We start from the raw sequence: 57,671 nt of genomic DNA, 5'->3' as shown, positions 1-57,671 counted from the left end.
CCCCACGCGCACCGAGGGCCCCTCCCCGGACGACTCCGCGCACGCGGCCCCGAGCAGGAGCACCAGGGCCAGCGCGAGCCTCCCTCCCGCGCGCGTCATCCGGACCTCCCCATGGGCAGCGGGCGCTGGGCCTGGATGAACCGCGTGACGAAGGGGTCCATGGGCCGCGCCTCCAGGTCGTCCAGCGTGCCTTGCTGCACCACCTGCCCCTCGCGCATCAGGACGATGACGTTGCCCAGGAAGGCGGCCTCCGCCAGGTCGTGGGTGACGAGCACCACCGTCTTGCCCAGCCGCTCGAAGATGCCGCGCAGGTCCGCCTGGAGGTCGTGGCGCACCAGCGGATCCAACGCGCCCAGCGGTTCATCCAGCAGCAGCACGTCCGGGTCCAGCATCAACGCGCGCATCAGCGCCACCCGCTGCCGCTGGCCTCCGGAGAGCTGGCCGGGGAAGCGCTCCAGCGCCTCCTCGGGGAAGCGCGTCAGCTCCATCAACAGCCCCTGCCGCTCCCGGATGCGCGCCTGGGGCCAGCGCAGGTGCCGCGCCATCAGCGTGACGTTCTGCGCGCCGGTGAGGTGCGGGAACAGCCCTCCGCCCTGGAGCGCGTAGCCCACGCGGCGGCGTACGGCGAGCAGCGCGCCCTCCTCCTCCGGCAGGGGCTGCCCGTCGAAGAGGACGCGGCCTGTGTCCGGCCGCAAGAGGCCGTTGAGCAGCCGCAGCAGCGTGGACTTCCCGCAGCCGCTGGGGCCGATGAGCACGGAGGTGGCGCCCTTCGGCAGACTCAGGTCCAGCGGTCGCAAGGCCTGCGAACCACCGAAGCGCTTGGACACGCCTTCCAGGATGAACACGGGCGCCACGTCCCTTCAGCGCGGAGCGAACGCGCCGTTGCAGGAGGCTGGAAAGGGGAAGGATGCACTCGCGGGGAGGATGCACGCCTCGAACAGGCCCCGGCCCTGCCAGTCCAGCCCCCCGGCCCACACCTGGAGGTCGCCGCCCCCCTCCAGCGAGGGCGCGGTGAAGCGCAGACAGCGCGTGGCCACGCCCTCCAGGTAGCAGTCGCGCGGCTCCACCGGGCTGGCGCCGGGGAGCGCGTCGCGCAGCTCCTCCACGCTGGAGTCGCGCCAGAGCTCCACCTGGGACGTGCCCTGCTCCACCGGCTGGAAGACGCTCCAGGAGAAGGTGGACGCCGGGCAGCGGATCCGCCCCGCGCGCGACGTCGAGTCCGCGAGCTGACAGCCCTCCGGCACCTCCAGCACCCGCCACGGCAGCCGGGGCGGCGTGATGAGCGACGCCAGGTCCAGCACGTCCCCTTCGGGGTTGCCCCGCGTGGCCAGGTACGCGAACAACTCCAGACACCGGCCCAGCTCCGGCCGGGCGTTGCCGCGCGCCAGGCAGCCCAGCAGCCGCACGCGGCCCGCGAAGGGCGTCACCGCCGTGAGGTAGCCACCCGCGGCGCAGGGCCCCTCACCGCTCGCGCCAGCACACTTCGCGAAGCGCAGGGACGGGTGCGGCTGGCCCGCGAGCGGCAGCTCCCCCGCGGACTCCGTGAGCACCGGGCCCAGGCGCGCGTGCACACGGGAGAGTCCCACCGCCACGGCCTGTGCTTCGGTCTGGCCTGTCCGCTCATCCAACCAGACGGAGAGCGCGCCGCACCGGTACGTGCGCGACGTGATGCTGTCGGGGAGCGAGACGCACCCGTCGAAGAGAGCGCGCGCGTCCGCGACGAAGGGGCCCGCGGGCGTCGCGCCCACGAGCGGCACCGCGGGGGACACCGGCACGGACGCCTGACACGCGCCCAGCAGCGCCAGGAGCCCCACCCCCACCGCCTCCAGTGCCTTGCGCATCCGCGAGGGGATAGGCGCCGGACCCGGCCGAGTCAACCGGCACGTCGGCCCGGCGCCCACCGCACTACACACGCAGGACTACTTCTTCACCTGCTTCTCGAGCTCCTTCGCCTTCGTCTCGTTGCTGCTCACCATGCCCTCGGTGTCGCTCAGCAGCGCCAGGAAGGTCGCGTCGTTCTTGTAGTCCTTGCGACCCTCCTCGAGCAGGCTCTTGCCCTTCTTCTGGTCATCCGCGATGCGCGACAGGAAGGCCTTGTCGAACTCGGGGCCATGCATCGAGCGCAGCTTGTTGACCTCCGCCCGCGTCTCGTCGGAGTGCCGGCCCACCTTCTCACCGGCGTTCTCCATGTTCTCGTTGAAGCCCTGCTGCATGCCGGAGCCGCCCATGCCCTGGCCGGCGGAGGTGTTCTCGCTCAGCGCGCTGACCTCCATCTGCTTGCTCTTGGCCCAGGAGCGCAGCGACTCCTGGCTCTTCTCGTGGTCCTCGCGCAGCTGCGTGGCGAACTGCTTCACGCGCGGATCCGACGCCTGCTCCTCCGCGACGCGGGCCAGTTCAATCTGCCGGTTGTTGAAGAGGGCCACCTTGCCCACGTACTTCGTCCGCTTGGCGGCCGCCTCGCCCACCGCCTTGCCCTGCTTCATCTGCGCCTTGTCCTGCGCGGACATGGTGTCCTGAGCATGGGCGGAGAAGCCCATCAGCCCGGTCATGACCACCGCCGTCACCGCACGCGCCTTCCAACTCTTCTTGCCCATGGTCCCAGCCTCCCCCGCCTCCGCGGATGAAAGTTTGACGAGTGCAAGGTGGTGACGCGGAAGCCCATTGCCAGTGCCGTCTGGCTGAGCGCCCCCCCCTCGGGCGCGAGTCCCCCGGGGATGACTTCGCGTCACTCCATGGACAGCAGGCCGCGCACCCCCGCGCCACGCCCCGGCGCCGTGGCCAGGGCCCAGCCGCGCAGGAGCGCCAGCGCCGCCGTGGAGAACGCCGGCGTGTCCAGCAGCGTGACGGTGGTGGCCGTGCCGCCCGTCTGCGCCTGCTCGAAGCGCGCCGTCAACCAGCAGGCCCCGGCCGCGCCCCCCTCCGGCACCGTGCGCGACACCTCCAGTTCCAGCAGCGCGGAGGGCGCGAGCCACGCCTCGGCCCAGCGCAGCCTCCGCTCCAGGACCGCGCCCAGCGATTCGTGCGCGACCGCCCCTTGCGCCCCCACGTCCAGGGGCCCGGCGTCCTCGCGGGGCAGGTACACCTCGCGGAGGAAGGGCGGCTCGCGCGTCAGCGCATGCGCCGTCGCGCGCAGCCACAGGCGGCAGTCGTGCAGCACCTCCGCCGTGGACACCTCGAAGACCGGCAGCGGGTGGCGCGTCGCGGGACGCCGGCCTCCCTTGCGGTCCGCCTCCACCTCCACGAAGGGCGCCACCCGCGCGCGGCCCTCCACGACGCCCTCCACCTCCAGCCCCAGCCGCTCCAGCCGCGCGCCCCGGCCCAGGCCCCGCCACAGGTCGATGAAGGCCGCGGCCAGGGGCGCCGCGTTGGCGACCGAGTACGGCCGCCACTCCACCCGCTGACACACCACGCGCGCAGAAGGCACCCTCGCGCCGGGCGGTCCCAGCCCCAGCGTCAGGTCGCCCCCGCCCACCGCCACGCGCGCCGCCAGCACGTGGCGCACCGGGCCCTCCAGCAGGGACACCCGCAGCGCGCCGCGCGGCACCGCGCCCTCCACGTAGCGCGCGCCCAGCAGCAGCAGCTCCCCCTGGATGAGCACGTCCTCGCCCCGGGGCGCGTGCAGGTTCGGCTTCGAGTCCTGGCAGCCCAGCACCCAGGCGCCGCGGCCTTCCTGGACCCAGCGCACCCGCAGGCCTTCGGGCAACGCGTCCAAAGCGCGCCGCGTGGCCTCCGCCTCGCTCACTCCCTCCGCCATTGGGGCCCCTCGAACCAAACAGCGTTACGGTATTCTTCCGTAATAACTGTGTTTCACGGCCCGTGTCAGTAGGTTTTTCGTGGTTTCCCGGATGGGTAGGAGAGAACCCGGTGCGTCCGGGTAGGCAGCGGCGCCGGGTGGACTCAGGGGGTGGGGGTGCGCGCTCCGTAGGCGCGCTCCAGGAGGGCGTCGCTGGAGAGGTGGGGGGCGGCCTTGGCGGCTTCGACGTCCAGGCCCTCACCGTGGCCCCGGCCCTGGCCCTCGAAGAGGACCTGGGGCCCGTCGAAGGAGGCGCGCTGGGGACAGGCGGGCAATTGGAGACCCGCACGCAGCGTGTCACATGGCAGGGAGCGCGCGTCCTCGTAGGGGGCGCCGGGGGTGCCTTCGGTGCGCAGGTAGCGCACGCGGCCGGACTCGAAGCGCAGGGACACGAGGTTCGCGCCCAGCAGCGCCTCCACCTGGGCGCGGGGGCGTGGCTCGCGCCAGGGCGTGTCGCCGCCCTGCGAGAAGGTCAGCCAGGTGTCCCACTTCAGCGGCGGGAGGCTGAGCGCGCGCGACTCCTCGGGGCGGACGCGGACGGTGCCCCGGAAGGCCTGGCAGTGGGTGGTGTCGCAGAGGGCCCGGCCGGGGTGGCGGGCGTCGCCGTGGCGCTCGTTGTGGGCGGCCACGCGGGCCAGCGCGACGCGGGGCTCGCCTCGCAGGGTGACGTCCTCGGCGGCGACGACGCCGGCGGTGTACTGGAGGCGGGTGGTGCGGAAGACGAAGTCCGAGCCGCGCCGGGCCTTGAGCGCGCTGGGCGTGGTGGGCACCCCCGGTGGAGGGCGGTACGGCGGGGGCGGAGAGGCGGTGAAGACGCCCGCGTAGTCCCGTCCGCCGTCGGGCCCGTCCGGGAAGCGCACGCGCCAGGGACTGCCCAGACACACCGCTGGCCCCCTCGCGGTGAGCGCATCCAGGCGGGAGAAGTCCGGGGGCGCGGCGCGGGGCGTCCCGTCCTCCAGCGCGAAGCCCGCGCCCGCGCAGCGGGCCTCCACGGACGTGGACGGCAACAGGCCGAGCACCTGCACGCGCGCGGCCTCCAGCCCCGCCGTCCGCTTCCGCGCCCGAGCGAGCAGCGCGGCGACTTCATCCGCGAAGTGCCGGGGCATCTTGCCGGGCCGCACGGCCACCAGGACGAGGTCCGCGTCCACGGCGGCGATCCACCCCAGCTGGGGCCGGCTCGCGGCGTCGCGCACCGTGCCCGTCTTCGTGGCCACGCCCCGCAGCGCCTTCGACGTGGACAGGCCGCTGAGCGTGCCCTCCTCCACGTTGCCGGTGAGGAGCGCGAGCACGTCCGGCCGCGCCTCCGCGAGCAGCCGGTACGCCTGCGCCATGCCCCACGGCGACAGGCCGTGCGCGGAGCGAAGCCCGATGGCCTCCGTCATGTCCTCGGGGAGGCCGGTGAGCCCCACCGCGGAGAGCACGGCGCCCCAATCACCGAACGCCTTCGGCGCGAGCCCCGTGGCCTCCCAGTCCAGGAACCAGCCATTGCACGAGCGCAGGAGCGCGAGCCGCGCGTCCACCTTCGGTGGCAGCCCCGCGCCGCACGCCCACTCCTGCACGTCCTGGCGCGGCGCGAGCCCCGGCGGTGCCGCGGCGCCAGGGCCCGTCCCCGCCGCGTAGAGGAAGGGCTTGAGCGCGGAGCCGTACGGCACCGCCCGGCGCACGTCCCCTTCCGACAGCAGCACCTCCCCCGAGTGACGGCTCACCACCACCGTGGCCGCCTCGGGCGCGAGCACCGCCACGTCCGCCAGCTCCTCCAACGACAGGGGCGCGGCCCACCGCGTCCCGTCATGGCACTGCCGCAACCTGCGCGTGAGCGCGGCGGGGAACCCGGGGTGTTCGCCCAGGATGCGCGCCAGCCCCCTGCGTGCCCGCGCGGTGTCCACCGCCGGCGCGCTGGCCACCTCCTTCGCCGCGCGCGACAGGGACAGGTAGGGCCCGTCGCGCCACGCGGGCAGCTCGCCGCTCACCGTCAGCGCGAAGGCCTCATGGAAGAGCCGGTCCTCGCTGGACGCGGGACACGCCCACCACAGGAGCTGGTGCGCCAGTTCGTGCCGCAGCGCCATGCGCAGCCGTGCGTCCAGCACGCCGGCCGCGTTCTGCCGCAGCTCCACCACGCCGGGCCGCCCCTGCGCGTTGCGCTCGGGGGGCAGCGCCGCGCCCTTCTGGAGCGCGAGGGTGGCGGGGGCCCGTTGGGGGAGGCCGCCCGCCCGCGCCGTGTACTCGGCCTCCAGTGACGTCCAGGCGGCCTGGGCCTCGCGGCGCAGGTCCGCCTCGGGCGTCACGTCCCCTCGGGTGACGAAGGTGGGCGCGGCCGACAGCAGCACGGCGACGGCGACGGCCCACCCCATGGGCTACAGGTCGCTCACGGACGTCTTCGAGGGCACCACCTTCAGCAGGTCCGGCGCCGTGCGGCCCCGGATGCGCGCCGAGTACATGTCCTCGATGGTGGCGGGCGGCGCGGCGAACGTGCCCGCGAACTGCGCGCGCAGCACGTAGCCCACCGTGCGCGGGCTGTCGCTCCACCACGACGGCTCCTCGAAGAAGAACGTGGCGTGGGAGGGGTCCAACTGCCGGCGCTTGAGCGCCTCCGGGGCCAGCGGCAGCGAGTGCGGCGGGCCGCGGAAGACCTTGTCCTCCTGGAGCGGGACGAAGCCCGCCGGCACCGCGTCCTCCACCACGTAGTACGCCGAGCGCGCCCGGTTCTCGCCGCGCGCGTCCAGCTTCAGCTCCACGTAGACCTCCTCGCCCTGCGTCACCGTGGCGCCCGCCTCCAGCTTCACCTTCCCGCCCTCGCGCAGCACGTAGTACGCGCGCTCCACGGACATCCCGTTCACGCGCGGCTGCACGTCCTTGAGCGGCGTCGTCGCGGCGGCGCGCAGCGTGGCCACGCCGTCGAAGCCGCCCACGTCCACCGTGCGCGTCCCCGCGGGCAGCGCGGCGACCAGGCCCATGCCGCGCGGCGCGAACTTCACCGGCGACGCGGCGCCCTTCACCTCCGGCGGCGCCATGCCCTTGAAGGCCTTCGCGTCACGCTCCACCAGCCACAGCGAGTGCAGCAGGGCGGTGCTCCGGTCGAAGGTGGACAGGCCCGGCTCGCTCAGCATCTCCAGGATGCGCTTGCGCGCGCGCGTGACGTCCAGCGTCCCGAACGACGCCGCGTGCGCGGTGATGGCCGTGAGGCCCACCCGGCGGAGCGGGAAGCGGTAGAACGCCTCGGACGTCTCCGCCTCGCCCTTGAGGCCCGCGAGCTTCGCGAAGCCCTCGCCGCTCTGCTTCACCAGCTCCTGGACGCGGCCCTGGAGCGCGGGCTCCTTCATCACGCCCGCCTTCTCCGCGGCCAGCACCGCCAGCGCCAGCGGATACAGGTCCCCGACCTTCGCGCCCTCCACCAGCGCGCGCACCCGCGCCGCCTGACGCGGGCCCTGCAGCCGGGCCAGCACGTACGCACGGGTGGCGTCGTACTCCGGCGACAGGCCCTCCTGCGCCTCCAGCCACTTCGCGCTCTCCGCGATGCGCGCGTCGTCGCGGTCCACCAGCCCCGCCTCGGACGCGTACGCCAGACCGTCCAGCGCGATGAGCGTGAGCGGCAGGCTGGGCTCGCTGTAGCCGCCGAACCAGGTGAAGCCGCCGCCCTTCACCGCGAGGCCCAGGATGCGGGCCGTGCCCTGCACGGAGCGGCTGCGCGCCTCCGCCAGCAGCGCCTGCGACTCCGGGTCCAGCTTGTCCAGCGCGCCCGCCTTCTGGAGCACCTGGTACACCGCCACGTTGGGCACCGTCGTGGAGACCAGCTGCTCCAGGCACCCGTACGGGTACGTGAGCAGCTCGCGCACGTTGGAGAGCGCCGCGTCCACCGTGGACGGCTGGAGCACCAGCTCCACGCGCGTCAGCGCGGACGTGTCCGGCGCCTCCAGGGCCAGCGCCCCACCGCCCCACGCGCTCACCTGCACCGCGTCCTCCACCGCGGCCGGCGCCACGTCGAAGCGCTTCAGGTCGCGCAGCGGATCCCTGCCGCCCGTCACGTCCACCGCCAGCTGCGCGGGGCCCGTCTTCGCCGCGCGCAGCGTCACCGGCACCACCTGCTCGCCGCCCTGGCCCAGCTCCACCTTGCGCTGGAGCACCTCCGCCTGGAGCGAGCCGCCCGGCTGCAGGCGCACGTCCAGCACCTGGCTGCCCTTGGACTTCTCACCGGCGGCCAGCCGCACGGACGCCAGCGCCTCGTCGCCCTCGCGCAGGAACTGCGGCAGCGCCGCGTAGAGGTTGAGCCCGCCGCGCGTGGCGAACTCCGCCGTGCCTTCACCGAAGCGGCCGGACGTGTCCGCCGCCACCGCCGTCACCACCCACAGCGTCTGGTTGGAGGGCAGCGTGAAGCGCACCGTCGCGCGGCCGTCGCGGTCCGTGACCACCGCCGGGTCCCAGTGCGCGGTGTCCTTCTCCAGGTCCTTCGCCTGACGGCTGGGCGGCTTGATGGACGCGAACGCGTGGTCCGGCAGCCCCGCCAGCTTGCGCGCCAGCTGCTCGCCGTAGCCGTAGCCCTGGAACTCCGCCGAATAGAAGTTCGTCACGTTGTCGCGCGCCGGCGGATAGAAGAAGTCCAGCACGCCCGGGCGGAACTCGCCCTGGATGGCGTAGACGGCCTTGTCCACCACGCCCACGGACAGCTGCGCGGAGACGCCGTTGCCGTCGCTGTCGGTGACGCGCACGTCCACGGCCTGCTCGGTGAGCGGCAGGGCCTCCGCGCGGCGCGGCTGCAACGACACGGTGAGCGTGCGCTCCTTGGGCACCACGCGGAAGGCCACCGTCCGCTCCTCCCAGCGGCCCGTCGCCGTGGGGTAGGCCACGGACGCGTACACCGCGCTGCCGAAGCGCTTCTCCACCGGGAAGGCGTGCACCAGCGTGCGGCCCTTCAGCTGCACCACCGTGGTGCCGTAGAGGCTCGCGCCCGTCAGCGTCACCCACACGGGCCCCGCGTCCCGGCCGCCCTGCCCCCAGCCATCCGGCAGCAGCGCCACCAGCTTCGCGCTGTCGCCCGGCGCCAGCGTGCCGGACAGCGACGCGAGCGTGAGGTTGGGCACCTGCGCCACGGGCTCGTCCGCGCCGCCGATGACGAGCAGCGACTCCTCGCCCGTCCACGCCTCGCCCTTCTTGTCCTTCACCGTCACGCGCGCGAGCACCGTGCCCACGTCCGCGGTGGGCACCTTCTGGCGCGACGTGCCGTCCTGCTGCGTGGTGAAGGCCTGCGTGCCCAGCGTCTTCTCGCTGCCGTCCGCGCGGCGCAGCACGAAGGCCACCTCGCCGGTGGTGACGCCGTAGGGCTTGCCGGACAGCGTGGTGGCGCGCACGGACAGCTGCGCGTCCGAGCCCTTCGCCACCACCGCGTCCGAGTACCGCGCCACGCCCAGCACCTCCACCTTCGACAGGAAGAAGGCGGCGGTGCCGGTGGCGAACGTCTCCTGGTCATCCCGCGCGCGCACGGTGAGGCTGTAGCGGTACGGCAGCCGCTCCTCGCCCGGCTTGAGCGCGGGGACGGCGACCGTCACCTCGGCCGCGCCCTCCGCGTCGAACGCGCTCGCGGTGGACCACGGGTCGTCGCTGGCCTCGCGCTCCGCGACGGAGGAGTACAGCCGCTCCGGCACGCTCAGCTTGCCCTCGCTGCTGGAGGCGGTGCCGTACGTCACCGCGCTGCCCTGGCCGCCCTTGCCCGCGTCGTCCACCCAGGCGGGCGCGTCCAGCAGGCTGCGGTAGAGGAACACCTCGTACCTGGCGCCCTTCGGCACGCCGCCCGCGTACCGGCGCGCGCGCACCGTCACGCTCACCGTCGAGCCGGGCACCACCGTCTCCGACGCCGGCTGCACCTCCAGGTAGAACGTGGGCTTCACGTAGTCCTGCACGCGCGCCTCGCCCTGGTAGGGGCGCGTGTCCAGGGCCGCCTCGATGCGCAGCACGCCCGTGCCCAGGTCGTCCGGCACCTTCAGCGTGCCGTTGAACGCGCCGAACTCATCCACCGCCGCGCGCGTGGTGATTTCGCGGCCCTCCTGCGACACCAGCTTCACGCGCACGTCGCGCTGCTTCGGCGTGAACAGCCGCGCCAGGAACGTGTCCGGCTGGCGCACGAGCCCGCGGAACTTCACCTCGTTGCCCGGCTTGTAGATGGGCCGGTCGCTGTAGATGAACACGTCCGGCGCCACCGCCAGCGCGGAGTAGAAGTCCGTGTCCACGATGGCCGTGTCCTGCCCGGCCGTCACCGTCGCGATGATGCGCGGCTCCGCCACCGCGAGCGTCACCTCGCCCTGGTCGTCCGTCGTGCCCTCCGGGCCCTTGCCCGTGGGCAGGTACACCTGCACCCGAGCGCCCTTGCGCGGCTGTTGGTCCCTCCCCGCCACGCGCACCAGCACCTGGCCGTCGGTCTGCTTGAGCTGCACGGTGACGTCGCTGACGACGAGCACCACCTGCCCCTCCACGCGGCCCTGCACCAGCTGGAGCACGTAGGTGCCCGCGGGCAGCGGCGCGAGCAGCACGCGGCGCTCCTGGAAGCCGCCGCTGGCGTTGCCGGTGTCGAAGCCCGGCACGTTGAAGTCCCGGTCCGCGCCGCCCAGGTCCAGGTTGAGCCACTGGCTGCGCACCACCGTGAAGCCCGGCGGCGTGCCCACCAGCTTCTCCGGCCCCTCGGCCACCTTCGCCAGCGGCTCGCCCGAGGACGTCTCCGCGGGCGCATGGGGCAGCGCGTCGCTGACCTCCTGGCGGAAGGCCGGCGACAGCGACTCCATCAGCGTGAGGCCCGGCAGGCGCACGGCGTTGAGGCCGCGGCTCAGGGCGCGGCCCGGGTTGAGCAGCGTGGGCGGCGCCTGGTACGCGCGCCGCAGGTCGCCCTGCGCGCGGATGAACGCGTCCAGGTCCGCGGGCTTGAGCACGCGCAGCTCGACGGGGCCCTTGTCCTCGAAGGCGACGTCCACCGCCACCGGCTCGCCGCTGCCGTAGGAGCGGGGAACGGTGATGTAGAGCGGCTTGGCCAGCGCCACGCCGGACAGCAGGAGCGCGGCCAGGGCCGCGAAACGCAGGGACGTCTTCATGTTCCAAATCCTCCCGGCACCAGGGCGTCGCCCTTCACGGTGCCGCGAAGCCCCAGGTACGGCAGGGCTTCCAGGTCACGGCGGGCCGCCTCGATTTCCGGCGGAGCCACCTTGGGCAGGGGCGACGCGCGGTCCACGCGCGCCTCGGACGTGTAGCCGTCCATCGCGAGCCCACTCAACAGCCTTCCCGTGTTGACGCCGAACACCACCGACGCGGGCGTGCGCAGCCCCGTCACCACCGGGCCCGCGGCATTCAGCAGGTTGGGCGCGCGGCCTTCACAGGCCTTCTTCAGCCGCTCCACCTCCTCCGCGCTGGTGGCCAGCACCACGTGCCGGCACAGCGTGGCGCGCGTCAGCGTCCGCGAGCCGCCGGAGAACAGCGCGGCCAGCCCGTCCGCGTCCTCCTCGCGGCCCCACAGCAGGGCCAGCTCCGGCTCCAGCGACCGGCTGCCCCGAGGCGTCCACACCAGCGCCACCTGACGCGTGCGCGTGGCGCCGCCGCCCTCCGTCCAGAAGGTCTTCAGCCGCGCGGGCTCCAGCGACTCGGGCAGCTTGAGCTGGAACGCGAGCAGCACCGGCGTCTCCTCCGGCACCAGCTTGAGCAGCTCGTCGGACAGGGGCGCGCTGTCGAGCGGCGCCACGTTCTCCAGGAGCTTCCCGGCGATGCCCCGGCCCACCAGCCGGTCGCCCTCCACTCCGAACTGGAGCCGCGTGTCCGCCCCCAGCCCCAGCACGTGGGTGAAGAGCTGCGCGTCGCGGCCGTAGGCCTCGGGATCGAAGCCCACCTCCACGTCCACGCCGTCCTTCGCTTCCAGCTCCGGCAGCGGCGCGCACAGGCCCTGGAGCACCACCACGGGGTGACGCGCGAGCACCAGCCGGTCCTTCGTGCGGGCGGCCCACACGGTCTGCTCCGCGACCAGCCACCGCGACAGCTGGAAGCCGCCCTCGGGGGCCTTCTCCGTCTGGGCCGGGCAGCTGTCCGCGGTCATCCCCCCGCGCCGGGCCACCGCGTCCAGCGCCTCCCACGCCGCGCGCGACGCCTTGTTCGCCTTGGGGACGATGAGGGCGGGGGTCCCCGCGCGCGCGTCACCGCTGAACCACACGGTGCGGAAGGGCGTGTCGAGCAGCGGGCCCGCCACCACGTCCAGCACCGCGCCCTTGAAGGACGCCTTGAGGTCGGTGCCGGTGGAGCCGAGGAACGCGGCCCACCCGCTGACGAAGCCCTGGCCCAGCGGCTGGTCCCACTGCGACTTCAGCCACGCGTTGCGCATCAGCGCGTCGCGCACCTTCGCGGGCGCGTGCACGTCCACCCAGATGGCGGCGGTGGCGGAGGCGCCGGGCACGTCCATCTTGGTGGGCTCCGAAGGGACCTCCGGCATGCCCTCCACGGTGGCGCCGGCGGACGGCGGGCCCTTGGGGTCGCCGGAGGAGAAGGCGGGGCCGGTGCGGTCCTCTCCGCCAGCGCCCCGGCGGCCGAGGACGAAGGCCCCCACGCCCACGCCCACCACGAGGGCGCCGATGAGCGCGATGCGCGCGGCGGACGAGGGCCCTGGCCGCTTGGGTGCGGGAGGCGGGCTCACGGGAGACGTCATGACATCCACTCCTTGAAGCGGAAGAAGCCGAGGAAGGCGGCGTTGGCCGGCACGGGGCGCCACTCCAGCGGCGCCTCCGTGGCGAGCGAGTCCAGGACGCCGGTGCGCACGCGGGCGCCCGGCTCACCGGGGTGGTAGACGACGCGCGCGGGCGCATGGGCCCGGTCCTCCGGGCGCACCACGAGCATCAAGTGGAAGACGGGCCCCGCGTCGTGGTCCTGGCGGAAGGCCACCACGTCGCCGGTGCGAAGCTGCTCGCGCGCGGAGCTTCCCCGGCCCAGCGGGAGGAAGCTCCGGGTGAGGAGCGTCTCCGCGTCCGCGAAGTCGGAGGGCACGCCGCGCGCGTCCTGCCACAGCGGCGTGGCGAGCCGCTCCGAGGCCACGCGCCGGTAGGCCGTGCGGTACGCGTAGCGGATGAGGCCCGCGCAGTCGCGCTGCGCGGGCTGCCACTCCGCATCCGGAGCCCGCACCTGCGCGAGCGACACCTGCGCGACCTCGCGGCGCAACAACCGGGCGCGCGTCTCCGCGGAACCGGGCTCGGCTGGGACGGCGGCCCCTTCGCGGGACGTGGGCATCGCGGCCGTCGATGGCGTCGCGGACACGGGCAGGGCGGATGCCCCTGCGCGGGCCGGGGGCGTCGAAGCGGCCGAGGGCGTCGCGGAAGCCACCCCGGACTCCGTGGACCGCCGCGCCTGCGACGGCAACGCCGCCCCCTGCTCCACCGGAGGAGCCGGGACGACGTGCAGCGACAGTGCGAGCATCAGGACGCGCATGGCGAGGGCCGGGCCGGGAGCGGCGAGCGGGTCAGTAGCCGCCTTCGCCTTCGCCTTCGCCGGAGTCGCCGCTCGTCTGGAGCTCCTTGAGCGCCGCGTCCAGGTTCATGGGCCACCGCTTGCCCGTGGGCTTTGGATCCGCGGAGGGCACGTACACCTCCGCCTGCCTGTCGCCCAGGATGTTCACCCACGCGAGCACGCGCGTGGTGCCCGGCGTCGCCAGCGGGATGCGCACGCGGCGGCGGACCTCGCCCGGCGTGCCCTCGAAGAGCGCCAGGTTGAGCGTGGCCACCGTGTGCGCCTTGTCCCCGCTGGGCCAGTAGTTCGTCGCGATGAGGTACACGCCCTTGGGCGGCGCGCGGTGGATGTAGAGGTACGGACCGTACGCCGGCTGGTCGAAGTCGCCCCCCTGCTCGTTCAGGAAGAACGTGCCGCCAGACGGGCTGTTCGTGTCCGCCCAGTACACGTGCGCCATCGCCTTCACGTCCAGCGTGTCCCCCTCGCTGCTCGCGTCGGTGGGCTCGTAGATGTGCAGGTCCGTGTAGACGCCGTCCGTGTCGCTCGTGAGGATGGCCTTGAGCGGCACCGGCGGCACCTGCGCGTAGCTCGTCGCCTGCGCGCGCGCCGTGCCGCCCTTGTTGGTGGCCATCACCGTCACGATGTTCTTGCCGCTGGCCGCCGGGAACTTGCGGCTGAAGCGCCCGCCCGCGGTGCGCATCAGGTAGCGGTCGCCGTTGATGGACACCACCACTGGATCCACCGTGGGGTCGCTCACCTGACCTTCGATGCGCAGCATCCGGTCCACCGTCCATCCGCCGGACGGCGCGCTCAACACCACGGTGGGAACCTTGTCGCCCCGCCCAATGGGCACGCCCTGCTGGCGGGCGGGGACCGGCGGCGCCGTCTGCGTCAGCAGCCCGGCGAGGAGGACGGAGAGCATCAGGGGAGCCTGGGAATGGGAAACCGCGAACCGCGTGTCCGCGAAGGAACACAGCGTGCGACAAGCCCCTCCCCCTTTCAAGCCATCCGCCCCAAGCGGATGCGCGCGGCCCGGCGGCCCCCCCACCCGCGATGCCGCGCGTCGCGGGCTGCCGTCCCTTCGTCCGCGTGCCCGTCCGTCCGCCCGTCTCGGGCCCGGACACCCACGGTCCACGCACCAAAGGAACGCTGGCTTCAAGCCTTCCCGCGGGCAGCACCCGCGAGGCCCTGCCTCCAGCAACGGCCTACTGCGGGCGCTCCCAACCGTGGCGGTTCACGAAGTCCGACACCATGGCGGCCGTCGTGTCGCGAATCTTCTCCACGTCCGCCGGAGACTTGCCCGCGGTGTCCTCCATGGGCCAGTCCTCGCGCTTCTGGTCCGCCACCACCGGCGCGTCCGACAGCCCGCCCAGCGTCACCAGGATCTGCGCGTTCTTCGCCAGCTCTGGCGTCAGGCGCTGGGGCTTCGCGTCCCCCAGGTCCACGCCCATCTCCTTCATCGTGGCGAGCACCTCGGGATGCAGACGCTCGGCCGGCTGAGTCCCCGCGGAGATCGCGCGCGCCTTGGTGGGGTCCGCCAGCAGGTTGAAGAAGGCCGCCGCGATCTGCGAGCGACCCGCGTTCTGCGTACAAGCGAAGATGACCGTGTTCATCGCACCGCCTTTGGAGTGTTGAGAATCATGAGGTCCTGGGCTTCCTGGGAAGTATCACATCCTGGGTGTGGGAGAAGACAACGCTCGCCCGCTCCTCCGCTGCCCGAGCCGCACGGTGGGTCATGACCGCGGATATGGGTAGGATTTGACTCCCAGCGAACCCTTTCCCAGGCGAATGGGAGGGGGATGCCTAGGTTGGAGGCGTCATGCAAAGCACCCCTGCCTGGGCCTGGATTGTCTTCTGGACGCTGCTGCTGGCGTTGCTGGGAGTGGACCTGCTGGCCCACCGGGGAGGTAGGGGGCAGTCTCGCCGCGCGGCCCTCCTGTGGAGTCTGGCGTGGGTGGGGTTGGGGCTGTGCTTCTGCGGCTTCGTGTGGGTGGCGCTGGGCAGCGAGCAGGGCCACGAATACCTGGCGGCGTGGCTCATCGAGAAGAGCCTGAGCCTGGACAACGTCTTCGTCTTCCTTGTCATCTTCCGCAGCCTGAACGTGCCCCAGCGCTATCAGCACGAGGTGCTCTTCCTGGGCATCTTCGGCGCGCTGGTGTTCCGGGCCCTGTTCATCTTCGTGGGCGCGGCGGCGCTGCAGCGCTGGGGCTGGGTGTCGTACGTCTTCGGCGCCATCCTGCTCGTCACGGCGTGGCGGGTGCTGCGCGAGGACCCGTCGAAGGAGCAGGACAACCGCGTGGTGAGCTGGCTGTCGCACCGGCTGCCGGTGGCGGACCAGGTGGAGGGCCCCCACTTCGTGGTGAAGCAGCAGGGCCGCAGGCTCGCCACGCCGCTGCTGCTCGCGCTCGTGGGCCTGGAGGTGACGGACATCCTGTTCGCGGTGGACTCAGTGCCGGCGGCCTTCTCCGTCACCACCGACACCTTCGTCCTCTACAGCTCCAACGCCTTCGCCATCCTGGGGCTGCGCGCGCTCTACCTGGTCATCGCCGGGGCGGTGGGGCAGCTCAAGTACCTGCACTACGGGCTCGCGGGGGTGCTGGCGTTCGCGGGCGTGAAGCTGGTGGTGGAGAAGTGGGTGCGCATCCCGCCGCTGCTCTCCGTGGCCATCATCCTCGTCGTCATTGGCGCGGCGGTGTGGGCCAGCCTCGCGCACCGGCGCGCCGGGCGCGAGGTGGAGGTCTGAGCGAAGCCCGCCTCCTCAGGGCGAGGGCCGGCGCGCGGTGCCGGGCGGCTTGGGGTTGACCAGGAGCTGGTCGAAGAGCGGGTTCGCCGCCTGGGCGATGCGCGCCTCGTGCTTCTTCAGGAGCGCGGCGTTGGCGTCCTTCACGTCCTTGCCCGAAGCCTGCTCCAGCTGGGTGAGGGACTTGCGCAGCCCCGCGCGGCGCTGCTCCAGTTGCAGCCGCTGCGCCTCGGTGAGCTTCGGATCCTCCAGCTGGGGCGTGAGCGCGGCCAGCTGCTGCTCCAGGGCCGCGATGTTCTCCGGATCCGTGGGCCGGGACACCGCCGCCACGCCCGCGTCCAGGGGCTGGGCCGACGGGGGCGGTGGGTACACCACGGTGGTGAGGGTCTGGAACTCCAGGGGAGACATGGCGTGGGCCTCCAGGTTCTGGATGAGGGCGGCCTGGACCTTGCCCACCATCCGCATGGAGGCGCCCGCGGCCTTGAGCAGGGAGCGCGTGTCCCGGCGGTCCAGCTCCGCGCCATGCTGTTCGACGAAGGCGACGGACTCCTTCTCCATGATGTGGAAGGCGGGCAGGGTCGCCTCGCGCGCGGTCAGGTAGGTCTCCAGCCGGGCCTCCTCCAGCTTCAGCACGCCGCCCGTGGCGGGCGGCGTGAAGGGATGGAGGGTGTTGAGTTCGGCGAACCGCTGGGTGCGCGCCTGCGCGTCCATCACCGCGTCCACGCCGGAGCCGCCCATGTTGGCGTTCGCCCAGTAGCCCGCCGCGACCAGCCCCACCACGCCCAGCACGAGCACCCCGCCGCAGCCCAGCCCCAGACCGATGACCCACTTCTTGTTCATTGCCACGCTCCGCTCCCCATCCGGAAGGCAAGGCCATCCCGCGCCGGAGCCCCGTTGCTATCCGGGCCGTCCGCCCAGGGCAAGCGCGCCACGGCGGTCCGCGGAGTTTGCCGCCCGGGTCCAGGCGGACGGGCAGGCCCCGCGACGGCCGGAGGGCCGCCGTCAGCCCTCGAAGAGGGGGCGTCGCGGCAGCAGCACGAGGACCGTGGTGCCGTCCTGCGCGGTGGAGCGCACGCGCAGCCGGCCCGAGTGCGCATCCACGATGTGCTTCACGATGAACAGCCCCAGGCCCAGCCCGTGGGCGGGATGGCTTCTCTCGCGGGCCTCCGCGCGCTTGAGGGGTTCGAACAGGTGCGGCAGCAGGTCCCGCGGAATCGGGCGCCCCTGGTTGTTCACCGCGAGGGTCACGGAGCCCGTCTGGCCGCGCAGCCGCACGCGCACGGGGCAGAGCGCGTCCCCATAGGCGAGCGCGTTGTTCACCAGGTTGGTGATGACCTGCGCCAGCCGGTCCGGGTCGCACCACAGCCACGCCGCGCCCGGGCCGTCCACCTGCAGGCGCCGGTCCGGGTGGGCCTGCTGCACCTCGTCCACCACCTGCCGCACCAGCTCCATGAGGTCCACTTCGCGGGGCGCCATGGGAATGCCGCCGCCCAGGCGGGCCTGGGTGAAGTCCAGCACGTCATGCAGCATGCGGTGGGCCCGCTCCGCGCTGGAGAGGATGCGGGCGATGGCCTTCTGGTCGCGCGGGTCGGCCTCCTCGCGCTTCGCCAGCATCGTGGCCGCCATGGTGATGGCGGAGATGGGGTTGCGCAGGTCGTGTCCGACGATGCCGATGAGCAGCTGCTCGAACTCCGCGCGGCGCCGCGCCTCCGCCTCCTCCTCGTGCCTGCCGGTGACGTCCTGCATGGCGCCCACCATGCGCACCGCGCGGCCCTGGAGGTCCTTCACCACGCGGCCCCGGTCCTCGACGAAGGCCCAGGTGCCGTCGCCCCGCCGCAGCCGGTACTCCGCCAGCCAGTGGCCCTCGCGGCTGTCCAGCGCCTCCTGAAGCTCGTGGGTCACCCGGTCGCGGTCGTCGGGGTGCAGGCTGTCGGTCCACCACGCCATGTCCATGGGGGGCGCTCCCGGGGACGTGTCCAGCCGGAGGATGCGCGCGGCCAGCTCGCTCCAGTGGATTTCATTCGTCACCAGGTCCCAGTCCCAGATGATGTCGCGGGTGGCCAGGGTGGCCAGCCGGTAGCGCGTCTCCGACGCGCGCAGCTCCTGCTCCGCCCGGCGCCGGTCGGTGATGTCCAGCGACACGCCCGACACGCTCACCACCCGCCCCCCCGGGTCGAGCATCGGCATGAGGCGGACCTCGAACCAGACGCCCATCAAGTACAGCTCCGTGGACAGCCGCTCCCCCGCCAGCGCGCGCTGGACGACCTCCACCACGTCCCGCCGGTCCCGGAAGAGCTCGAACACGGAGCGCCCGCGCATCGCCTGGGAGGGCAGGCTCGTGGTCGTCACCCCTTCGCCCTCGAAGAGGGTGAACACGCCGTGGGGGTCGAAGGCCCACAGCACCACGGGCAGCTGGGTGAGCACGCGCTGGAGCTGCTCACGGGCCTCGTCGCGCTCCTGGCGCAGCATGCGCGTGGCGGTGATGTCCGTGGACACGCCGCACACGGCCCACGCCTCTCCGTCCGTGATGGTGGGGAGGGGGAACTTCACCGTGTGGTAGACATGGAGCCCGTCGGGCTGGAGCACCTCCTCGTCGAACACCAGCGGCTTGCGCACCGTCAGCACCTGCTGGTCGTTCTCCTGGAACCGCTCCGCGGTGCGCCGCGGAAACAGCTCCCGGTCCGCGTGCCCCAGCACCTCCGCCCGCGTGTGTCCGGAGAGGGCCTCGAAGGGGCGATTGACGAAGAGGTACCGCCCGCCCAGGTCCTTCGCGTAGATGGCGGCCGGCGCGTGGTCGAGGATGGCCTGCAGCCGCCGCTCCCGCGCCCGCAGCGCCTGCTCGTGCTCGTGGACGTAGCGGGCCACGGCCTCCGTCAGGCTGCCATCCAGCGCGCGCCAGAGCGCCCGCAGTTCGTACACCCCCAGGGGGTGGTGGGAGTCATCCAACGTCTCCAGGATGGCCTCGCGCAGGAGGCCATGCTCCTCCACCAGCGCCTCCACCCGCGCGCCGGCCAGGAAGCGCCGCTGCCCGAGTTCGCGGGCCTGGGCCCGGACCGGCTCCGCGTCCCACGTCGCCCCGCCCTGGCGCAGCACGAGCACCAGCGCATCCACCAGCTGGAGCATCCCGCGCGACCGCTCCTGGAACTCCTCGTGCATGTCACCGATGGACGGCCGCACGCGCGCGCCCCAGCGCCGGATGATGTCGTCGCGCAGGCCCTCCACGAGGTCCGCGAGCGAATCCGACGTGGAGGCGAAGGGGTTCATGCCACCGCCCGCGCCTTCCCCGAGGCTTCGGGGACCAGGGAGGGAGCGCACGCCTCCGGCACTCCGGAGACACCGGTCAGCAAAGGCAGGCCGCCTGCTGTCGGAAGAGTGTGTGTCACCGTGCCCCTGCTCCCTGGACGCGCCCGGAGTGGAGGGAAGATGGTCATGGTCCCCCGCGCGCAGGATGGGGCCTGCGGGAGGGGGTGGGGTGGCTTGTCCACCGCTGGGGTGGACCCCCGGGGGGTGGCAGGCGGCCATGGGAGGCCCTCGCGGGGCGCTGGGTCCCGCCAGTGACATGAGAGAGACTGGCGCCCAGGCACACGGGAGGACACAGCGCATGGCATTCGCGGAACGCAGGACCGGCGGGCAGGACGCGGGCGCGACGACGACGGGGCGGCTGCCCCCGGGGGCATGGCCCCAGGGACCCGCCCTGACGGGGGAGGCCCAGCCATGAGCGCGCCCCAGCCAGTGGATCCGCTGGAGTCCCTGGGCCGTGGGAACGTGCGGAGCGCCTGGGAGGTGCTGGAGGCGATGAGCTCGCTCATGCGCCGCCGCGCCGCGGGCCTGCCGCTGAACCTGCCGCAGGTGACGGTGTTCCTGCGCAGTGGCCGCGAGCTGACGGGCTTCGTCCGGGAGTATGGCGAGTTCCGCCACGGCCGGGGGGTGCTGTTGATCACCTCGGGGGGCTACGGTTCGCGCGGCGAAGGCCTGGACGTGACGTTCGTGCCAGACGGGGTCATCGAGGCGCTCACGCTGCACGACGCCACGGTGCTGGACACGCCCGCCAGGTCGATGCCCGAGTCCTCGCCGATGCACCTGCGAAGGCACCTGCCCGCGATGGCCGACAAGCTGTCCAGCGCCTGGGGCACGCCGGTGACGGCGGAGTTCGGCACGGGTACGGAGCTGGAGCAGGACGCCTTCATCCAGCCCCTGGCGTGGCTCGTCGAGCGCACGGGCGAGGTCCTGGGCAAGCTCGCCAGGACGCCCGACGTGGGCGACGTGCTCCGCGAGAAGGTGCGCAAGGTGCGGCTGTTCGTGGGGGATTCCTTCCAGGCGAAGCTCACGGACAGCACCCTGGACCTCACCACGTCGCGCCACCCCGCGGCCTGGCCGCTGGACTCGGAGCTGGCCCAGGCGGTGACGGACGCGCTTCCGTAGGGTGGACCCCTCCGGGCGCCGTCCCCGCGGGCACGGCGCCGGGCAGCGCCCCCACAGGCCCCGGCGGGCGCGGCGGGCCTCCAGCTCCAGGGACTCGAACTCACCGCGCCGGGAGGCTCCGGCCGGGGGGATGAACAGCGTGCACGCGTAGCCACGCTCCACGAGGAGCGCGTTCACGTCCTGGCCGTCCACGGACACGTAGGCGAGCCTCCGTCCGAAGCGGTCCGTGCACGCCTCCGCGTCCCGCAGCCGCACCGCGCGGCCCTCCACGAGCGAGCGGTTGAACGCCGCGGCCTCCTCACCGAAGCAGTCGTGGTGGCCGCGCGTCGTCTCCGGAGTGTCGGCGAGCAGGTAGCGGATCCGCTCGCCGTCCTGGAGCACCACCGTGTCTCCGTCGATGACCTGCGTCACCACGCCCGTACGCGGCCCGCACTCTCCCTCCTCGCCCCCGCACGCGGACAGGACGCCCAGCAGCAGCAGGAATCCCACGACGTGCATCCTCATGGCGCGCACCTCCGGTTCTCACGGCCCGGAGTGCCCCGGTCCCCCACGCCGTACGTCACGCCCGCGGGCGTCGGACAGAAGGCTCCGGCCGCGTCATTGGCGGAGGCGTCCCGCGCGCGCGCATCCAGCTGCGACGACACACCGGGGATCGCGGCGCTCGTGAAGGCCACCGAGTCCAACAGGCTTCCCCTCACCGCGAGCTTCAGGACATGCGCTCCCGCGCCGTTGCCCAGGCCGAACCCGAACGTGCCAAGCACCGAGGGCAGTCCCCCGTTGAGCGAAGCATCCTCGCTGCGCGCGAGCACGGCGTGACTCCCGGCCTTCATCGAAAGGCACAGCGGCGACTCCAGCACCGTGCTGCCTGTCTCGTTGGAGAGCGTCACCCCGTTGAGGTCCACCTCTCGCAGCGCAAGCACCTCCACCCATTCGCCCAGCGCATCCGGGACGGCGGAAGGGTCCGCCATGAACTCGGTGAGCACCAGCGAGCCCGCGGCCGGAACACGGAGCGCGCGCGATTGCCCGGTCGTCCGGTCGATGCAGCCAGCCTGGGAGACACCGGCGTCCGCGCTCACGCAGACGCGGTTGGGCCGTCCGGGTGTGCCCAGGTTGCCCTTATCACCGTAGGGCTCCGTGGCCGCGCACCAGGACGTCAGCACGTCATTGCCCCTCGCATCCTCGGTGAGCGGCGCGGACACCTGGGTGGCCACGCCATCCTGTGCCGGGCCATACACCGCGCTGTCGATGAGCACGCTTCCCACGCGCAGGGAGACCGCGCCGCCCGTGTTGCGCAGGTCCACCGAGAAGGTGGCCAGTGGCTCCGGGAGGCCCCCATTCACGTCGGACTCGCGCCTGCGGGCGAGCAGCGCCGTCTCTCCCGAAGCAAGGGACAGGCAGCGCTCCGACTCCAGCCGGGTACCCGACGTGTCCGTTCCCACCGTGAGACCATTGAGGTCCACGGGCGCGGTGGCGCGCACCTCCAGCCATTCGCCCACCGTGTCATCGCCTCGCGGGTTGGCCATCACCTCCGTGATGATCAGCTGACCTGGACGCGGTGACTGGACCTCCCGGGGAGCGAGCGCCCCCGGGGGCAGACAGGTCGCGACACGGCCGCCATCCACGCCGGACGCGCCAGCGTCCGCCACAGCAGGACACGGCGCGTTCGCGCTCCCCGGACTGCCACGGGTCCCGCCCGGCACGGTCTCCGGTGCGTCACACCAGCGCGACAGGTCGTCATTGCCCTCCGCCTCTGGCACGAGCCGGCCGTCATAGGTCCGGGCCACACCCGACTTCTCCGGCGCGGTGAGCGCCACCGTGTCGAGCACACGCGTCCCACACCGCAGACCCAGCAGTCCTGCGCTGTTCCCCAGCGCGCCGAGCGCATCCCCATACGTCTGGTCCACATGTTCGGGCAGCGGCCCGTCCCGCACATCGCCCAGCACGACGAAGGTGCCCGCATCCACGGGCAACGCGGTGGTGAACGTATAGGCCCGCTCCTGCGCCGCCTCGTCGCGAGCGGTGAAGAGCGTCACCCCCAGCAGGTCCACGGTCTCCCGCGAGGGATTGTGGAGCTCCACGTACTCCTTCCCGGTGTCCGCGCCCGTGGGGTCGTTGAGGTACTCGGTGATGACGAGAGCGCCCGGAAACAGGGCCGCGCAGGCCGGTGGCTCCTCCTCCCACGTGGGCAACCCACAACCTCCCAACACCCCCAGCGCCCATCCCAACCCCAGCCCCACGCCCCATCCCCTCACTGCCCAAGCCGCCACGCTCCGCTCCCTTCAGAACCGCGTCTCCACTTCCAGCGCGAACAGGTGCCGGGGCGCATCCGGCGGCGTCCGGGCACCTCGTGCGTCTTTCAGGTCGATCCGCCACGCGTACCGGGCCCGCGTCGTCACGGCGTCCCCCGCCGCCCAGCTCGCGTCGAGCGTCGCCCGGAAGGACTGCTCCAGCCGGTGGCGCGTCGACAGGTCCTCGTCCTTCCACACGGCCCGCCCCCGCAACCGCACGGCCTCGCAAGGCCGCACCTGGGCCTCCACCACGGCCTGCGCGTCCACGCGCACGCCTGCGTTCACGGGATCATCCACGCGTGCATGCGCGTACTGCGCGGCCACGGTCAGGGCGTCGTGAAGCTCCGCCTTCACACGGGCCGTCATGCGCAGCAGCGACCCCGAGCAGGGCGCCTCGGCGGAGCCGTCGAAGCAGTCGCCCGCCACGCCGACGTCCTTGTCCCGGTACTCGCCCCACAGCGACGGCTGGAAGAGCGCATGCACCCGCCAGTCCACACGGGCGGAGGCCCGCAGGTTCACCGTGCCCGCGCTGCCCACCACCGCGCCGTCGGAGGGAAGCGTCCACGCATCCACCTCTCCGCGCAGCCGCAACGCACCCTCCAGCCGGTGCAGGTAGCGCACGCGCGCACCTACCTCGTTCCGAGCCCGTGAGCCCTCCAGCTCGTCCGGCCCGGACATCGCCCCCGTGTAGGGATTGGCGAAGCCTCGACCGTAGGCGCGCAGCGACACCTCCAGTTCCTGCGCGGCACCCGCCACCACCGTGCGCTGGAGCACGCCGAACCCGCCACCCCCACCTGGCGCCGCATCGAACGTACGCGCCGCCTCCACGAAGAGGTCCACCGGGCCGTGCCCCCACGCGCCGTCGACTCCCACCGCGCCGAATGCGCCGCCCGCCGGGTAGCCCGCGGTGGAGCGGAAATCGAGCGAAGCCCCTTCCACGCTCCACACCGGCAGAGCCCCCCAGGCCGTCGCGCCCACCTGCGCTCGCGGCGTCCATGAGAGCGTCGCGTGACCTCCTCCCGCCCACTCACGGAACACGCCAGGAAGCGAACGAGACACCACGCGCCCCATGGGCGTCTTCTCTCCCGCGAGCCATACCGCGGGCGCCTTGCAGCGGCTCCCCTCGCATGACGCCCTGTCCATCAGCGCGTGCGAGAGCAAGGAGCGGGACTGATACGAACCGAAGCCCGTCGCGGAGAGCTCCGCGTCCGTCCCCACCGCCCCGCGCACCGTGCCCACCACGCCCCGAAAGCCTTCCTCCCAGTGGAAGTCTGGCGTCACGTCCACGGCGCGCTCCTCGGGTGTGCAGGCGCCCTCCCCCAGGAAGCACCACCGCTCCACGTCCCCGGGCACGCGCACGGCGTCGTCGGGAAGGAAGCCGTCCGGCGTGGGCAGTCCCGTGGTGTCCAACGTGAGCCGCTGCGCGAAGCCCAGCCGGTACGCTCCCACCAGCACCGATGCTCGCTCGCCCATCCACTGTCCGTGGAACTTGGGCATGACCACCGAGACGCCGGGCGCCTCCGCCACCAGCCTCCGCTGACTCGCATCCCGGTGCACCGTGCCCAATCGCCGCCGCGTCATCGACGTGAGCAGCCCCACACGCCAGCCCTCCGGTCCCGCCACGCGGACCTGGAGCGCCAACGGCGGCAGCACCGGATCCGATACGGCGAACGCAGTCAGCAGCCGCGCGTCCCCTGACACCCGGTCCGAAGGCGCCATCATCAAGAACGGCGCCAGCTTCCGCCGCTCCTCCGCCGTCAGCCCCGCCCGTCCTCCTGAAACCAACGGAGAGCGTCGCCGCTCATTCGCCTCCGACGCGGTGCGCGACTCGAAAGCCAACGACTCTGGCCGCACCTCCGCCGCCGCTGAAGTGCGCTCCTCGCGAGCCAGGGGCGCCAGCCCGCTCGGCACCACCCCTGCGCTCCCCGTGCCCTCCAGCAGCCCATCCACCCGCGCGTACGTCAGCCCGGGCAATGCATAGAGCGCCGCACGCGACGCATGCGCCGGATCCACTCCCGAACGCCGCAGCACCAGGAGCGCCGCCAGCGTCTCCGCCGTGATGGCGCCATCCTCCCGCAGCGCGAACAACGCGGCCTCCCCGGTGTCCTCGGGCTCGACCTCATAGGACGCGGCGCGCGCCACGGCAGGGACACCCAGCAGGTACAGCCACAGGCAGCAGAGGACGGGACGCACGCGGCGGGCCCTCTGCACGAGTGGGACCACCCTTCCCTACAGGAAGCCCCAGCCGAGTCGCCCGTCCCTTCCCGGGACGCGGCGTCCAGGCGAGGGACGGGCACGCCCTCCCCACCACGATGGCGTCGGGCGGTGCGGCTATGCTCCGGGCCACATCTCGCGAGGGTCGGCCTTCCCGGCCCCAAGAACAGCACATGGGCCACGTCCACATCCTTCGCCACTTCCCCTCTCCCCAGGAGGGGTTCAACCGCACCGTCCGCATCTACACGCCGGACACCTACGACGCGTGGCAGGACCACCGCTTCCCGGTGCTCTACATGCACGACGGGCAGAACGTCTTCGCGCACCCCGAGTCGGCCGTCTTCGACACGTGGTGCGCCAACCGCGTCGCGGAGGACAGCGTGAACGCGGGGCGGATGGAGCCGTGGCTCATCGTCGCGGTGGACTCCGGACCGGGCCGCTTCCAGGAGTACTCGCCGTGGGACGAGCCTCGCAACGGCGTGGCCGCGCGCGGCGAGGCCTATGGGCGCTTCCTCGTGGACGAGCTCAAGCCATACATCGACCAGACGTACCGCACGCGCGCGGGCAGCGAGTGGACGGCCACGATGGGGTCATCCCTGGGCGGGCTCATCTCGCTGTACCTGGGATGGAAGTTCCCGCAGGTGTTCGGGCGCATCGGCGCGCTGTCGCCCACGGTGATGTGGAGCCAGGGCCGCCTGTTCGACGCGTGGCGTGCGCACAGCCGGCGCTGGTCGCGCATCTACCTGGACGCCGGCGACACCGAATACATCCACGCGGGCGGCCTGCCCCTGGACTATGGCCGGGGCACGCGCGACTTCTTCCGCCACCTCAAGGACCTGGGCTACGCCGACCACGAAGTGTCCCTGGTGCTGGAGCCGGGCGGCGAGCACCACGAGAAGGACTGGCAGCGCAGACTGCCCGGCGCCATGCAGTGGTTGCTCGGGTGAGTCCGCGTCCGTGACCCACCGCCCCCGGTCCGTGCCGCTGGGAGAGCGGCAGGTCTACGTCCAGGTCGTGGAGGGGCTCCTCCAGCACGGCCTGCGCGGCCAGCTGTCGCCCCGGCTGCGGGAACGGCTGCGCCAGGCGGGCGTGGACCTGGACCGGCCGCTGCTCCCGCTCTACCCGGTGCCGCTCTGGGCCCGGTGCCTGCACATCGTCATCGAGGAGGTCTATCCCGGCCTCCCCCGGACGGAGGCCTTCAGCCGGCTCGCCCACGCGCACGTGGAGGGCTACGGCGCCACGCTGCTGGGGCGCGCGGTGATGGGCGTGATGCGCGTGCTGGGGCCCACGCACGTCGTGCGCCGCCTGCCGGAGGTGCTGCGCGGCACGGACAACTACACGGAGGTGACGCTGACGGAGCGAGGCCCGGCGCACTACGAGCTGGAGCTCAACTCGGTGATGGACGCGCCCGGCTACACGGAGGCGCTGTTCGAGGCCCTGCTGGGCGCGGGCGGCGCGAAGGCCCCCCGCGCGACGAAGCTGCACGAAGGCGAAGGCCGCACGGTGCTGTCGCTCACCTGGACGGCGGAGCCGTAGCCCTCACGTCGCCTGGATGAAGCGCACCGCGTCCTGCATGGACTCCAGGTCCGCGTGGCGGGTGAGGTACATCTCCTCTCCCAGGAGGCTGTGGTAGATGGGCGGCAGCTCGCGGTGCACGAGCAGCGACCTCCCCAGCCGCTCGACGATCTGCGCATGGGAGTGGAGGTAGCGCCGGCCGTGACGACGGGCGCTGTGGCAGACGTGGTGGCGCGGCGTGTACTGGAAGTCCGCCACCGGGTCGCCCGTCACCACGCGGGCCCAGAGCCGGTACACGTCGATGTCGCACGTGTAGTTCATCATGTCCGTCATGAAGCCGCCGGGCGGGCGCAGGTTGGCCTCCAGCACGACGAAGCGTCCGTCGGGCAGCCGGAAGAACTCCAGGTGGAACCAGCGCTCGCGCAGGCCGAAGGCGGCGACGACCTGACGGCCCAGCACGTCGAGCGCGGCGGGGATGTGCTGGAGGCTCCAGAAGGAGATGTCGCGCCGCTCGGTGACGGTCTCCATGCCGCCGTCGCTGTACTCGTGGCTGAGGTTGAAGACGATGACGCCGTGGCGGTCCACGATGCCGTCGTAGGTGACGATGGTGCCGCGCACGAAGGGCTGCGCGACGTAGGACGTGGGCAGCGGGTGGGCGAGCGCGGCGTCCACCTCCGCGTCGCTGGCGACCTTGAAGGTGTGGGCGGCGCCCACGCCCACGTCGGGCTTGAGCACGAGCGGGTAGCCCACGCGGGCGGCGAAGGCCTTCACCTGCTCCGCGTCGCGCACGCGCAGGAGGTCCGGGTGGGGAACGCCAGACGCATGGAAGACCTCCGCCATGCCGGACTTGGAGCGCAGCTTGAGGATGTCGGGAGGCTGGAGGCCGGGGACGTGGAAGTCCTCGCGCAGGCGGGCCTCCACTTCCAACCAGGACTCGTTGAGGGACTCGATGCGGTCCACGCGGCCGTGGCGCCAGGTGAGGTAGCCGGTGGCGCGCAGGAGGGCGTCGGCGTCGTTGAGGCTGGGGACGAAGAAATACTCTCGCAGCGACTCGCGCAGCTCCGGGCGCAGGGACTCGTAGGGTGCGTCACCAATGCCCAGCACGGACACGCCGCGCTCGCGCAGGGCGGCGGCGAAGTGGAAGTACTGGGAGGGGAAGTGGGGGGAGATGAAGACGAAGTTCATGGCTCCTGGCGGGCGAGTCCTCCGCTGGGGACTGACCATAGCGGCACCACCCTCGCCCTAGAAGCCCGGCGGGGAACAGTGTCCACCCGCGGAGGTTCGCCCCCGCGGCGCTCCTGGGGAACACTCACGCCACGGCGGTCAGCGCACGGGCCATGCGGCGCACGGCTTCGCGCAGCTCGCCCTCCTGGAGCGGCGTGAAGCACAGGCGCAGCGCGTCCAGGGGTTCGCGGTCGAAGGTGTAGTGCCCCCCGTGCAGGAAGCCGACGCCTTCCTCGAGGCCCCGTTCCATCCACGCGGCGGCGTCCACGCCGGGGGCACACCGCGCCCACAGCGTCATTCCCCCCGCGGGCACGATGAAGTCGAGCGCGGAGCCCAACGACGCGCGCAGCGCATCCACCAGCACATCCCGCCGGGAGCGGTACACGGCGCGCATCTTGCGAACGTGGCGCTGAACCTCACCCTCCTCCAGCAGCTCGGCGACAGCGGCCTCGGTGACCAGGTCGCCCTGCCGGTCCACGGCGGCGCGCACCGCGGACGCGCGAGCGATGAACGGCGCGGGCGCGGAGAGAAAGCCCAGGCGAAGTCCCGGCGCGAGCACCTTGGACAGCGTGCCCACGTAGAGCACGAGTCCATCCCGGTCCTCGCTCGCGAGCGGCAGCACGGGAGGACCCTCGAAGTGGAACTCGTGGTCGTAGTCGTCCTCGATGAGCGCGACGTTCGAGGCACGGGCCCACGCGAGCAGCCGCTGCCGGCGTTCCGCGGAGAGCGTGACCGTGGTGGGGTACTGGTGGTGCGGCGTGAGGTAGACGGCGCGCACCGGCCCCAGGCGCTCCAGCACGTCCACCCGAAGGCCCTCCGCGTCCACGGGGACGGGCACGACGTTCGCCCCCGTGAGGCGGAAGGCATCCCACGCCGGAAGGTAGCCCGGGGACTCCACCGCCACGGTGTCACCGGGACGAAGCAGGGTACGGGCCGCGAGGTCCAGCGCCCCCTGGCTGCCCCGGGTGATGATCAGCGTGTCCGGGGTGACGGCCATGCCGCGAAGCGAGGCCAGCATCGCGGCCAAGGCCTCACGCAGCCCCGCGTGTCCCAGCGGCGCGTCATAGTCGAGCAGCTTCTGCCCACCGCGCTTCAAGGCCCGCCGGTACGCGCGCGCGAGCAGGTCCGAAGGCAGCAGCCGCACATCCGGACCGCCGCTGACCAACATCAACGCGCCACCCGCAGGCCCGGCCCTCCGAGGCACCGCGCGGGCCTCCACGGCCGGAGGCAACGCGAAGCCCAGCTCCCGCGAGGCCCTCGCGGAGGGCGTGGCGTCCGCTCCATCCGGAGGAACCCGCGCGACGAAGGTGCCCAGGCCCGGCGTGGTGATGATCCACCCCTGGGCCTCCAGCTCCTGGTACGCCGCGAGCACCGTGTTGCGGTGCACGCCCAGGGACACCGCCAGCGCGCGGCTGCCGGGGAGCGGCTCCCCGGGACGCAGCCGGCCGCGCCGCACGTCCTCCGCCAGCGCCCGGGCGATCTGCACGAAGCGCGGCGTCGGTGACCTTGCGTCCAGCGGAACCGTCAGCGTCCAGCGAGCCATGCCTGCCTCCCCGGACGGCGCGTCCTCAGTTCTTCTGCAGCGGGCGGTAGCGGATGCGGTGCGGCTCCAGCGCGTCCGGGCCCAGGCGCTTCTTCTTGTCCGCCTCGTAGTCCTCGAAGTTGCCCTCGAAGAAGAACGCCTTGCTGTCGCCCTCGAACGCGAGGATGTGCGTGGCGATGCGGTCCAGGAACCACCGGTCGTGGCTGATGACCACCGCGCAGCCCGCAAAGCTGAGCAGCGCGTCCTCCAGGCTGCGCAGCGTCTCCACGTCCAGGTCGTTCGTGGGCTCGTCCAGCAGCAGCAGGTTGCCGCCGCTCTTGAGCATCTTCGCCAGGTGCACCCGGTTGCGCTCGCCGCCCGACAGGTCCTTCACCCGCTTCTGCTGGTCCTGCCCCTTGAACGCGAACCCCGCCAGGTACGCACGGCTGGGCACCTGCCCCGCCTTGCCCAGGTCCAGGTGGTCCAGGCCACCGCTCACCTCCTGGAACACCGTCTGGTCGCCGTTCAGCGCGTCGCGGCTCTGGTCCACGTAGGCCATCACCACCGTCTCGCCGATCCGCAGCTCGCCCGCGTCCGGCTTCTCCGCGCCCGTCATCATCCGGAACAGCGTCGTCTTGCCCGCGCCGTTCGGACCAATCACTCCCACGATGCCGCCCGGCGGCAGCTTGAAGTTCAGCTCGTCGATGAGCAGCCGCTCCCCATACGCCTTGCGCAGCCCCTTCGCCTCCACCACCAGCCCGCCCAGCTTCGGACCCGGCGGGATCAGCACCTCGCCCGTGGGCTCGCGCTTCTCCTGCGACTGGTTGAGCAGATCCTCGTACGCGGAGATGCGCGCCTTGCTCTTCGCCTGACGCGCCTTCGGAGACGCCCGCACCCACTCCAGCTCGCGCTTGAGCGTCTTCTGGCGGTGGCTCTCCGACTTCTCCTCCAGCTCCAGCCGCTTCTGCTTCTGGTCCAGCCAGCTGGAGTAGTTCCCCTTCCAGGGCACCCCCTCGCCGCGGTCCAGCTCCAGGATCCACTCGGCCACGTTGTCCAGGAAGTACCGGTCGTGCGTGATGCACACGATGGTCCCCGTATAGGCCTTCAGCGCCTGCTCCAGCCACGCGACGCTCTCCGCGTCCAGGTGGTTGGTGGGCTCGTCCAGGAGGAGCAGGTCCGGCTTCTCCAGCAGGATGCGGCAGAGCGCCACGCGGCGCTTCTCACCGCCGGACAGCTTCGTCACGTCCGCGTCACCCGGAGGCAGACGCAGGGCGTCCATCGCCATCTCCAGCGTGCGGTCCAGCTCCCAGCCGTTCGTCGCGTCGATGGTGTCCTGCAGCTTCGCCTGCTCGGCGAGCAGCTTCTCCATCTCCGCGTCGCTCATGGGCTCCGCGAACTTCGCGCTCACTTCATTGAAGCGGTCCAACGCCTGGCGGATCTGCTTCAGGCCCAGCTCCACGTTCCCCTTCACGTCCAGGGTCGTGTCCAGCTGGGGCTCCTGCGCCAGGTAGCCCACCTTCACCGTGGGGTCCGGCTTCGCGGTGCCGAAGAACTCCGTGTCCACCCCCGCCATGATGCGCAGCAGCGTGGACTTGCCGGAGCCGTTGGGGCCAATCACGCCAATCTTCGCGCCCGGAAAGAACGACAGGTAGATCCCCTTGAGGATGTCCTTGCCGTTCTTGACCTTGCGCAGGTCCTGCATCGTGAAGATGAAATTCTGGGCCATGGCGGCCTCCTCGGTATTCGCTGGAACGTGAGCGGGCATGAGCGGATAGCAGGGAGCCCCATCCGGCTCAAGACGCCTGCGGCCCGCCGTGTCCGGTTGGACGGGGCGCGTCACCCGCCCAAGAGCGAAAACGCCCGCTCGCTCACCCTGCGAACCGAATTCGAAGGTGTTAGAGGAAGCCCCCCATGTCCGAGCCTACGCCCCCCGCCCTGGAGCTGCAGGGCCTCTCCAAGCGCTACGGAAACTTCACCGCCCTCCACTCCGTGGACCTCACCATCCGCCCCGGAGAAATCTTCGCCCTCCTGGGCCCCAACGGGGCCGGCAAGACGACCCTCATCGGCAGCGTGTGCGGGCTCGTGCGGAAGTCCGCTGGCACCATGAAGGTCTTCGGCAAGGACCTGGACCAGGACCCCAACGGCCCCCGCTACCAGGTGGGCCTGGTCCCCCAGGAGATCAACTTCGATCCGTTCTTCACCGTCGGGGAGTCCCTGCGCATCCAGCAGGGCTACTACGGCCAGCCCCGCGACGACGCGCGCATCGACGAGGTCCTCACCGCCCTCAACCTCCAGGCCAAGAAGGACTCGCTCACGCGCGCCCTGTCCGGCGGCATGAAGCGCCGGCTGCTCATCGCCAAGGCGCTCGTCCACAAGCCGAAGCTCGTCTTCCTGGATGAGCCCACCGCGGGCGTGGACGTGGAGCTGCGGCGCGACCTCTGGACGTACGTGAAGAAGATCGCCAGCGAGGGCACCACCATCGTCCTCACCACCCACTACCTGGAGGAAGCGGAGGAGCTGGCGGACCGCGTGGGCATCATCAACGAGGGCCGCCTCCTGATGGTGGAGGACAAGGCCGCCCTCTTGCGCCGCTTCGGGGAGAAGCGCCTGGTCGTCACCTTCTCCGAGGCGCAGGCCGCCATGCCCGCCGCTGGCCAGCGCTTCGCCGCGAGCCTGTCCGCCGAGGGCCGCACGCTCACCTACGTGGAGCGCGACAACTGCGCCCCCTCCGGCGAGCTGCTCCGTTCGCTCTACGCCGACGGGCTGCCCATCTCCGAGGTGGAGACGCGGCGCTCGCGCCTGGAAGACGTGCTCATCGAAATCCTCCGCGGCCGCCCCTCGCAGGCCGCCTGAACCCCGCTTCCACGAAACCACCTCATGAACGTCCTCGGGATGCAGACGCTGTTCGCGAAGGAGGTCCGGCGCTTCATGCGCGTGCCGGGCCAGACCGTCCTATCGCCCCTCATCAGCACCACGCTGTACTTCATCGTCTTCGGCTATTCGATTTCCGGTCGCGTGCACGAGGTGGAGGGCCACCCGTACCTGCACTTCATCGTGCCCGGCCTGGTGTTCCTGGGCATCGCCAACAACGCGTTCCTCAACAGCAGCTCCTCGCTGTTCATCACCAAGATTCAAGGCACGGTGGTGGACCTGCTGGTGGCGCCGCTGGGGCCCGGCGAGCTGATGGTGGGCTTCATCGGCGGCGCGATGGTGCGCGGCCTGGTGGTGGGCCTGCTCACCTGGGGGGTGGCCGCCGCCTTCTCCGGCTTCAGCCTGGAGCACCCGCTGGCGACGCTCTACTTCCTCGTGCTCTCCAGCTACGTGTTCAGCGTGCTGGGCATGCTCGCCGCCGTCTGGGCGGAGAAGTTCGAGCAGATCAACTTCTTCCCCACCTTCGTCATGCTGCCCCTCACGTTCCTGGGCGGCGTCTTCTACTCGGTGCGCGAGCTGCCCTCCCCCTGGAACCACGTCAGCCTCTTCAACCCCATGGTCTACATGGTGGAGGGCCTGCGCTACGGCATGCTGGGCAGCAGCCTGTTCTCGCCCCTCGTCGGAGGCGCCATCCTCGCGCTCACCGCCGCCGTCGCCACCGCCATCACCTACGGGGTGCTGCGCTCCGGCTACAAGATGAAGGCCTAGCCAGCCCGGGGCCCGCCTGACTCCCTCTCGGGGAGGGAGGCGGGCCCCTCCCTGCCGGACAGGGCCTCTGTCTTTTTGGAGATCGGCTGTTTCCCGCACGATGAGAAAGCGCGGTATCCTCCCGGACACCAATGGCGGTGGGCTTCGGGAAATACGAGCTGTTGCGAAAAATCGCGTCGGGCGGGATGGGACAGGTGTTCCTCGCGCGCGAGCATGGAACGGGCTTCGAGCGGCTGGTCGTCCTCAAGCTCATCTTGCCGCACCTCGCCGAGGACGAAGAGTTCCTGGACATGTTCCTGGAAGAGGCGCGGCTGGTGGCGCGCCTGTCCCACCCGAACCTCATCACCATCCTGGACCTGACGGAGATTGAAGGCCGGCACTGCCTGGCGATGGAGTACGTGCAGGGCGAGGACGTGCGGCGGCTGGAGCGCTTCGCGCGCAAGCAGGAGCGCCCGCTGCCGGTGGGGCTGGTGGTGCGCATCATCGCGGACGCGGCGGCGGGGTTGTCCTACGCGCACGGCGCGCGGGACGGTCACGGTCAGCCGCTGAAGCTGGTGCACCGGGACGTGTCGCCGCAGAACGTGCTCGTCGGGTTCGACGGGGGCGTGAAGGTCATCGACTTTGGCGTGGCGAAGGCGGCCACCAGCGGACAGCAGACGGCGACGGGCGTGCTCAAGGGCAAGTACCCGTACATGTCCCCGGAGCAGGCCAACGGGCTCGCGGTGGACGGCCGCAGCGACCAGTTCGCGCTGGGCGTGGTGATGTGGGAGCTCTTGACGGGCAAGCGGCTCTTCAAGGGTGACACGGACCTGATGACGCTGCGGCTGGTGCGCGACTGCCAGGTGCCGCCGCCGTCACAGCTCAACCCCAAGCTGCCGCCGGGCCTGGACGAGGTGGTGCTCAAGGCGCTCGCGCCCTCGCCGGACGCCCGCTATCCGGACTGCGCCGCGTTCCGGCTGGCGCTGGAGGACTGGGCGCTCAACCTGAGGCTGCCGTCGAGCAGCGCGCACCTGGCCGCGTACCTGCGGGAGCTGTACGCGGAGCGCATCGCCACGGAGTCCGACCCGGCGAAGCTGGACCAGCTGGCGGAGGACGCGGACCTGGATTCGCAGTCCAACTCGTCGCGCGGCGGCGTGCCCACGTCGGGTGCGCGGGGGAACGTGGCCTCGCGGGCGTCGAAGCTGGTGGGCCCGCCGTCCCGTCCGCCCACGCGCGTGGAGCCGGAGAAGACGCGGAACACCGCGGCCCTGGTGCAGGAGGCGCCGAAGCGGCGCTCCTGGATCCCCTACGTGGTGGGCGGCGTGGCGCTGGTGACGGGTGGCGCGGCGGTGGTGCTGCTGCGCGGCGCCAGCGGGGCGACGGTTCCCCAGACGCCGGCCGTGGTGGCCACGCGCCCCGCGGACGAGACACGGACCGCGCCGCCGGAGACGGCCCCGGAGCCCGTCGCGCCCCAGCCGGTGCAGCTGCTGGTGAAGAGCGACCCTCCTGGCGCCACGGTGCAGGTGGGCGGCGAGGAGCGCGGCACGACGCCGGTCTCCCTGCCGCTGATTCCCGGGGAGCCGTCGGTGGCGGTGACGGTCGCGCTCAATGGCTACGAGCCGGTGACGCGGCAGGTGTCCGCGGCGGACGCGCCCACGCTGGCGGTGGAGCTCCAACGCCGGGTGACGCGGCCCACGCCGCCGCCGAGGAAACCTCCCTCGACATCGTCGCTGGGCATCAAGACGGGGCGTTGAGGCGCCTCCTCGTGCCGCCGGTCGGCGGACCCACGGAGACTGTCGCGACGATGCCTCCCCGCCGCGAGTCCACGGCCCTCCGGGGCCCTGGCTCAGGAGCGCCGCGCGCGGGACTCGGCTGACACGACGACGACGTAGCCGTCCGGGTCGCGCACCCAGAGCTCCCAGCGCCGCGAGTTCGGGTTCACGTGCGGCTCCTCGACCCAGTCCACCTTCAGCGCCTGGGCCGCCTCGACGGACGCGTCGAAGTCCGTGGTCTCGAACCAGAGCAGGACGCCGTGCCCGTGCGGGGCCGCGTCCGCCCCCATCAGGTTCGCGTGCTCGTCCAGGTCCCACGCGTGGAGCTGGAGCACGAGCTCGCCGTTGTTCACCAGCATCTCGTACTCATCCCCGCCGTGGCCGCTCTCGCAGCCGAGCAGCGCCTGATACCACCGGCTGCTCGCGGCGACGTCGCGCACCGCGATGAGGGGCTGAGACCGGACGTGGGCTGTCCTGCGGGGCTTGCTGGGCATGGAGTGCTCGGGTGCCGTGTGTCACCGGGACGGGGCGCATCCAGGGCCCCGTCCCGCCGTGACGTCGCTACCGCTTGAAGTGATCCGCGATGACGCTCGCCACGCTGGCGGTGAGCTTCTTGCCCGTGGGGATGTGCAGGAACTCGTTGGGCCCGTGCGCGTTGCTGCCCGGCCCGAGCAGCCCCGTGATGAGGAACTGCGCCTCCGGGAAGCGCTCGCCCAGCATGCCCATGAACGGGATGGTGCCGCCCTCGCCCATGGCCATCGCGGGGTTGCCGAAGCACGCCTTGGACGCGGACTCCACCGCGTTCGACAGCCAGCCCGCGAGCGGCGGCGCGTCCCAGCCCACCGACGCCTTGTCCCCGTCGAAGGACACCTTCGCGCCGTACGGCGGGTCCTTCTCCAGCGTCTCCTTCAGCGCCTTCGAGGCCGCCTTGGGGTCCACGCGCGGCGGGATGCGCATGGACAGCTTCCACGTGGTGAAGGGCCGCAGCACGTTGCCCGCGCTCGCCAGCCCCGGCACGCCCTCCACGCCCGTCAGCGCCAGCGCCGGACGCCAGGTGCGGTTGAGCACCAGCTCCTCGCCGTCCACCGTCACCGGGCGCGCGCCCTCCACCCAGGGGAACTTCGTGTAGAGCTCGTCGCCCAGCGTCTGGGCCGCGGCCTTCGCCTGCGCGCGCCGGCCCTCCGGAATCTCCGTGTGCAGCGCGGCCACCTTGATGTGGCCCGTCTGCTCGTCCTCCACGCGCGACAGCAGCTGCCGCATGATGCGCATGGACGACGCCACCACGCCCGTCGCGTCACCGGAGTGCACGCCCTCCGTGAGGATGTCCACGCGCAGGTTGCCGGCCACCATCCCACGCAGGCTGGTGGTCATCCAGAGCTGGTCATAGTTCGCGCAGCCCGAGTCCAGGCACACCACCAGCGACGGCTTGCCGATGCGCGGCGCCAGCGCCTCGATGTACGCGGGCAGGTCGTAGCTGCCGCTCTCCTCGCACGCCTCGATGATGATGGCGCAGCGGGCGTGCGGCACGCCCTGCTCCTTGAGCAGCCGCAGCGCGGACAGCGACGCGAACGCCGAATAGCCGTCGTCCGCGCCGCCGCGCCCGAAGAGCTTGTCGCCCTCGCGCACCGGCGTCCACGGCGTCAGGTCCTCGCGCCAGCCGGTCATCTCCGGCTGCTTGTCCAGGTGCCCGTACAGCAGCACGGTGTCGTCGCCGCGCGTGCCCGGCACCTCCATGTAGATGACCGGCGTGCGGTCCTTGCCGTCCGCCGTCTTCAGCCGCACCACCTCCACCGTCAGCCCCGGCAGGTGCGCGGCCTGCGCGCGGCACCAGTCCGAGATGAGCTGCACGGCCTGCTCCATGTGGCCGGACTTCACCCAGTCCGGGTCGAAGGCGGGCGACTTGTTGGGGATGCGGATGTAGCGCTCCAGCGCCGGGAGGATCTCCTGCTCCCAGATGCGCTCGGACGAGGCGAGGGCTTGGTCGACGTTCATGGCGGCGCCATGCTGCCCACCGCCGCGTCCCCTGTCGATGGAAAGCCCCCGACCCAGGACGCCGGGGCAGAATGCCCCGGCCTCCCCGGCTGCCCCGCACGCGGCCTGCCGTCCCGCGTCAGACCGTGCGCGAAGCCGGCTTCACCCGGCGCTCAGGGCTGGATTTCGCGAACACTCAGCCACTTGAAGTCCACGTCCTTCGCGCTGTCCCAGCGGAATACGGCGATGGGGCCGCCCCAGGTGATGGGCATGCCGCCCACGGCGCCGCCGCAGTGCTGGGCGTCACCGCCCCACCGGCCCGCGTCCGTGTAGTCGTAGACCTTCTTCCACGTCACCTTGTCGGCGTTCTCGTTGACGTACATCTCCAGCTTCACGGCGGTCTGGCCGTTGACGGTGATGTTGCGCATCACGGACTTGAAGCCCACCCAGCGGCCCTTGAGCGCGGAGGTGGCGGGCTTGTAGGGCACCTGCTCGTAGGAGACGTGCCACGTCTCCTTCTGCCAGCGCGCGCGGCCGTCGTAGTGGAGACCTGCCTTGTAGCTGCTGCCTTCACAACCGGAGTGGTCGTCGTTGTGCTTGCCGCCCCGGGCATACCAGTCGAAGTTGTCCGACGTGTCCGACGCGCTGTTCAGCTTCACGAAGCCGGTCATCTCGATGTTCTTCCAGTCGTTCGCGGCCTGCATGTAGCCGCGGCTGGCGAGCACGTCCCGGTCGTAGGTGGGGATCTTCCGCTCGTCGTAGCCGGTGGACGTGAAGACGCTCATCCGCACCTGCGAGTCCTTCATCTTCCAGGAGCCGTCGCTGTTGCGGGTGATGGGGTTCTGCGCATCGAAGCGCCCGTCCGCCAGGGCGTTGTCCGCGAGCGTCCACGCCTCGCCTCCGGACTTGGAGGGGTAGAGCATGGTGACGCCGAAGCGGTCCTTGCCCGCGGGCGGCGTGGCGTCCGTGAAGATGGCGGCCCACTCCGCGATGCTGGCCCAGGTGTTGAGGGAGTTGCCGTTGACCGTCACGCGCACGTAGCGGGCGTCGCGCGCGCTGAAGCTGTAGCGCTCGAAGTTGGCGGTGGCGCCGGACGACTTCGCGGAGACGGCGGTGGACCAGGTGCTGCCATCCGTGGACGTGGCGAGCACGAACGTGTTGGTGCGCTCGTTGCCCCGGTGCCAGGCGATGTCCACGGCGGACAGCGACTTCACGCCGCCCAGGTCGCCCCGGAGCCACTGCCCCACGCCGTCACTGGACCAGCGCGTGGTGAGGTTGCCGTCGATGGTGGCTGACGGCTTGTTGCCGTCATCGCCACTGGCGGTGACGGCGGTGAAACCCGACGCGGCGAGCGCGGGCCCCGCGGACACGAGCAGCATGAGCGCGCTCGTGGTGGTGACATGGCGCTTCCATCCCCCCCGGGACGGGTTCGACGTATGGGATTGGGACAAGGTGCTTCCTCACGACGGGGCCGTGAGGGGACACGCGTCCCCACGGGCACGGCGACAGAGGCCGGACCCGTGACATCGCGCGGCCTCTCGCGGCACGTGGACCTGCTGGCGTCCGAGGCCCCTCACGGCCAGGGCGCGCGGAAGCCTCCAAGGCGGCTCCACGTCATCCCGCAGGGCTCCGGACGCGTCCTGCTCGGTGCGGCGCACCGAGTACCGGAGCCCCCCCGCATCCATTCCCCGTGACTTGTTGTTTCACCGACGAATACACGGCGGCCCGTCCGCCCCGCTTCCGGGGTGACGGGCCGCGCGTGAAACACTGTCTCGCGATGCGTGTGGGATTGTGACCGGCTGTCTGGAATGACTACTCGCGCAGCTTCACCACCGCCGCGGAGGGACCGACCAGGCGCACGAGGTTGCCGGTGAGCGGCGACGCCTCCACGGAGCCGCCAAAGCGCGGCGCCTCGCTCCAGACCACGATGCCGGCGCTCGCGCGCGGCGGCAGGGTGTGCACGAGCGAGCCCCGGAGGTTCACGAAGACGAGCAGCGCGTCCCCTTCCGCGCGGCGCTCCAGCACGAACGCGTCCGGGCCCAGCGAGCGGGCGTCGTGGGTGCCCTTGCGGCTGGTGAGCACGGGCTCCGTGGCGCGCAGGCGCAGCAACTCCTTGTAGAGCGTGTGCACGCCCACGTGTTCGGGGTCCTCCAGCTCCCCCCAGTCCAGCGTGGAGCGGGTGAAGGTGTCGAGGGCCTGCGGGTCGGGGACCGCCTCGCCCTTGAAGCGGGAGAAGCCGGCGAACTCCTTGCGGCGTCCTTCCGTGACGAGCCGGCCCAGCTCCGGGTGATGGTCGGTGAAGTAGAGGAACGGCGTGCGCGCGTTCCACTCCTGGCCCATGAAGAGCAGCGGCGTGAAGGGAGACAGGAGCAGCAGCGTGCTCATGGCGCGGTAGGCGGCCGGGGACACGTCCTGCGACAGGCGGTCGCCGAAGGGCCGGTTGCCCACCTGATCATGATTCTGGATGCAGTGGACGAAGTGCCACGGCGCCAGCCCCTCGGACGGCGTGCCGCGCGCGTGGCCCAGGTTCTTCGACCGCTGGCCCGTGTAGAACCAGCCCTGCCGCAGCGTGGCGGCGAGGTCCTCCGTGCCGCCGGTGTAGTCCTGGTAGTAGCCCTCGTGGTCGCCCGCGAAGGCGCGGCGCAGCTGGTGGTGAAGGTCATCCGCCCAGACCCCATCCAGGCCATAGCCGCCTTCGGACACGGGGGTGACGAGCTTGCGTTCGTTGCGCTCATCCTCCGCGATGACGACGACGCGGCGGCCCTTTCCCGCGGCGTGGGCGCGCTCGACGATCTCCGTGAGCAGGTGCGGCTGGCCGTCATCCACCAGGGCGTGCGCGGCGTCCAGGCGCAGGCCATCCGCGTGGTAGTCGCGGATCCACATCTCCACGTTGGAGAGCACGAGCGAGCGCACGAAGCGGCTGCCCTCGCTGTCGTAGTTGACCGCGTCGCCCCAGGGCGTGTGGTGCTGGCCGGTGAAGTAGTGCGGCGAGTACGCGCGCAGGTAGTTCCCGTCCGGTCCGAAGTGGTTGTAGACGGCGTCGATGAGCACCGCGAGCCCGTGCGCGTGCGCGGCGTCGATGAGCCTGCGCAGGCCGCCGGGCCCGCCGTAGGTGGCCTGCGGCGCGAAGAGGTCCACGCCGTCGTAGCCCCAGTTGCGGGCGCCGGGGAAGCTGGCCACGGGGAGCAGCTCCAGCGTGTTGACGCCCAGCTCGCGCAGGTGGGCGAGCCGGGGGATGAGCGCCTCGAAGGTGCCCTCGGGCGTGGCGGTGCCCACGTGCACTTCGTAGATGACCAGGGCGCGCGGATCCGGCCCCTTCCAGCGCGAGTCCGTCCAGCCATGGTCCGCGACGACGACCTCCGACGGGCCGTGCACGCCCAGGGGCTGCGAGCGGGACCAGGGGTCGGGGAAAGGGTCGCCCCCGTCCACGCGGAGCTTGTAGCGCACGCCCTCGCCCTGCCGCGCGAGCGTGCCGCCGAAGCAGCCATCGGGTTCGGGCTTCAGGGGCAGCGTGGAGAAGGCGCGGTCGTTCGCGTCGTAAAGCACCACGTCCACGCGCTCGTGACCGGGCGCCCAGACGCGCCAGCGCACCGAGGGACCTGCTTCCACCCAGGCGCCCAGCCGGGGCGCGAGGGACCGTGCTTCCGTCGATTGAGCCATGTCGTGTCCCTGTTAACGCGCGCACGGGGACACGGGGAGCGCCTGTCGCACGTGAGGAGCGGCGCTGTTCACGGGCCGACCTCCGGGAGCCCACGAGTGCGGACCGGCGGACGGTGGACCGGGGCGCCTTCCTGGGAGGCCCATGGACCCATGACGTCCTGTTGCCCCGTCCAAATCTCCTGGGTAGTGTCCTTGTCCCGTTGATGGCGGAAGACCCCCGAAGAGGGCTTGCTTGACATTCTCGTTTTGCACAAATAATCCACATGTCTGGATTGGCTGTTTTCTGCCCGGGCATGCGCGATGGCGAGGTGGCGAGCAACAGGGAGCGCGAGGCACTGGCGCGGGTGCGCGTACGCCAGCGTGTTCGCGGTGATGGCGGCCTGCTCCACACCGAGTCCCGATGTCCGGGTCCGCACGCTGCCCAACGGCCAGCTCCAGGTGGCGGGACCGCTCGCGGGGCCTTTCAATACGACTACGCCCAACGCGTGGTGGCCGCGCTCCGCGACGGGCTCTGGGTTCCCATCGGCTCGGTCATCGACGACGAGGGCACCCTCGAACTCTACGAAGGGCAGGACTGGGCGCCATGAAAGGACGCATGCGCATGAGGAGGCTGGCGCTGGCCTTCCTCGCGATGGCCCCCGGCGCCCTGACGCAGGGATGCGGCTTCTTTGGCTATTACAAGTACCAGCGGCCCGAGCGCCTTCCTCCCGAGGTCGGCGAACGCATCAGGGATCCTCAGACCTTCGTGACATCGCTTCGGATGGATGGTCCCACCCTGGCCGCGTTCCAGGTCGCGCTGACGGACTTCATGCCTCCGGGTCAGAAGGCGACAGGCAACGACGAACGGCTGGTCGCCTGCTTCAACCGCAGTGACGCCTTCGATGTCCGGATCGACAAGGCCAGTGACGACCTGTACGTCATCTCGTTCTCGGCCAACCTCGATCGCTGCGGCCTGCCCCCCGGCTCCATCGTGCTGGACGCGGGCGCGACCTATCTCATCGACGGGCAGGGCCGCATCCTCGACATCCGTTAGTAGGACCGTCCATGCGCCCGCCTTCCGGGTGTCTTGTCGCGCCTGGAGGTGTCCCGGATGATGGGCGCGGCGCGCGCCCGCGCCGTCCTGGAGTCCCCTCGCGATGTCTGCCCGTTCCGGCGTTGAACCCTCCTCCCTCCCCGAAGGTCCATCCATCCAGGAGCGCGTGGCCGCGCTGGAGGTGCTGTCACCCCAGGACATCGACGCGCGCCTGGGCGACCTGGGCTACCGCGGCCAGGCCGAGGCCCGCCGCGCGGCCTCCGTCCTCGCCTACCGCCACCTGCGCCGCATCCGCCGCATGTACCTGGAGGGCCTGGAGCCCGAACCCGGCACCCGCGAGAACGCCCTCTTCCTGGGCCCCACCGGCTCCGGCAAGACGTTCCTCGTGGAGCTGCTGTTCCGCGAAGTCCTCGGCGTGCCCACCGTGCTCGCGGACGCCACCCAGTTCTCCGAAACCGGCTACGTGGGAGACGACGTCAGCACCCTCCTGTCCCGCCTCTACGAAGCCGCCGAGCGCGACGCGCAATGGGCCGCCTGCGGCGTCATCTGCATGGATGAGTTCGACAAGCTCGCCACCAGCCGCTCCGACAGCCGCTTCTCCGGGCAACAGACCACCAAGGACGTGAGCGGCTTCGGCGTCCAGCGCAGCCTCCTCCACCTGCTCTCCGCCCCCCAGGCCACCTTCCCGCCCGACTTCGGCTTCACCAGCCGGATCCGCCCCGAATCCCTGGACATGGGCTGCATCACCTTCATCGCCTGCGGCGCCTTCAGCGGCTTCCGCGGCACCGCGGAGACCCTGTCCCACGTGGAGCGCGTGGGCTTCGGCCGCGAGCCCGGCAGGGGCGGCCAGAAGGACCTGGAGTCCATCGCCACGCGCATCACCGAGGAGCACCTGGAGAACACCACCGCCTTCTCCCGCTACGGCTTCATCCCGGAGCTCATCGGGCGCTTCAGCCGGCTGGTGTCCTTCTCCCCGCTGGACGCGGCGACCCTGGCCGACATCCTCCAGAACAACGTGCTGCGCGCCTGGGAGCGCGAGTTCACCCACGAGGGCCTCCAGCTCACCGTGGACCCGGCCGTGCGCGAGTGGATCGTCGCGCGCGCCCTCAAGCGCGAGACGGGCGCCCGCGGCCTGCGCACCGCGCTGGCCCCCGTGCTGGAGCAGGCCGCCTACGAACACTTCGGCCACGGCCGCGCCGCCACCGTGCGCCTGGTGCTCCAGGACGACGCGGTCCACGCCCTGCGCGACTGAGCGACGCCTGCCCTTCAGCAGCCGACGTGCCGGGGCCCGGTCCGAGGGGTCCCCGGAGCGTCGGTCAGCCGGGCCTGTCCTTCACCCGCGCTCCGGACGCCTTACGGTTGAGGCACACGACAGTCGCGTGGAGGCGGCCCATGGCACACACCAACCAGGAAATCCCCCGGGAGCAGTGGGCGAGCTACCTCGCCAACCTCAGCAAGAAGGACCCCACCCAGTGGGTGCGCGTGGAGTCCATTGACTCCGACACCGGCGACCAGCCCCTGGCCGACCGCCTGCCCCTCATCGAAATCTCCCTGGAGACCAAGGGCAGCGACGCGGGCGCGGTGCAGATCATCGTCGGCCGCGAGGGCGGAGAAATCACCCACCGCATCCTCGAACCAGACCGCCTCTTCGCGGAGCTGGATGAGCAGAGCGGCGCGCTGGAGTGCCTGGAGATTGGCGAGAAGGGCGGCAAGACGCTGGTGTTCTTCGAACGGCCCTCCGAGTCCGACAGCGCCTCCGCCCGCTTCTAGCGCCCACCGGAAACGAACCAGGGCCGACAAGAGCGAAGACGCTCCCACCGGCCCTGTCTCACCCGCCCCCGCGCGGCTCACCGCCGCGCCGGGGCCGGACGTCAGCTCACGGGTACAGCGCGCGAGCGCCCTGCTTGTCCAGGCTGGTCAGCACGAGGTCGCCCGTCTGGGTGCCATTGCACTGGGGGTAGTGCATGACGGACGCGCGGTCGTAGGTGCTGGTCAGCGCGCGCCACTGGCTGTCCTCGTAGCAGCCGCTCGCGGTGGAGCGGGTGTGCTCGTGGCGGAAGCCCAGCGTGTGGCCCAGCTCGTGGCGCAGCACGCCCGTGAGCGTCCAGGCGCCCAGGCTGCCAAACGCGCTGCTGTCCACCAGCACGTTGCGGCCAGAGCGAGCGGAGTTCGGGAAGAACGCGCGCGCCACGTAGGACTGGCCGCTCACCGGACGGATGTCGAACAGCACGCCCGTCTGGGACGCAGTGCAGGACGCGTCGTACTGGGACAGGTAGGTGAAGTTGACGCTCGCCGTGGCCTCCCAGGCCGCCGTGGCGCTCTCCATCGCGCTCACCATCTTCGCCTTGTTCGTGCCGAAGCTGTTGCTGATGCAGTAGGTGAGGTTCAGCTTCTGGGTGCTGCTCCACTTGATGTCGCCGCCGATGTAGTACACGGCGAGGCCGTTCTGCGACTGGCCCAGCTGGGACTCGACGACGTTGTGGAAGTAGGCCGCCAGCTCCTCCTCGGACTCCAGCGCCTCGTCACCGTTGACGATGATCTTCCCGCCCTCCCACGGCTCACGGTAGGCGTTGGCCTTGAACTCCTCCCACGTGGGCTTCGCCTCGGACTCCGGCGCGGACTCCGGACCACCACAGGCAGCACCGAGCAGCGAAACACCGGCCAGCATCGCAACAGAGCGGAACTTGAGCATCGGGAGACTCTTCCTGTCGTTCTTCGGGGGATGCGCGTCCACGCCTGGCCTTCCCGCCAGCCGCGATGTCGCGCGCCGGGCCTTTGAGCAACTCCCGGGCCAAGCCCTCCGAAGGGGTCTCCCTAGAGGAGAAAATCAGGAAACGCGGGACCGCTGGAGCAGCAGCGCTCCAGAGTCCCGCCACCTGACTGTCACCTTCTGTGACACCTCCGCATGTAAATACCTAGAAACACGAAGGTTTACAGGAAAGACTCTTGCTGTCTGAGAAAGGGACAGCGAACTGTCCTGGTTCCGGGCACCCGCCGCCCTCAATTGCATGAATTCCCTAGAGTATGGCGCGGCGCACCTTCCAATAGGTCTCCTTGGCCATGCGGAAGGCGTTGGAGTCGGAGGGCAGGAGGGTGCGCAGCAGCTCCGCGGACTGGAGCTGGATGGGGCGGACGCAGTGGGCGTCCAGCTGGTGGCGCAGATAGCCGACCATGTCGCGGCTCCGGTACTCGTTGAAGTAGTTGCGCAGCTCGGCCTCCGTGCGGGCCTTGCCGTTGTCGGCGTACTTGGCGACGTAGGGGCTGAAGTCCGGGTAGAGGCTGCCCTTGCCGAAGCCGCCGTGGACGGTGGTCCGCATGAAGTTGCCGATGAGCAGGTCGTCGAACACCTGGTACTTCACGGCGGTCATCAGCGAGTTGCGGGGGGCGTCGAAGGTGATGCCCTTGTGGAAGCGGCGCCTGTTGAACTCGATGACGTGCTCCCTGCCGCCCACGCGGAAGCGCAGGAAGTCCATCACGGTGCCCAGGTGCTCCACGGCGCGGAAGTAGCGCTCCAGCGCCTTCACCTCGTCCACGTCCAGGCACTCGCTCCAGTCATCACCGAACTGCTTGGGGTCCACCGGCTTGAGGACGCGCTCCTTCGGGTTGATGGACACCGAGGCGTCGTTGGTGAAGTCGTGGCGCAGGAACGCCGGGAGCATCTGGCAGGTGGTGGAGGCGAAGCCGCGCGAGTAGTCCGGCAGCGTGGTGGTGTATTCGGAGGCCCAGATGCTGTCGGCGCGCTGGTACTTGTGCATGGAGCTGAAGGGGACGAAGTAGCGCACCCCGTACATCTCCGCCTGCCGCGCGATGGTCTGCCCCACGGGCGTCTTCGCCGCCGCGTACGGGAGGATGCGGTTCCCGTCCTCGGTGAAGAAGTTCATCATGTCCGCGTCGCCGTAGCCGGACAGGGCCAGGAGAAAGGTCTCGTCGTACTCCTTGATGACCCGGCGCACGAAGTGGCCCTGGCCGCGGTCGCCGGCGTCGTTGAGGTTGACGATGAGGCGGCCGCCCACCTCCACCAGCAGCACGGCGTCCTGATTCACGTCCGGCAGGCACAGCACGCGGATGCGCGGGGACAGCCGGGTCCATTCGCGGTCCGTCAGCACCTGGACGCGGAAGCCCGCGCCGCGCAGGTCGTCGAGGATGCGGTGGCCCACGTGGTTGGGCACCAGCAGGGTGCTCTCCCGCAGCTTCTCCAGCGACTCCATGCTGAGGTGATCCGGATGGCCATGCGACAGCCAGACGTAGGCGCAGTCGCGGATGGACTGGCGCTGCTCGTCCGGAATCTCATGGGACAGCGTCCAGCTGCCGAAGTACGCGTCCCCATCCGTCCAGGGGTCCGTCACCAGCACGGGCCCCTTGTCGTGGCAGATGAGCGTGGCGTTGCCGATCGTTTCGAAACCCAGTTCCATTGTGCGCGCCCCCTTGTGCCTTCACGCCGCTTCCATTGCGCGTGTGGTTGAGAAGGTGGCACCCGCTCACCCGCCAACAAGATTGGGAAACAACCTTCACGCCCGGCTGGCCGCCCTCCGCGCCTGCGGCCCAGGAAAGGGCTTTCCCTTGCCGGGCGGTTCGCGGCGGGCGGCCAACCCGGGGCGGGGCCTGTCGGACGACGCGCTTGCCCACGCAAGGCCGGAGGTCGCGGCGCGCGGTGCGGGGGCAGGCCACCCGGGTGTGGAGGGGGCGCGTCCAGGGGCACGGAGAAGCCTTGCTCGCCCCTGACGAGCGCCTCCGTGTCGAGAGCGCTGTTCCCCGCCGGGCCGGGCCTCGGGTCCGAGGAGGACCGTGAGCGCGTCACCCAGTGCGCCGCCGTGTCCAGGTCGCGCACGCGCACCGTCTCCCTCGTGGCTCCACCGGGGCGAGGTTGGGTGAGCCATCGACGTCCCTGTGAGCCCGGGCCGCCCCCCCTGGTCCGCGGCGCGACACGCGGGCCGGGGGGCGGGGGGCGGACGTCCTAGCGGCGGCGGGACACCAGGGAGAGGATCTGCGTGCCATAGCGCTCGGTGAGGGCGGGGCCCACGCCGTGGATGGACAGCAGCTCCGCGCCGCTGGAGGGCCGGGCGCTGGCGATGGCATCCAGCACGCGGTCGGTGAGGATGCGGAAGGCGGGGACCTTGCGCTTGCGGGCCTCCGTGAGGCGCCACGCCTTGAGGGTCTCCACCAGGGCGGGGGACGCGGGCGGTGCCGAGTAGTTCGGCTCGGGGGTGTGGCGGGAGGCGTTCCACGAGGCCCGGGGACCCGCGGAGGACTCCGGCGTGGCGCGAGCCTTCCAGCCGCTCCGGCCCGCCTGCGTGGGGAAGGCCTCCTGGTGGAGGTCCGCGTCGCTGGGGACGGCGCGCGGCGCCCACGGCTCGGCCCCGCGGCGAGCCGTCGTGGCCGTGGCGCGCTTCCCGCGTCCCCGGGGCGCGGCCTCCGCACTGGTGCCCGCGCGCTTGCGAGCGGTGCGCTTCGTGGCGGCGGAGGCGGTGCGGCCCTTGCGCTTCTTGGAGGAGACCTCGCGCGCCTGTGGCAGCACCACCTGTCCGGGCGCGATGACGCGCGCGCGGCGGCCCGTGTCCGTCAGGGACAGCCTTTGGAAGAGGATGACCTGGCCGTCCTTGTCGAAGGAGTCCGAGTCCAGGCGCACCAGCCCCGCGCGCACCAGTCCCCCCACGAGCCGCTCGAAGTCGCGCCGGTGGAGCTGCTCCCCGAACAGCTCCCGGTGGAGCCGCCCGGTGGCCTGTCCATCGCGCGCGTGCAGGGCCTCCAGGATGCGGCCCAGCGCGTGCGCCTCCAGCGCGGAGGGCTCCTCGAAGCGCACCACCGCGCACGTCTCCGGGGCGCACACGTCACACAGGCCGCACGCCGCGCCGGAGTCCTGCACATCGCCGAAGTGCGCGACCAGGTGCCGCATGCGGCAGTCGTGCGCCTCCGCGTACCGACCCATCTGCTCCAGGTGCAGCTGCTTGCGCTCGCGCTGCGCGATGTACGCCACCGCCCAGCCCGCGCGCCCGCGCCGCACGTCCTCGTCCGGCGTCATCTCCACGCCGCCGTGGATCCACAGCTGTTCGAGCGCCTTGTCGAACAGCTCCGGGTCCCCCCGCACGCGGGCCTGGATGGAGGCCTTGGGCTCCAGTTCGTTGGACGTGGCCTGGTAGATGCGCTCCAGGAGCGAGGGGTCCGGGTAGTCGCGGCGGTGGAAGAACTCGTGCGTGCGCCGGTCCACGAACGCGTGCAGCAGCACCGCGCGCGAGTCCTTCCCGTCGCGCCCCGCGCGGCCCAGCTCCTGGTAGTAGCCCTCCAGGCTCGCGGGCAGCGCCGCGTGGATGACGGTGCGCACGTCCGGCTTGTCGATGCCCATGCCGAACGCCGTCGTGGCGACGATGACCTCCAGGTGGCCCTTCAGGAAGGCGGCCTGGATGCGGTCGCGGTCCGAGGGCTGGAGGCCCGCGTGGTACGGCGCGCTGTGGAAGTCATGCGCGAGCAGCTCCGCGTACTGCTCCGCGTGCTTGCGCGTGGACGCGTAGACGATGGCGGGGCGGTGCTCCGGGTTCTTGAGCAGCGACAGGATGGCGTCGCCGCGCGCGCCGGGGTTCAGCTCCCGGACCTCGATGGCGATGTTCGTGCGGCGGAAGCCGTGGATGAAGGTGTGCGCGGCGCCGCCCCGGGACCCCCTCAGCCCCAGCTGCTGGACGATGTCCTTCTGCACGTCCGGCGTGGCGGTGGCGGTGAGCGCCACCACCGGGGCCGGGCGCAGCAGCGGCAGACGGGAGCCGAGCAGCCGGTAGTCCGGACGGAAGTCGTGGCCCCACTGCGAGATGCAGTGCGCCTCGTCGATGGCGATGAGCGAGGGCGTGCGACGGGCCAGCAGCTCCACGAAGCCAGGGACCCCCAGGCGCTCGGGCGCGATGAAGAGGAAGTCCAGGCGGCCTTCGAGGTACTCGGCGCAGACCTGCCGGGAGGTGGCCCGGTCCCGGCCGGAGTGGATGCGGTCCGCCGCGAACCCCAGCGACTGGAGCCGCAGCACCTGGTCCTCCATCAGCGCGATGAGCGGACTGACGACGACCGTGGTGCCCGCGCGCGCGAGCCCCGGGAGCTGGTAGCACAGCGACTTGCCCGCGCCCGTGGGCATCACCAGCAGCAGGTCCTCGCCGGACGTGGCCGCGCGGCACACCTCTTCCTGGTACGGACGGAAGTCGGAGAAGCCGAACGCCGCCTTGAGCAGGCCCCGCAGTTGGTCCGGCGGCGTGGGCGCGCGGTGCACCCGCTCCGGACGGCCGCTGCCCAGCGTCACGCCCTGGGGCTGGCGGCGGGCCCGGCCGAAGCCCTCGGAGGAGGCCTGCACGAACGCGGAGCGCACCTCCGCGGAGGGAATCGTGGGAGGAGGCTCCTGGACCCGGAGCGACGCGGGCCGTGAGGCCACCGGGGCGGAGTGCGCCTGAGCCGCGCCAGCGACCGGGGCCGAGGAGATGCCCACCACCGGAGAGTGTCCCTCGGCTCCCTGAGCGAAGGTGCTTCCCGAGGGAGGTCCCTGGACGGTCCGAGCCTCGGCGCCAGCACCGAAGGTGCCGCCCGTGCTCCCTTCATGCCGCGCACCAGGGCCGCCTCCATGAGACGGGCCCGCGGACGCATCGACTTCATTCCGCGCGGTGGAGCGGGTGGCGCTTCGCACGGTGGCGGTCGCGGCCTCCCGCGCCCGGAAGAGTTCTTCGGCGGCGCCCTGCGCGGGATGTTGCCGGGTGGCCTCGAAGCGTCCGCCCGCCGATGACGGCGCTCGCTCAGCGGAACGGCTGACACCACCAGGGCCGCCCGATCCGGCGCTGCTCGCGGCGGGCGTGGGTGGCAACGACGTGGGCGCCTGTCCCACGACCTCCCGCACATAGGCCTCGATGCCGCTCAGGAACGCGTCCAACGCGCCCTGGCCCCGCTCGATGCGCTGGAGCCACGCCTCCCACTGGCCGGTCATCACGGGGGACTTCACGTCCGGATGCACCACCCCGATGAGCTGGATGCCCTTCTCCGTGGCCTCCAGCCGCTTGCCCTGACGGATGAGGTACTCGCGCTCGAGGAGCACTTCGATGATGGCGGCGCGCGTGGCGGGCGTGCCCAGCCCCGTGTCGCGCATGGCGTCCGCCAGCTCCTTCTCATCCAGGGTGCGCCCGGCCGACTCCATCGCCGTGAGCAGCGTCGCTTCCGTGAAGCGCGGAGGCGGGCGCGTGCGCTTCTTCACCGCCTCCACGTCCTCCACCGTCTGCGCCTGTCCGCGCTGGAGCTCGGGGGGCAGCGTCTGCGACTCATCCTCCGGCTCCTCCTCCTTGTCCTCGTTCTTGCGGCCCTCGGTCCGGGAGCGCGGCGCCTTCTGCCCGCCGCCCAGGTCCAGCACCTTCCACCCCACCCGCTCCACCTGCGTGCCCGAGCTGTGGAAGCGGTCCACGACCGCGCCCGCGGCCCCCTTCGACGTCACCGCGGTGATGACCGTGGTCACCTTCCAGACGTGGTCCTCGTGCCACGCCTGGAGCACCCGCCGACACACGAGGTCGTAGATGCGCTGCTCATCCGGCGACAGGCGCACGCCGGACGGCGGCGTGGGCGTGGGGATGATGGCGTGGTGGTCCGTCACCTTCGCGTCGTCCACGTAGCGCTTGCCCAGGGGACGCTCGCCGGTGCCCGGCGCCAGGTCCTCCGCGTAGGGCGCCTGGATGGCGCGCACCACCTCCGGCAGCGTGTCCGCCACCGTCTCCGACAGGTGCCGGCTGGCGGTGCGCGGGTAGCTCAAGAGCTTGTGCTTCTCATAGAGCGCCTGCGCCACCTCCAACGTGTGCTGCGCGCTGAAGCCGAACAGGCGGTTGGCGTGGCGCTGGAGCTCCGTCAGGTCGTAGAGCAGCGGCGGCGGCATCCGCTTCGTCTCCGCGTCCAGCGACTCCACCACCGCGCTGCCGCCGCGCACGCGGTCGATGATGCTTCCGGCTTCCGCGCCGTCCGCGTCCAGCCGGCGCGCCTCGCGCACGCTGTCGAACCCGGGGGGAATCACGGGCTTGCCGTCCGGCCCCGAGCGGAACCACGTGCCCTGGTAGCGCGTCCCCGCGGGGATGCCCTTGCCGCGCGGCGCGAAGGTGGCCACGACCTCCAGGTAGTCGCGGGGCACGAAGTCGCGGATGGCCAGCTCGCGCTCGACCACCATGGCCAGCGTGGGGGTCTGTACGCGGCCCACGGACAGCATGTTCCCGTAGGTGCCGCTCGCCAGCGTGTAGAGGCGCGACAGGTTCATGCCCACCAGCCAGTCCGCGCGGCTGCGGCCCATGGCGGCGTCGGCCAGGGGCGCGTAGGCCTTCCCGTCCTTGAGGTGCTGGAAGCCGTCGCGGATGGCGCGCTCGGTGAGTGACGACACCCACAGCCGCCGCACCGGCTTGCGGCACCCGGCGGCGGCGTAGATGTACCGGAAGATGAGCTCGCCCTCTCGGCCGGCGTCGGTGGCGCACACCACCGCCGCCACCTCCGGAGCGTTCATCACGCGGCGGACCACCTCGAACTGGTCCTTCGTCTGAGGGGACACCACCAGCGGCCAGTCCTCCGGCAGCATGGGCAGGTGCGAGCGGTGCCAGCGCTTCCACTCGGGCCGGATTTCATGCGGCTGGGCCAGCCCCACCAGGTGGCCCAGGGCCCACGTCACGACGTAGCCGTTGCCGCGCAGGCAGCCTTCACCGCGCTCGGTGGCGCCCAGCACCCGGGCGATGTCGCGCGCCACGGCCGGCTTCTCCGCCACCACGGCGAGGACGGAGCCCCGCCCACCGCGAGCCGCGCCGCCTTCCGCGCCCCCGTCCCGCGACACCGTCCTGTCCCATCCGGGCGACTCGCCCATCGCATCCCACCTCATGGCCTGTCCCCTCCCCGCCCCGGCCGCCCACCCGCGGGGTCGGGCCCCCCACGCCGTGCGTCCCTACCCATCCCTATCGCGGCAGGCTGACATGGCCAGGGCCTGCGTGTCCCGCTCCGTCATGCCCGCATGCCCACCGGGGAGCCAGAAGGACCCGCCTCTCAGGCTTGTCGCGATCCACTCCGCCCCCCTGTGTCAGGGAAGTTGCCGCCTCTGCTGACGTGCCGAGCAAACGACGCCATGGGAGGAACAGGTAGGACGCAGTACCGTACACGTAGCAGATGCTGTTGGGACCTTCTCCTCCCGGGGCGTGATGGCTTTGAAAGCCTGCTCGCCCACTACATCCTGGCCTTGATGGAGGGGCTATCGCCAGTGAGCGACTGCCCCTCCACCTCTGAGCTATCCCCTCATTTGAGGATTCCCCTTGGAGAGCGCATCGGCGGGCGAGCGAGCAAGCTCTGAGGGAAAATCGAAAATGAGGGGATGCTTCAGTCTCCGCCCTTCACTCAACCGGGCTTGGTGTTGGTCGGAGTCCTCACGGGCTTGGAGCGGTGGGCTCTCGCTTGGCCGTGCCAGCGACTTTAATGGCGAGGTTGCCGTGAAACTGACCGTCCGGCGCATACACGATCTCGTAGCGGATGCAATTGGGCCCGCCCTCTTTAGCAAGCGATACAGGGAAGTTCATCTGGCCGCCATAGATGTCGCCCTTCCTGAGGCGCAGGACATCCTGTCGATCGTCTGGGTTCGCAGCGTAGTCGACATGTGCCAAGCCAATGTCTTCATGCGTGTCGCATGTCCACGCCCTATCAAGGATGAGCGTCTTCCATCCCAGGATGTTCGGGACGTCTACGTCCTCCATTGCATACAACTCAACCCGCCCCTCCAGCATGGAGCCATCGTATTTGACGTCCCTGAAGGTCAGGTCGATCAGTGCGGTGTCGGCCGGGCCAAGTCCGTACTCATTGAGCTTGAGGATTGATGAGTGAGAACAACCACTGAGGAGTGCCAAGAGAGCGAGAAACTTTTTCATGCCACCCTAGTTCTTTGCAAAACAGCCCTCAATACCGTTACCGGCAATACCGGGGATGCCAGGGGCTCTTCTTGGGTCGCCACCGTCATTGAGATGTTTCATGCCACAGGTGTGGGAGAATTCATGAACCAGGATCTTAATGAGGCACTCAGGCTCACTGATTCGCGACCTGTCCTTGTCGAACTTTCTCTCACACCAGATGATGGAGTCAGTTCCAGGCCTCTTTCTGAGCTCCTTCTCCGAATAGAGTTCCTTGCAAAAGAGGTTTCCGTTCAGCAACTCAGGGGTCGGACTCCTCCTATTTTCTGAAGTCCTAAACATGATCCTCTCGGACATTGTCAAGAAAACACTCTAAAACACAGAAAAGTCTCTCGATGTGCGGGGCCTGGGATGAATTGTGGCCCGAGACCGTAGGGGCCGGGCCGTGGATTGCATGAGGTTCGGCCAAGCAGATCGCCCTGGTGAGATGCAGCGATTCGAGTTCGCAGCGCTGACGCGGTCGGGGCGGCAAACGGATCCACTGCGGACGACCTGGCGTCGGCGGCTGAAGGCTTGCGACGCCGGGCAGGGGGCGGATTGCAGTGGCTGTCGCCTTCAATGACGAGGACGTGGGCGTAGTGGAGAAGCCAGTCCATGGCGGCGTTGGCCATCCGCGGGGCACCGAGGAGGGGCGGCCTCTCTCAATGATGTGGTGGAGGTGATGACTGTGCTGTAACGCTCATATCACTGGCGGACCACCTCGTAGAGGTCCATCGGCTCATCCTGGGAGAGGCCGCCAGGCCGAGGTCACGGAAGGTCCCATCGAATCACAGCCGCACTCGCACTCCCGCCTGTGCCTTCGCCTGCGCGCTCAACATATCCCTCGTCTGCTCCAATTCCATGCCGTCAAGCCTCATCCCACCAATCGAGCGACAACCTCCTCTCCTCGCGATTCGTTTGTCACGATGGGCTCCAGCAAGGAGCTACGCATGAGCGCTGGAGAGGCCCTACCTCTGCCAATACACACACAACGCCAGCAACAGCCGCGGGTCCACCGTCGAACGACCCACGTGATGTTGACGCGCACGGACGGAGCGCTCGAAGTCCGACATGTCCAGCTCTTCGACAGCCGCCAATATGGCGCGTACCGGATGACCTCGGTCAACCAACTGCTCGTAGGTCCGAGCCACCAGCACCTGCTTCCGTTTCGCACCAGCACCTGCTTCCGTTTCGGCTGAAGCACACGCACTCGCGGCCGTCTGCCCCCGCCATGGCGACCCATGAGCGCAGTGCGGCGCCCATGCATCCATCGGACGCATCAGGGACGTTAGTTTCTTCTCACGCCCTCAGTGCACGGGCGCGACCTGCGAGGCCGGCAGCTCCGGCCGCGCGACGGGCGCCGGCAGGGTCGGCATGTGGGGGGCCACCCTGCCGGTGATGAGCCGCATGTCCCGGCCGCCCTTGGTGAGGAACGTGTAGGCCCAGTTGAGCATCACCGACAGCCGGTTGCGGAAGCCGATCAGGTAGGCGATGTGCACCCCCGCCCAGACCAGCCACGCCGGCGCGCCCCGCATCCGCCACCGGTCGAGGAGCACCCCCACCGCGTAGCCCCGGCCGATCACCGCGAAGTTGCCCTTGTCGTGGTAGCGGAACGCGCGCAGCGGACGGCGCGACAGCCGGTCCCGCACCGTCCTCGCCGCGTGCCGCCCCATCTGCATCGCCGCCGGCGCGATGCCCGGCACCGGCTTGCCATGCTGCTGCACCGCCGCCACGTCCCCAATCACATACACGTCGTCGCGGCCCGGCACCGTCAGGAGCGGCGTCACCTTCACCCGCCCCGCCCGATCCAGCGGCCCCCCCAGTGAGCGCACCAGCGGAGACGCCGCCACGCCCGCGCCCCACAGCACCGTGCGCGTGGGGATGTGCTCCTCCCCCATCGTGACGCCCGTCGCGTCCACGCCCGTCACCATCGCCCCGGTGTGCACCTCCACGTGCAGCCGCTCCAGGTCGCGCCGCGCGTCCTCGGACAGCGTCTCCGGATACGCGGTCAGCACGCGCGGCATGCCCTCCACCAGGACGACCCGCGCCTTGCGCGTGTCGATGCGCCGGAAGTCCCGGGGCAGCGAGTGCCGCGTCATGTACGCGAGCGCCCCCGCCAGCTCCACCCCCGTGGGCCCCCCGCCAATGATGACGAAGGTCAGCCACTCGCGCTGGCGCTCGGGGTCGGTCTCGCGCTCGGCGGCCTCGAACGCCGTGAGGATGCGCTCGCGCATGCGCACCGCGTCCTCCAGTGTCTTCAGGCCGGGCGCCACCTGCGCCCACTCCGGATGCTGGAAGTACGAGTGCGCCGCGCCCGTCGCGATGATCAACGAGTCGTACGCGAGCTCTCCGCCCTCGACGCGCAGCACCTTGCGCTCGACATCCACCGACTGCGCCTCCGCCAGCAGCACCCGCGTGTTGCGCGACTGCAGCACGCTGCGGATGGGCGCGGAGATGTCCGCCGGGTTCAACACCGCCGTCGCCACCTGGTACAGCAGCGGCTGGAAGACGTGATGGTTGTAGCGGTCCACCACCGTCACCCGCACACCGCGGGCCTTGCCCAGGGCCTTCGCCGCCTGGAGCCCTCCAAAGCCCGCCCCCACGATGACCACGTGATGCCTGCTGTCCCGGTCGCGTTCCATGGTGGACAAGGTGCGGACGCATGACGCGCCCGGCCAGCACCTCCCCTCGCCCCGCCTGCCCCACGGCCCACGACCGGACGCCTGCCCACCCCACGGACAGGCGTCCCCCAGGGACCTCAGCCCGCCCGAGCGGTGCCCTTCGCCTGATGCCAGGCAGCCAGCACCTCGCGCTCGCGCTCGGCGGAGAGGCCCGAGCGCAGCTGCTGCTGCCGGTCCGCGGGCAGCGCATGGAACCAGGTCAGCGTGTCGCGCACCGTGTCCGCGAGCGGGCGGACGGTCAGGCCCGCCTGGGTGGCGCGGGCGATGCTCGCGCAGCCGATGCCGCTCTCCGGCCCCGTGCGCGGCACCCACGCGGGCATGTCTCCGAAGGCCGTCACCTTCTGCTGCTCCAGGAAGGCCGCGTCCACCCAGGTGAAGCGCGCGTCGCTCCCGGTGGCCGCGCGGATGTCCTCCAACATGCCGCGCATCTTCAGGGTCCTCAGGGGACCGGTGACGTTGAAGATGCCCATGGAGCGGCGCTCCACGTTCCGGATGATGAAGGCCGCCAGGTCGCGCGCGTCGATGACCTGCACCGGATCCTCTCCGTCGCCGGGGGCCAGCACCTCGCCGCCCTTGGCCACCCGCAGCGGCCAATAGGTGAAGCGGTCGGAGCCGTCGTCCGGCCCCACGATGAGGCCGGGGCGGATGTTGAGGGCGCGGCCGGGCAGCGCGGCCTCGGCGGCCTTCTCGCACAGCGCCTTGAGCGCGCCGTAGCTCTCGTCATTCACCACCTCGGTGGTCTCATCCGGGATGGTGGCGACGGCGTCCGACTCGTTGAGGTCCTTCTTCGTCATCTCCTTGTAGACGGACACGCTGGAGATGAAGACGTACTGCCCCACGCGCGGGGCGAGCAGCTCCGCGGAGGCCTTCACGATGCGCGGCACATAGCCGGACGTGTCGATGACGGCGTCCCACTCGCGGCCCTCCAATGCCTTCAGGCCCTCGCCCTTGTTGGGGTCGCGGTCGCCCTGCAACTTCTCCACGTCCGGGAAGAGGCCCGGGTTGGATTTGCCGCGGTTGAAGAGCGTGAGCGTGTGGCCTCGGGCCTGCGCCACCTGCACCAGCGCGGGCCCCAGGAACCGCGTGCCTCCCAGGATGAGGATGCGCAGGGGCTTGCCCGGAGCGCTGTCCGCCTCCTTGTCGGGGCTGGGCGCGAGGCCCGCCTTCGAGGACGACGCACAGCCCAATGCCTGGACCGCGCCCAACGCGGCCGCCGCTTGCATCACGCTTCTTCGGGACAGCTTCATGCCGTGGTTCCTCCAGGGAGGGTCGCCTGCTGTTGCACTGCTTCCGGGACGCGCGCGCGCTGCTGGCGCGACAGGTAGAAGGCCACCGCCAGCCACAGCGCGGCCACCGGCAGCGCCGCCAGGGACAGGCCCGTCATGCCCAGGCCCAGCGCGGTGAGGCCGCCCTGCAGCCACGCGCTCACCGTGTCGCTGCCGCGGTACACGACCGTGTCGATGAAGCTCTTGGACTTGTAGCGGGCCTCGCGGTCCACGGTGGTGAAGAGGATCTCTCGCGACGGGCGCTCCAGCGCGTAGTGGCTCGCGCCCCGCAGCGACTTCACGCCGATGAGCACCGCGAGCACCGGCGCGAACGCCAGCACGCCAAAGCCCACCAGCGTGAGCACCGGCGCCACCGCCATCGCCACGCCCAGCCCCAGCCGGGAGATGACCCGCCCGGTGACCAGCGTCTGGAGCCCCAGGGTCAGCACCTGCACCCAGAAGTCGATGTCCGCGAAGGCCGCCGTGCGCGCCGCCGCGTCCTTCGCCATCGACGCCACCAGCTGCACCTCCTGGTAGTACAGGAACGTGGAGGTGGCCGCGTACAGCAACACCTGGAGTCCCAGCGCGAGCAGGAACGGCGAGCGCACCAGCAGCTTCAGGCCCGCCAGCATCCCGCCGCCCACCGGGCCCTCGCGCGTGGCGGGCTGGTGCTGGACGTCCCGCGCCCAGTGGCCCAGGCGGCGCACGCACTGCGCGCTCACCTCCAGCATCACCGCGGACAGGAGGATGAGGTTCACCGGCCCCACGCCCTCCGCCAGCCGCCCCACCAGGAACGGCCCGACAATCATCCCCGTCGTGCCGCCCGCCGCGATGAAGCCGAAGAGCCGCTTGCCCTGGTCGCTGGCGAACACGTCCGCCATGAAGCTCCAGAAGATGGAGACGACGAACAGGTTGTAGACGCTCAGCCAGACGTAGAAGGCCCGCGCCACGCCCTCGCGCGCCACGCCCCACTTGAGCAGCGCGAAGAACGCCAGCAGGTTGAAGAGGAAGAAGCGGTAGACGCGCGGCACCACCACCCGCCGGGGATAGCGCGCCACCAACGCGGAGAAGGCCGGCACCGCCAGCAGCATCACGACGAAGGTGACCGTGAAGAGCCAGGGCAGGTGCTTCACGTCCCCCGCGGTGCCCATCTCGTTTCGGATGGGCCGCAGGATGGCGTAGCCGCACATCAGCGTGAAGAAGTAGAGGAACGCCCCGAGGACCGCCCCCACCTCCTCGTCACGGACGTCCACGAAGCGCTTGAGCATGATGGCGGCGCCCTCAACGCCCGCGTGGGCAGGCTATTCCCTGTCCCCCCGGCTGGGGAGGGGGCGCTACTTCGCGGCGAGGATTTCGCGCACGGCGGCCTCCACGCGGGGCAGGGCCTCCTCGATTTCGGCGACGGAGGTGGCGCCCACGGAGAGGCGGAACCAGCCGGACTCCTCCGCCAGACCGAACGCCTGGAAGGGCACCACCGCGAAGCGGGCCTTCTCCAGGAGGCGCTTGCGGATGGCGTCATTGGTCGCGAGACCATCCCGGCCCACCAGGTCGAACTGGACGGAGAGGTAGATGGCGCCCTGCGGCGCGATGGCGCGCACC

The 57,671-nt window shown here is 71.3% G+C and carries 41 protein-coding genes and 2 pseudogenes (2 of these 43 only partly in view); 10 read left to right on the top strand and 33 right to left on the bottom strand.

Features of this window, described 5'->3' with window-relative positions:
- The 11 genes from FOF48_RS19785 to FOF48_RS19735 all read right to left on the bottom strand — a co-directional run.
- Window positions 1-99 carry the start of a glycine betaine ABC transporter substrate-binding protein gene (locus tag FOF48_RS19785; RefSeq protein ID WP_143903927.1) on the bottom strand. 1,398 nt of this gene lie to the left of the window's left edge, so 99 of the gene's 1,497 nt are visible here — the first part of the coding sequence; its start codon is at window positions 97-99; its stop codon lies off the left edge, out of view.
- A complete protein-coding gene (locus tag FOF48_RS19780) occupies window positions 96-845 on the bottom strand; it encodes an ATP-binding cassette domain-containing protein (protein ID WP_143904280.1) in 750 nt (249 codons plus the stop codon). Before FOF48_RS19780 ends, FOF48_RS19785 begins: the two co-directional genes overlap by 4 nt.
- A gap of 15 nt (window positions 846-860) precedes the next feature.
- Window positions 861-1,841 (bottom strand): hypothetical protein, encoded by a 981-nt coding sequence (locus tag FOF48_RS19775; RefSeq protein ID WP_143903925.1) that lies wholly within the window; start codon window positions 1,839-1,841, stop codon window positions 861-863.
- Window positions 1,842-1,919: 78 nt separating this feature from the next.
- Entirely contained in the window at window positions 1,920-2,594 is a 675-nt protein-coding gene (locus FOF48_RS19770) for a DUF4142 domain-containing protein (RefSeq protein WP_143903923.1), read from the bottom strand.
- A gap of 131 nt (window positions 2,595-2,725) precedes the next feature.
- Window positions 2,726-3,754: a hypothetical protein gene (locus FOF48_RS19765; RefSeq protein WP_143903921.1), complete on the bottom strand. Its 1,029-nt coding sequence runs from the start codon at window positions 3,752-3,754 to the stop codon at window positions 2,726-2,728.
- Window positions 3,755-3,897: 143 nt separating this feature from the next.
- Window positions 3,898-6,144 carry a SpoIID/LytB domain-containing protein gene (locus tag FOF48_RS19760; protein ID WP_143903919.1) on the bottom strand — a complete coding sequence of 749 codons (2,247 nt, stop codon included), beginning with the start codon at window positions 6,142-6,144 and terminating at the stop codon, window positions 3,898-3,900.
- Window positions 6,145-6,147: 3 nt separating this feature from the next.
- Window positions 6,148-10,863, bottom strand: coding sequence for an MG2 domain-containing protein (locus tag FOF48_RS19755; protein WP_143903917.1), 4,716 nt, complete (start codon window positions 10,861-10,863; stop codon window positions 6,148-6,150).
- A complete protein-coding gene (locus FOF48_RS19750) occupies window positions 10,860-12,455 on the bottom strand; it encodes a hypothetical protein (RefSeq protein ID WP_186001982.1) in 1,596 nt (531 codons plus the stop codon). Before FOF48_RS19750 ends, FOF48_RS19755 begins: the two co-directional genes overlap by 4 nt.
- Window positions 12,452-13,216, bottom strand: coding sequence for a DUF1175 family protein (locus FOF48_RS19745; RefSeq protein WP_235685632.1), 765 nt, complete (start codon window positions 13,214-13,216; stop codon window positions 12,452-12,454). The genes FOF48_RS19750 and FOF48_RS19745 overlap by 4 nt, the downstream gene beginning before the upstream one ends.
- Window positions 13,217-13,259: 43 nt before the next feature.
- On the bottom strand, window positions 13,260-14,168 hold the full coding sequence (locus FOF48_RS19740) for a DUF2135 domain-containing protein (protein ID WP_143903913.1): 909 nt from the start codon (window positions 14,166-14,168) through the stop codon (window positions 13,260-13,262).
- Between the two features lie 283 nt (window positions 14,169-14,451).
- Entirely contained in the window at window positions 14,452-14,859 is a 408-nt protein-coding gene (locus FOF48_RS19735; protein WP_143903911.1) for a low molecular weight phosphatase family protein, read from the bottom strand.
- Window positions 14,860-15,065: 206 nt separating this feature from the next.
- Here FOF48_RS19735 and FOF48_RS19730 point away from each other — a divergent pair, with 206 nt between their 5' ends.
- The gene (locus FOF48_RS19730) at window positions 15,066-15,989 is read left to right on the top strand and encodes a TerC/Alx family metal homeostasis membrane protein (protein WP_143903909.1); all 924 of its coding nucleotides are present in this window, start codon (window positions 15,066-15,068) and stop codon (window positions 15,987-15,989) included.
- A 15-nt stretch (window positions 15,990-16,004) separates the two neighbouring features.
- On the opposite strand, the gene FOF48_RS19725 is transcribed toward FOF48_RS19730, so the two are convergent.
- Both FOF48_RS19725 and FOF48_RS19720 read right to left on the bottom strand, forming a co-directional pair.
- Window positions 16,005-16,826 carry an erythromycin esterase family protein gene (locus FOF48_RS19725; RefSeq protein WP_143903907.1) on the bottom strand — a complete coding sequence of 274 codons (822 nt, stop codon included), beginning with the start codon at window positions 16,824-16,826 and terminating at the stop codon, window positions 16,005-16,007.
- Window positions 16,827-16,988: 162 nt separating this feature from the next.
- Window positions 16,989-19,250 carry a PAS domain-containing protein gene (locus FOF48_RS19720; protein ID WP_143904276.1) on the bottom strand — a complete coding sequence of 754 codons (2,262 nt, stop codon included), beginning with the start codon at window positions 19,248-19,250 and terminating at the stop codon, window positions 16,989-16,991.
- Window positions 19,251-19,700: 450 nt separating this feature from the next.
- Here FOF48_RS19720 and FOF48_RS36500 point away from each other — a divergent pair, with 450 nt between their 5' ends.
- The gene (locus FOF48_RS36500; protein WP_186002000.1) at window positions 19,701-20,408 is read left to right on the top strand and encodes a hypothetical protein; all 708 of its coding nucleotides are present in this window, start codon (window positions 19,701-19,703) and stop codon (window positions 20,406-20,408) included.
- Window positions 20,409-20,471: 63 nt separating this feature from the next.
- Here the strand turns inward: FOF48_RS36500 and FOF48_RS19715 are convergent.
- The 3 genes and pseudogenes from FOF48_RS19715 to FOF48_RS19705 all read right to left on the bottom strand — a co-directional run.
- Window positions 20,472-20,906: pseudogene (locus tag FOF48_RS19715) on the bottom strand (thermonuclease family protein); the annotation flags it as partial.
- A 2-nt stretch (window positions 20,907-20,908) separates the two neighbouring features.
- Window positions 20,909-22,675: a lamin tail domain-containing protein gene (locus FOF48_RS19710; protein ID WP_255442409.1), complete on the bottom strand. Its 1,767-nt coding sequence runs from the start codon at window positions 22,673-22,675 to the stop codon at window positions 20,909-20,911.
- A 12-nt stretch (window positions 22,676-22,687) separates the two neighbouring features.
- Window positions 22,688-24,889 (bottom strand): hypothetical protein, encoded by a 2,202-nt coding sequence (locus FOF48_RS19705; protein ID WP_186001981.1) that lies wholly within the window; start codon window positions 24,887-24,889, stop codon window positions 22,688-22,690.
- Between the two features lie 194 nt (window positions 24,890-25,083).
- On the opposite strand from FOF48_RS19705, the gene FOF48_RS19700 reads away from it, so the two are divergent.
- The gene (locus FOF48_RS19700; protein ID WP_143903905.1) at window positions 25,084-25,857 is read left to right on the top strand and encodes an alpha/beta hydrolase; all 774 of its coding nucleotides are present in this window, start codon (window positions 25,084-25,086) and stop codon (window positions 25,855-25,857) included.
- A 10-nt stretch (window positions 25,858-25,867) separates the two neighbouring features.
- A complete protein-coding gene (locus FOF48_RS19695; protein WP_255442408.1) occupies window positions 25,868-26,446 on the top strand; it encodes a DUF2378 family protein in 579 nt (192 codons plus the stop codon).
- 3 nt (window positions 26,447-26,449) lie between these two features.
- Here the strand turns inward: FOF48_RS19695 and FOF48_RS19690 are convergent, their stop codons facing one another.
- From FOF48_RS19690 to ettA, 3 genes are all read right to left on the bottom strand, one after another.
- On the bottom strand, window positions 26,450-27,610 hold the full coding sequence (locus FOF48_RS19690) for an acetyl-CoA carboxylase biotin carboxylase subunit family protein (protein WP_143903903.1): 1,161 nt from the start codon (window positions 27,608-27,610) through the stop codon (window positions 26,450-26,452).
- A 124-nt stretch (window positions 27,611-27,734) separates the two neighbouring features.
- A complete protein-coding gene (locus FOF48_RS19685; RefSeq protein ID WP_143903901.1) occupies window positions 27,735-29,192 on the bottom strand; it encodes a PLP-dependent aminotransferase family protein in 1,458 nt (485 codons plus the stop codon).
- A 25-nt stretch (window positions 29,193-29,217) separates the two neighbouring features.
- Window positions 29,218-30,897 carry an energy-dependent translational throttle protein EttA gene (ettA, locus tag FOF48_RS19680; protein ID WP_143903899.1) on the bottom strand — a complete coding sequence of 560 codons (1,680 nt, stop codon included), beginning with the start codon at window positions 30,895-30,897 and terminating at the stop codon, window positions 29,218-29,220.
- A gap of 185 nt (window positions 30,898-31,082) precedes the next feature.
- Here ettA and FOF48_RS19675 point away from each other — a divergent pair, with 185 nt between their 5' ends.
- The 3 genes from FOF48_RS19675 to FOF48_RS19665 all read left to right on the top strand — a co-directional run bounded on the left by FOF48_RS19675 (window position 31,083) and on the right by FOF48_RS19665 (window position 34,543).
- On the top strand, window positions 31,083-32,024 hold the full coding sequence (locus FOF48_RS19675) for an ABC transporter ATP-binding protein (protein WP_143903897.1): 942 nt from the start codon (window positions 31,083-31,085) through the stop codon (window positions 32,022-32,024).
- A gap of 24 nt (window positions 32,025-32,048) precedes the next feature.
- Window positions 32,049-32,810: an ABC transporter permease gene (locus FOF48_RS19670; protein WP_143903895.1), complete on the top strand. Its 762-nt coding sequence runs from the start codon at window positions 32,049-32,051 to the stop codon at window positions 32,808-32,810.
- A 131-nt stretch (window positions 32,811-32,941) separates the two neighbouring features.
- Complete coding sequence (locus tag FOF48_RS19665) at window positions 32,942-34,543, top strand: serine/threonine-protein kinase (RefSeq protein WP_143903893.1); 1,602 nt, start codon at window positions 32,942-32,944, stop codon at window positions 34,541-34,543.
- Window positions 34,544-34,635: 92 nt separating this feature from the next.
- Here the strand turns inward: FOF48_RS19665 and FOF48_RS19660 are convergent, their stop codons facing one another.
- The 4 genes from FOF48_RS19660 to treZ all read right to left on the bottom strand — a co-directional run bounded on the left by FOF48_RS19660 (window position 34,636) and on the right by treZ (window position 40,192).
- On the bottom strand, window positions 34,636-35,055 hold the full coding sequence (locus tag FOF48_RS19660; protein WP_143903891.1) for a VOC family protein: 420 nt from the start codon (window positions 35,053-35,055) through the stop codon (window positions 34,636-34,638).
- Between the two features lie 67 nt (window positions 35,056-35,122).
- The gene (locus FOF48_RS19655) at window positions 35,123-36,553 is read right to left on the bottom strand and encodes a M20 family metallopeptidase (protein WP_143903889.1); all 1,431 of its coding nucleotides are present in this window, start codon (window positions 36,551-36,553) and stop codon (window positions 35,123-35,125) included.
- Between the two features lie 152 nt (window positions 36,554-36,705).
- On the bottom strand, window positions 36,706-37,983 hold the full coding sequence (locus tag FOF48_RS19650; RefSeq protein ID WP_143903887.1) for a discoidin domain-containing protein: 1,278 nt from the start codon (window positions 37,981-37,983) through the stop codon (window positions 36,706-36,708).
- 361 nt (window positions 37,984-38,344) lie between these two features.
- Window positions 38,345-40,192 (bottom strand): malto-oligosyltrehalose trehalohydrolase, encoded by a 1,848-nt coding sequence (gene treZ / locus FOF48_RS19645; protein WP_143903885.1) that lies wholly within the window; start codon window positions 40,190-40,192, stop codon window positions 38,345-38,347.
- A 595-nt stretch (window positions 40,193-40,787) separates the two neighbouring features.
- Between treZ and FOF48_RS19635 the strand changes: the two genes are divergently transcribed.
- The 3 genes from FOF48_RS19635 to FOF48_RS19625 all read left to right on the top strand — a co-directional run bounded on the left by FOF48_RS19635 (window position 40,788) and on the right by FOF48_RS19625 (window position 42,995).
- Complete coding sequence (locus FOF48_RS19635; protein ID WP_255442406.1) at window positions 40,788-41,225, top strand: hypothetical protein; 438 nt, start codon at window positions 40,788-40,790, stop codon at window positions 41,223-41,225.
- A gap of 103 nt (window positions 41,226-41,328) precedes the next feature.
- Entirely contained in the window at window positions 41,329-42,477 is a 1,149-nt protein-coding gene (locus FOF48_RS19630; RefSeq protein WP_143903879.1) for an AAA family ATPase, read from the top strand.
- A gap of 140 nt (window positions 42,478-42,617) precedes the next feature.
- Window positions 42,618-42,995, top strand: coding sequence for a DUF5335 family protein (locus FOF48_RS19625; protein WP_143903877.1), 378 nt, complete (start codon window positions 42,618-42,620; stop codon window positions 42,993-42,995).
- Between the two features lie 106 nt (window positions 42,996-43,101).
- Here FOF48_RS19625 and FOF48_RS19620 read toward each other — a convergent pair whose 3' ends face one another.
- The 10 genes and pseudogenes from FOF48_RS19620 to FOF48_RS19575 form a co-directional block, all read right to left on the bottom strand.
- On the bottom strand, window positions 43,102-43,917 hold the full coding sequence (locus tag FOF48_RS19620; RefSeq protein WP_143903875.1) for a M57 family metalloprotease: 816 nt from the start codon (window positions 43,915-43,917) through the stop codon (window positions 43,102-43,104).
- Window positions 43,918-44,242: 325 nt separating this feature from the next.
- Window positions 44,243-45,637: an MBL fold metallo-hydrolase gene (locus FOF48_RS19615; RefSeq protein WP_143903873.1), complete on the bottom strand. Its 1,395-nt coding sequence runs from the start codon at window positions 45,635-45,637 to the stop codon at window positions 44,243-44,245.
- Between the two features lie 542 nt (window positions 45,638-46,179).
- Window positions 46,180-51,078, bottom strand: a complete 4,899-nt coding sequence (locus FOF48_RS19610; protein ID WP_255442405.1) for a DNA topoisomerase 3 — start codon at window positions 51,076-51,078, stop codon at window positions 46,180-46,182.
- Between the two features lie 535 nt (window positions 51,079-51,613).
- Entirely contained in the window at window positions 51,614-52,108 is a 495-nt protein-coding gene (locus FOF48_RS19605; protein WP_143903871.1) for a hypothetical protein, read from the bottom strand.
- 6 nt (window positions 52,109-52,114) lie between these two features.
- Window positions 52,115-52,444, bottom strand: a complete 330-nt coding sequence (locus tag FOF48_RS19600; RefSeq protein ID WP_143903869.1) for a hypothetical protein — start codon at window positions 52,442-52,444, stop codon at window positions 52,115-52,117.
- A gap of 653 nt (window positions 52,445-53,097) precedes the next feature.
- Window positions 53,098-53,369: pseudogene (locus FOF48_RS19595) on the bottom strand (hypothetical protein); the annotation flags it as partial.
- A 64-nt stretch (window positions 53,370-53,433) separates the two neighbouring features.
- Window positions 53,434-54,768, bottom strand: a complete 1,335-nt coding sequence (locus tag FOF48_RS19590; RefSeq protein WP_143904268.1) for an NAD(P)/FAD-dependent oxidoreductase — start codon at window positions 54,766-54,768, stop codon at window positions 53,434-53,436.
- A 116-nt stretch (window positions 54,769-54,884) separates the two neighbouring features.
- Window positions 54,885-56,054, bottom strand: coding sequence for an NAD-dependent epimerase/dehydratase family protein (locus tag FOF48_RS19585; protein ID WP_143903867.1), 1,170 nt, complete (start codon window positions 56,052-56,054; stop codon window positions 54,885-54,887).
- Window positions 56,051-57,340: an NTP/NDP exchange transporter gene (locus FOF48_RS19580; RefSeq protein WP_143903865.1), complete on the bottom strand. Its 1,290-nt coding sequence runs from the start codon at window positions 57,338-57,340 to the stop codon at window positions 56,051-56,053. The genes FOF48_RS19585 and FOF48_RS19580 overlap by 4 nt, the downstream gene beginning before the upstream one ends.
- A gap of 66 nt (window positions 57,341-57,406) precedes the next feature.
- Window positions 57,407-57,671 carry the end of a pyridoxal phosphate-dependent aminotransferase gene (locus FOF48_RS19575; RefSeq protein ID WP_143903863.1) on the bottom strand. Its footprint extends 1,034 nt past the window's final position, so the window shows 265 of its 1,299 coding nt (coding positions 1,035-1,299); its start codon lies beyond the right edge, outside the window; it ends in the stop codon at window positions 57,407-57,409.

Origin of the sequence: Corallococcus sp. Z5C101001, assembly GCF_007352635.1 — a bacterium.
Taxonomy (GTDB): Bacteria; Myxococcota; Myxococcia; order Myxococcales; family Myxococcaceae; genus Corallococcus; species Corallococcus silvisoli.
This window is presented reverse-complemented; position numbering and strand designations above follow the sequence as displayed.

What these genes read in the sequence shown, in the direction of transcription:
- FOF48_RS19775 (WP_143903925.1), bottom strand. Translation starts at nt 1,841, where the DNA reads ATGCGCAAGGCACTGGAGGCGGTGGGGGTGGGGCTCCTGGCGCTGCTG.
- FOF48_RS19770 (WP_143903923.1), bottom strand. Translation starts at nt 2,594, where the DNA reads ATGGGCAAGAAGAGTTGGAAGGCGCGTGCGGTGACGGCGGTGGTCATG.
- FOF48_RS19765 (WP_143903921.1), bottom strand. Translation starts at nt 3,754, where the DNA reads ATGGCGGAGGGAGTGAGCGAGGCGGAGGCCACGCGGCGCGCTTTGGAC.
- FOF48_RS19760 (WP_143903919.1), bottom strand. Translation starts at nt 6,144, where the DNA reads ATGGGGTGGGCCGTCGCCGTCGCCGTGCTGCTGTCGGCCGCGCCCACC.
- FOF48_RS19755 (WP_143903917.1), bottom strand. Translation starts at nt 10,863, where the DNA reads ATGAAGACGTCCCTGCGTTTCGCGGCCCTGGCCGCGCTCCTGCTGTCC.
- FOF48_RS19750 (WP_186001982.1), bottom strand. Translation starts at nt 12,455, where the DNA reads ATGACGTCTCCCGTGAGCCCGCCTCCCGCACCCAAGCGGCCAGGGCCC.
- FOF48_RS19745 (WP_235685632.1), bottom strand. Translation starts at nt 13,216, where the DNA reads ATGCTCGCACTGTCGCTGCACGTCGTCCCGGCTCCTCCGGTGGAGCAG.
- FOF48_RS19740 (WP_143903913.1), bottom strand. Translation starts at nt 14,168, where the DNA reads ATGCTCTCCGTCCTCCTCGCCGGGCTGCTGACGCAGACGGCGCCGCCG.
- FOF48_RS19735 (WP_143903911.1), bottom strand. Translation starts at nt 14,859, where the DNA reads ATGAACACGGTCATCTTCGCTTGTACGCAGAACGCGGGTCGCTCGCAG.
- FOF48_RS19730 (WP_143903909.1), top strand. Translation starts at nt 15,066, where the DNA reads ATGCAAAGCACCCCTGCCTGGGCCTGGATTGTCTTCTGGACGCTGCTG.
- FOF48_RS19725 (WP_143903907.1), bottom strand. Translation starts at nt 16,826, where the DNA reads ATGAACAAGAAGTGGGTCATCGGTCTGGGGCTGGGCTGCGGCGGGGTG.
- FOF48_RS19720 (WP_143904276.1), bottom strand. Translation starts at nt 19,250, where the DNA reads ATGAACCCCTTCGCCTCCACGTCGGATTCGCTCGCGGACCTCGTGGAG.
- FOF48_RS36500 (WP_186002000.1), top strand. Translation starts at nt 19,701, where the DNA reads ATGAGCGCGCCCCAGCCAGTGGATCCGCTGGAGTCCCTGGGCCGTGGG.
- FOF48_RS19700 (WP_143903905.1), top strand. Translation starts at nt 25,084, where the DNA reads ATGGGCCACGTCCACATCCTTCGCCACTTCCCCTCTCCCCAGGAGGGG.
- FOF48_RS19690 (WP_143903903.1), bottom strand. Translation starts at nt 27,610, where the DNA reads ATGAACTTCGTCTTCATCTCCCCCCACTTCCCCTCCCAGTACTTCCAC.
- FOF48_RS19685 (WP_143903901.1), bottom strand. Translation starts at nt 29,192, where the DNA reads ATGGCTCGCTGGACGCTGACGGTTCCGCTGGACGCAAGGTCACCGACG.
- ettA (WP_143903899.1), bottom strand. Translation starts at nt 30,897, where the DNA reads ATGGCCCAGAATTTCATCTTCACGATGCAGGACCTGCGCAAGGTCAAG.
- FOF48_RS19675 (WP_143903897.1), top strand. Translation starts at nt 31,083, where the DNA reads ATGTCCGAGCCTACGCCCCCCGCCCTGGAGCTGCAGGGCCTCTCCAAG.
- FOF48_RS19670 (WP_143903895.1), top strand. Translation starts at nt 32,049, where the DNA reads ATGAACGTCCTCGGGATGCAGACGCTGTTCGCGAAGGAGGTCCGGCGC.
- FOF48_RS19665 (WP_143903893.1), top strand. Translation starts at nt 32,942, where the DNA reads ATGGCGGTGGGCTTCGGGAAATACGAGCTGTTGCGAAAAATCGCGTCG.
- FOF48_RS19660 (WP_143903891.1), bottom strand. Translation starts at nt 35,055, where the DNA reads ATGCCCAGCAAGCCCCGCAGGACAGCCCACGTCCGGTCTCAGCCCCTC.
- FOF48_RS19655 (WP_143903889.1), bottom strand. Translation starts at nt 36,553, where the DNA reads ATGAACGTCGACCAAGCCCTCGCCTCGTCCGAGCGCATCTGGGAGCAG.
- treZ (WP_143903885.1), bottom strand. Translation starts at nt 40,192, where the DNA reads ATGGCTCAATCGACGGAAGCACGGTCCCTCGCGCCCCGGCTGGGCGCC.
- FOF48_RS19635 (WP_255442406.1), top strand. Translation starts at nt 40,788, where the DNA reads ATGCGCATGAGGAGGCTGGCGCTGGCCTTCCTCGCGATGGCCCCCGGC.
- FOF48_RS19630 (WP_143903879.1), top strand. Translation starts at nt 41,329, where the DNA reads ATGTCTGCCCGTTCCGGCGTTGAACCCTCCTCCCTCCCCGAAGGTCCA.
- FOF48_RS19625 (WP_143903877.1), top strand. Translation starts at nt 42,618, where the DNA reads ATGGCACACACCAACCAGGAAATCCCCCGGGAGCAGTGGGCGAGCTAC.
- FOF48_RS19620 (WP_143903875.1), bottom strand. Translation starts at nt 43,917, where the DNA reads ATGCTCAAGTTCCGCTCTGTTGCGATGCTGGCCGGTGTTTCGCTGCTC.
- FOF48_RS19615 (WP_143903873.1), bottom strand. Translation starts at nt 45,637, where the DNA reads ATGGAACTGGGTTTCGAAACGATCGGCAACGCCACGCTCATCTGCCAC.
- FOF48_RS19610 (WP_255442405.1), bottom strand. Translation starts at nt 51,078, where the DNA reads ATGAGGTGGGATGCGATGGGCGAGTCGCCCGGATGGGACAGGACGGTG.
- FOF48_RS19605 (WP_143903871.1), bottom strand. Translation starts at nt 52,108, where the DNA reads ATGAAAAAGTTTCTCGCTCTCTTGGCACTCCTCAGTGGTTGTTCTCAC.
- FOF48_RS19600 (WP_143903869.1), bottom strand. Translation starts at nt 52,444, where the DNA reads ATGTCCGAGAGGATCATGTTTAGGACTTCAGAAAATAGGAGGAGTCCG.
- FOF48_RS19590 (WP_143904268.1), bottom strand. Translation starts at nt 54,768, where the DNA reads ATGGAACGCGACCGGGACAGCAGGCATCACGTGGTCATCGTGGGGGCG.
- FOF48_RS19585 (WP_143903867.1), bottom strand. Translation starts at nt 56,054, where the DNA reads ATGAAGCTGTCCCGAAGAAGCGTGATGCAAGCGGCGGCCGCGTTGGGC.
- FOF48_RS19580 (WP_143903865.1), bottom strand. Translation starts at nt 57,340, where the DNA reads ATGCTCAAGCGCTTCGTGGACGTCCGTGACGAGGAGGTGGGGGCGGTC.